Annotated in this window: 47 protein-coding genes, 1 tRNA gene and 1 pseudogene (2 of these 49 only partly in view); 26 read left to right on the top strand and 23 right to left on the bottom strand. The window is 64.0% G+C overall.

Annotated elements, in window-relative coordinates; genetic code table 11:
- On the bottom strand, positions 1–68 hold the 5' end (the start) of the coding sequence (locus GM676_RS15320) for a YbhB/YbcL family Raf kinase inhibitor-like protein (protein WP_229262708.1). It extends 559 nt beyond the left edge of the window; 68 of the gene's 627 nt are visible here — the first part of the coding sequence; the start codon lies at positions 66–68; the stop codon falls past the left edge of the window.
- Between the two features lie 242 nt (positions 69–310).
- The gene (rtcR, locus tag GM676_RS15325; protein WP_155464521.1) at positions 311–1,903 is read right to left on the bottom strand and encodes an RNA repair transcriptional activator RtcR; all 1,593 of its coding nucleotides are present in this window, start codon (positions 1,901–1,903) and stop codon (positions 311–313) included.
- Positions 1,904–2,046: 143 nt separating this feature from the next.
- On the opposite strand from rtcR, the gene GM676_RS15330 reads away from it, so the two are divergent.
- From GM676_RS15330 to GM676_RS15345, 4 genes are all read left to right on the top strand, one after another.
- The gene (locus tag GM676_RS15330; RefSeq protein ID WP_155464522.1) at positions 2,047–3,600 is read left to right on the top strand and encodes a vWA domain-containing protein; all 1,554 of its coding nucleotides are present in this window, start codon (positions 2,047–2,049) and stop codon (positions 3,598–3,600) included.
- Positions 3,601–3,863: 263 nt separating this feature from the next.
- Positions 3,864–5,093, top strand: a complete 1,230-nt coding sequence (locus tag GM676_RS15335) for an RtcB family protein (protein ID WP_155464523.1) — start codon at positions 3,864–3,866, stop codon at positions 5,091–5,093.
- 2 nt (positions 5,094–5,095) lie between these two features.
- Complete coding sequence (rtcA, locus tag GM676_RS15340) at positions 5,096–6,115, top strand: RNA 3'-terminal phosphate cyclase (protein WP_155464524.1); 1,020 nt, start codon at positions 5,096–5,098, stop codon at positions 6,113–6,115.
- A gap of 66 nt (positions 6,116–6,181) precedes the next feature.
- Positions 6,182–9,223: a sensor histidine kinase gene (locus tag GM676_RS15345; protein WP_155464525.1), complete on the top strand. Its 3,042-nt coding sequence runs from the start codon at positions 6,182–6,184 to the stop codon at positions 9,221–9,223.
- On the opposite strand, the gene GM676_RS15350 is transcribed toward GM676_RS15345, so the two are convergent.
- Positions 9,220–9,882 (bottom strand): response regulator, encoded by a 663-nt coding sequence (locus GM676_RS15350; RefSeq protein WP_155464526.1) that lies wholly within the window; start codon positions 9,880–9,882, stop codon positions 9,220–9,222. The two genes, GM676_RS15345 and GM676_RS15350, sit on opposite strands and share 4 nt — an antisense overlap.
- 172 nt (positions 9,883–10,054) lie before the next feature.
- Here GM676_RS15350 and GM676_RS15355 point away from each other — a divergent pair, with 172 nt between their 5' ends.
- The 7 genes from GM676_RS15355 to GM676_RS15385 are packed head-to-tail and all read left to right on the top strand — an operon-like array spanning position 10,055 to position 14,558.
- Positions 10,055–10,339 carry a BufA1 family periplasmic bufferin-type metallophore gene (locus GM676_RS15355; protein ID WP_155464527.1) on the top strand — a complete coding sequence of 95 codons (285 nt, stop codon included), beginning with the start codon at positions 10,055–10,057 and terminating at the stop codon, positions 10,337–10,339.
- A gap of 7 nt (positions 10,340–10,346) precedes the next feature.
- Positions 10,347–11,099: an HvfC/BufC N-terminal domain-containing protein gene (locus GM676_RS15360; protein WP_155464528.1), complete on the top strand. Its 753-nt coding sequence runs from the start codon at positions 10,347–10,349 to the stop codon at positions 11,097–11,099.
- A 15-nt stretch (positions 11,100–11,114) separates the two neighbouring features.
- The gene (locus GM676_RS15365; protein ID WP_155464529.1) at positions 11,115–11,597 is read left to right on the top strand and encodes a DoxX family protein; all 483 of its coding nucleotides are present in this window, start codon (positions 11,115–11,117) and stop codon (positions 11,595–11,597) included.
- Complete coding sequence (locus tag GM676_RS15370; protein WP_155464530.1) at positions 11,594–12,373, top strand: alpha/beta fold hydrolase; 780 nt, start codon at positions 11,594–11,596, stop codon at positions 12,371–12,373. Before GM676_RS15365 ends, GM676_RS15370 begins: the two co-directional genes overlap by 4 nt.
- Positions 12,374–12,407: 34 nt before the next feature.
- Complete coding sequence (gene bufA2 / locus GM676_RS15375) at positions 12,408–12,695, top strand: BufA2 family periplasmic bufferin-type metallophore (protein WP_155464531.1); 288 nt, start codon at positions 12,408–12,410, stop codon at positions 12,693–12,695.
- A gap of 13 nt (positions 12,696–12,708) precedes the next feature.
- Entirely contained in the window at positions 12,709–13,581 is an 873-nt protein-coding gene (gene bufB, locus GM676_RS15380; RefSeq protein ID WP_155464532.1) for an MNIO family bufferin maturase, read from the top strand.
- Positions 13,548–14,558 (top strand): alpha/beta fold hydrolase, encoded by a 1,011-nt coding sequence (locus GM676_RS15385; RefSeq protein ID WP_155464533.1) that lies wholly within the window; start codon positions 13,548–13,550, stop codon positions 14,556–14,558. The genes bufB and GM676_RS15385 overlap by 34 nt, the downstream gene beginning before the upstream one ends.
- 1 nt (position 14,559) lies before the next feature.
- Here the strand turns inward: GM676_RS15385 and GM676_RS15390 are convergent, their stop codons facing one another.
- Both GM676_RS15390 and GM676_RS15395 read right to left on the bottom strand, forming a co-directional pair.
- Entirely contained in the window at positions 14,560–16,389 is a 1,830-nt protein-coding gene (locus GM676_RS15390; protein WP_229262709.1) for a glycoside hydrolase family 28 protein, read from the bottom strand.
- Between the two features lie 8 nt (positions 16,390–16,397).
- Positions 16,398–18,506 (bottom strand): hypothetical protein, encoded by a 2,109-nt coding sequence (locus GM676_RS15395; RefSeq protein ID WP_211923238.1) that lies wholly within the window; start codon positions 18,504–18,506, stop codon positions 16,398–16,400.
- Between the two features lie 206 nt (positions 18,507–18,712).
- Between GM676_RS15395 and GM676_RS15400 the strand changes: the two genes are divergently transcribed.
- A complete protein-coding gene (locus tag GM676_RS15400) occupies positions 18,713–21,772 on the top strand; it encodes a TonB-dependent receptor domain-containing protein (protein WP_155464535.1) in 3,060 nt (1,019 codons plus the stop codon).
- Positions 21,769–23,334: a glycoside hydrolase family 28 protein gene (locus tag GM676_RS15405; protein ID WP_155464536.1), complete on the top strand. Its 1,566-nt coding sequence runs from the start codon at positions 21,769–21,771 to the stop codon at positions 23,332–23,334. Before GM676_RS15400 ends, GM676_RS15405 begins: the two co-directional genes overlap by 4 nt.
- Here the strand turns inward: GM676_RS15405 and GM676_RS15410 are convergent.
- Positions 23,328–24,875 carry a glycoside hydrolase family 43 protein gene (locus GM676_RS15410; RefSeq protein WP_155464537.1) on the bottom strand — a complete coding sequence of 516 codons (1,548 nt, stop codon included), beginning with the start codon at positions 24,873–24,875 and terminating at the stop codon, positions 23,328–23,330. The two genes, GM676_RS15405 and GM676_RS15410, sit on opposite strands and share 7 nt — an antisense overlap.
- Before the next feature lie 186 nt (positions 24,876–25,061).
- On the opposite strand from GM676_RS15410, the gene GM676_RS15415 reads away from it, so the two are divergent.
- Positions 25,062–26,615, top strand: a complete 1,554-nt coding sequence (locus tag GM676_RS15415; RefSeq protein ID WP_155464538.1) for a DUF3300 domain-containing protein — start codon at positions 25,062–25,064, stop codon at positions 26,613–26,615.
- A 211-nt stretch (positions 26,616–26,826) separates the two neighbouring features.
- On the opposite strand, the gene GM676_RS15420 is transcribed toward GM676_RS15415, so the two are convergent.
- Positions 26,827–26,902, bottom strand: a tRNA-Arg gene (locus tag GM676_RS15420).
- A gap of 200 nt (positions 26,903–27,102) precedes the next feature.
- Here GM676_RS15420 and GM676_RS15425 point away from each other — a divergent pair.
- Positions 27,103–27,654 carry a c-type cytochrome gene (locus tag GM676_RS15425; RefSeq protein ID WP_155464539.1) on the top strand — a complete coding sequence of 184 codons (552 nt, stop codon included), beginning with the start codon at positions 27,103–27,105 and terminating at the stop codon, positions 27,652–27,654.
- A gap of 45 nt (positions 27,655–27,699) precedes the next feature.
- On the opposite strand, the gene GM676_RS15430 is transcribed toward GM676_RS15425, so the two are convergent.
- The 6 genes from GM676_RS15430 to GM676_RS15455 all read right to left on the bottom strand — a co-directional run bounded on the left by GM676_RS15430 (position 27,700) and on the right by GM676_RS15455 (position 37,461).
- Positions 27,700–28,260, bottom strand: a complete 561-nt coding sequence (locus tag GM676_RS15430; protein WP_229262710.1) for a hypothetical protein — start codon at positions 28,258–28,260, stop codon at positions 27,700–27,702.
- A gap of 42 nt (positions 28,261–28,302) precedes the next feature.
- On the bottom strand, positions 28,303–30,339 hold the full coding sequence (locus GM676_RS15435) for a M13 family metallopeptidase (protein ID WP_155464623.1): 2,037 nt from the start codon (positions 30,337–30,339) through the stop codon (positions 28,303–28,305).
- 65 nt (positions 30,340–30,404) lie between these two features.
- Complete coding sequence (locus GM676_RS15440) at positions 30,405–32,405, bottom strand: M13 family metallopeptidase (RefSeq protein WP_211923240.1); 2,001 nt, start codon at positions 32,403–32,405, stop codon at positions 30,405–30,407.
- A 92-nt stretch (positions 32,406–32,497) separates the two neighbouring features.
- On the bottom strand, positions 32,498–34,489 hold the full coding sequence (locus tag GM676_RS15445; protein WP_155464625.1) for a M13 family metallopeptidase: 1,992 nt from the start codon (positions 34,487–34,489) through the stop codon (positions 32,498–32,500).
- A gap of 50 nt (positions 34,490–34,539) precedes the next feature.
- A complete protein-coding gene (locus GM676_RS15450; RefSeq protein ID WP_155464541.1) occupies positions 34,540–36,771 on the bottom strand; it encodes a TonB-dependent receptor plug domain-containing protein in 2,232 nt (743 codons plus the stop codon).
- 99 nt (positions 36,772–36,870) lie between these two features.
- The gene (locus GM676_RS15455) at positions 36,871–37,461 is read right to left on the bottom strand and encodes a hypothetical protein (protein WP_155464542.1); all 591 of its coding nucleotides are present in this window, start codon (positions 37,459–37,461) and stop codon (positions 36,871–36,873) included.
- Between the two features lie 341 nt (positions 37,462–37,802).
- On the opposite strand from GM676_RS15455, the gene GM676_RS15460 reads away from it, so the two are divergent.
- The 4 genes from GM676_RS15460 (at position 37,803) to GM676_RS15475 (ending at position 41,093) form a co-directional block, all read left to right on the top strand.
- Positions 37,803–39,248 carry a S41 family peptidase gene (locus GM676_RS15460; protein ID WP_155464543.1) on the top strand — a complete coding sequence of 482 codons (1,446 nt, stop codon included), beginning with the start codon at positions 37,803–37,805 and terminating at the stop codon, positions 39,246–39,248.
- 204 nt (positions 39,249–39,452) lie between these two features.
- Positions 39,453–40,574 carry a beta-ketoacyl-ACP synthase III gene (locus GM676_RS15465; RefSeq protein WP_155464544.1) on the top strand — a complete coding sequence of 374 codons (1,122 nt, stop codon included), beginning with the start codon at positions 39,453–39,455 and terminating at the stop codon, positions 40,572–40,574.
- Between the two features lie 10 nt (positions 40,575–40,584).
- Entirely contained in the window at positions 40,585–40,821 is a 237-nt protein-coding gene (locus GM676_RS15470) for a hypothetical protein (RefSeq protein ID WP_155464546.1), read from the top strand.
- A complete protein-coding gene (locus GM676_RS15475; protein ID WP_229262711.1) occupies positions 40,809–41,093 on the top strand; it encodes a type II toxin-antitoxin system RelE/ParE family toxin in 285 nt (94 codons plus the stop codon). Before GM676_RS15470 ends, GM676_RS15475 begins: the two co-directional genes overlap by 13 nt.
- On the opposite strand, the gene GM676_RS15480 is transcribed toward GM676_RS15475, so the two are convergent.
- Positions 41,090–41,896 carry a GNAT family N-acetyltransferase gene (locus GM676_RS15480; RefSeq protein ID WP_170304303.1) on the bottom strand — a complete coding sequence of 269 codons (807 nt, stop codon included), beginning with the start codon at positions 41,894–41,896 and terminating at the stop codon, positions 41,090–41,092. The two genes, GM676_RS15475 and GM676_RS15480, sit on opposite strands and share 4 nt — an antisense overlap.
- A gap of 79 nt (positions 41,897–41,975) precedes the next feature.
- Here GM676_RS15480 and pdxR point away from each other — a divergent pair, with 79 nt between their 5' ends.
- Together pdxR and GM676_RS15490 are read left to right on the top strand one after the other, a co-directional pair.
- Positions 41,976–43,376: a MocR-like pyridoxine biosynthesis transcription factor PdxR gene (gene pdxR, locus GM676_RS15485; RefSeq protein ID WP_155464548.1), complete on the top strand. Its 1,401-nt coding sequence runs from the start codon at positions 41,976–41,978 to the stop codon at positions 43,374–43,376.
- Between the two features lie 83 nt (positions 43,377–43,459).
- Positions 43,460–43,906, top strand: coding sequence for a carboxymuconolactone decarboxylase family protein (locus GM676_RS15490; RefSeq protein ID WP_155464550.1), 447 nt, complete (start codon positions 43,460–43,462; stop codon positions 43,904–43,906).
- Here GM676_RS15490 and GM676_RS15495 read toward each other — a convergent pair.
- Positions 43,903–44,239: pseudogene (locus GM676_RS15495) on the bottom strand (type II toxin-antitoxin system YafQ family toxin). The gene GM676_RS15490 and the pseudogene GM676_RS15495 overlap by 4 nt on opposite strands.
- Positions 44,190–44,429, bottom strand: coding sequence for a type II toxin-antitoxin system RelB/DinJ family antitoxin (locus GM676_RS15500; protein WP_155464552.1), 240 nt, complete (start codon positions 44,427–44,429; stop codon positions 44,190–44,192). The pseudogene GM676_RS15495 and the gene GM676_RS15500 overlap by 50 nt, the downstream one beginning before the upstream one ends.
- A 137-nt stretch (positions 44,430–44,566) precedes the next feature.
- Here GM676_RS15500 and GM676_RS15505 point away from each other — a divergent pair, with 137 nt between their 5' ends.
- On the top strand, positions 44,567–46,291 hold the full coding sequence (locus GM676_RS15505; RefSeq protein ID WP_155464553.1) for a cation:proton antiporter domain-containing protein: 1,725 nt from the start codon (positions 44,567–44,569) through the stop codon (positions 46,289–46,291).
- 14 nt (positions 46,292–46,305) lie between these two features.
- Complete coding sequence (locus GM676_RS15510; protein WP_170304304.1) at positions 46,306–47,058, top strand: substrate-binding periplasmic protein; 753 nt, start codon at positions 46,306–46,308, stop codon at positions 47,056–47,058.
- Positions 47,059–47,061: 3 nt separating this feature from the next.
- On the opposite strand, the gene GM676_RS15515 is transcribed toward GM676_RS15510, so the two are convergent.
- A complete protein-coding gene (locus tag GM676_RS15515; protein ID WP_155464557.1) occupies positions 47,062–49,107 on the bottom strand; it encodes an NADPH-dependent 2,4-dienoyl-CoA reductase in 2,046 nt (681 codons plus the stop codon).
- A 147-nt stretch (positions 49,108–49,254) separates the two neighbouring features.
- On the opposite strand from GM676_RS15515, the gene GM676_RS15520 reads away from it, so the two are divergent.
- Positions 49,255–49,812: an SRPBCC family protein gene (locus GM676_RS15520; RefSeq protein WP_229262712.1), complete on the top strand. Its 558-nt coding sequence runs from the start codon at positions 49,255–49,257 to the stop codon at positions 49,810–49,812.
- Here the strand turns inward: GM676_RS15520 and GM676_RS15525 are convergent.
- From GM676_RS15525 to GM676_RS15550, 6 genes are all read right to left on the bottom strand, one after another.
- Positions 49,809–50,261: a hypothetical protein gene (locus GM676_RS15525; RefSeq protein ID WP_155464559.1), complete on the bottom strand. Its 453-nt coding sequence runs from the start codon at positions 50,259–50,261 to the stop codon at positions 49,809–49,811. The genes GM676_RS15520 and GM676_RS15525 overlap by 4 nt on opposite strands.
- 20 nt (positions 50,262–50,281) lie before the next feature.
- Entirely contained in the window at positions 50,282–50,722 is a 441-nt protein-coding gene (locus tag GM676_RS15530) for a DUF2721 domain-containing protein (protein ID WP_155464633.1), read from the bottom strand.
- A 48-nt stretch (positions 50,723–50,770) separates the two neighbouring features.
- Positions 50,771–51,730, bottom strand: coding sequence for a prolyl aminopeptidase (gene pip / locus GM676_RS15535; RefSeq protein ID WP_155464561.1), 960 nt, complete (start codon positions 51,728–51,730; stop codon positions 50,771–50,773).
- A 91-nt stretch (positions 51,731–51,821) separates the two neighbouring features.
- Entirely contained in the window at positions 51,822–52,562 is a 741-nt protein-coding gene (gene phbB / locus GM676_RS15540; protein WP_155464563.1) for an acetoacetyl-CoA reductase, read from the bottom strand.
- Positions 52,563–52,640: 78 nt separating this feature from the next.
- Positions 52,641–53,819, bottom strand: coding sequence for an acetyl-CoA C-acetyltransferase (locus GM676_RS15545; protein WP_155464565.1), 1,179 nt, complete (start codon positions 53,817–53,819; stop codon positions 52,641–52,643).
- Positions 53,820–54,068: 249 nt separating this feature from the next.
- Positions 54,069–54,977 carry a LysR family transcriptional regulator gene (locus tag GM676_RS15550; RefSeq protein ID WP_155464567.1) on the bottom strand — a complete coding sequence of 303 codons (909 nt, stop codon included), beginning with the start codon at positions 54,975–54,977 and terminating at the stop codon, positions 54,069–54,071.
- Positions 54,978–55,084: 107 nt separating this feature from the next.
- On the opposite strand from GM676_RS15550, the gene metE reads away from it, so the two are divergent.
- Both metE and minC read left to right on the top strand, forming a co-directional pair.
- Positions 55,085–57,436, top strand: a complete 2,352-nt coding sequence (gene metE, locus GM676_RS15555; RefSeq protein WP_155464569.1) for a 5-methyltetrahydropteroyltriglutamate--homocysteine S-methyltransferase — start codon at positions 55,085–55,087, stop codon at positions 57,434–57,436.
- Between the two features lie 97 nt (positions 57,437–57,533).
- Positions 57,534–57,671 carry the 5' end (the start) of a septum site-determining protein MinC gene (gene minC / locus GM676_RS15560; protein ID WP_155464635.1) on the top strand. It continues 636 nt past the right edge of the window, so the window shows 138 of its 774 coding nt (coding positions 1–138); it begins with the start codon at positions 57,534–57,536; the stop codon falls past the right edge of the window.

A 57,671-nucleotide genomic window follows, 5' to 3' on the forward strand; every position in this document is an offset into this window, starting at 1 on the left:
GCTGCCAGCGCGGCACACAAGAAAGTTGCGACGCCAAGCGTCGCGGCAAGCATATTGTTTGTTTTCATCGGGTCTTCCGGAATCGAGGTTGGAATGCGTCCCGGCTCGCGCGTCAACCTTGGCGGACCTGGCGCGCGAACCGGGACCATTTCAGGATACTGGCGCCGCGGCAGGAGCGCCGTCGCGGGGCGCGCGACTTTTGTTGCGAAACGCTCAAGGCGCGCCTCGGAGACACCAGCCGTCATGCGGCGATAAGTCCAATGTTAAGCGAATTGGGGTCTCCCACGAGGTCGGCGAATCAATGCACGCGTCAGCGGGCGATCGTTTCCCAGTCCAGGCCAAAACGCGTGAGGTATTTTTTCAGGCGGTCGGCGTCGTTGGGTTTGGCTTTGGTTTCGCGTGAGATGGCGTAGAGTTTGCGGCCGGCGTCGGACAAGGATTTTGAGGTGCGGCAGATCTGAATCACGGAGCGCAGTTGCATAGCGTCGAACAGGTCCAGCGCAGCAAAGGCTTCCGGTGACATCACGCTTTCCAGATCAAACTCGGCCGGCTTTTGCTGCGGCCGCCATTGCCGCTGCAAGCGCGCCAGTTCGCCGCTCACGATATCGTCATTGATGCGGCCCGCTTCCGCCAGTGTCACCATGCGCGTGACCGACGCCGATAAATCACGGAAGTTGCCGCTCCACGCCGCATCCGGCGATGCTGCATAACGCATGTAGCGCTCGCGTGCTTCCTTGTTGAAGCGCGCCATCTGCCCCTGCTCCGCGCCCACTTGCTGCAACAGATAATCGATATTGGGCTCGATGTCCTCCGGCCTGTCGACCAGTCCCGGCAGCTCATACGTCCACAAATTAATCCGCGCGAACAAATCCTCGCGGAAGCGGCCCGCCGCCACCTCGTGCGCCAGATCGCGATTGGTGCCGGCGATCAGCTGGAAGTCGCTCTGCACTTCGTGATCGCCGCCCACCGGCAGGAAGCGCTTTTCTTCCACCGCCTTCAACAGCATGGCCTGCTCATCGAGACCCAGCTCGCCGATCTCATCGAGGAACAGCAAGCCTTTATGCGCCGCGCGCAGCAAACCTGGTCGGTCGGAAGAGGCGCCGGTGAACGAACCCTTGATATGTCCGAACAAGGTCGACCCCGCGCCATCGCCATGCAAGGTGGCGCAGTTGATTTCCACAAAGCGTCCATCGATCTGGTGACGCGCCCTCTTCAACTCATACACGCGGCGCGCCAGGAAAGACTTGCCGGCGCCGGTAGGCCCCATCAACAGCATTGGCGCCTTGGAACGGATGGCCACCCGCTCGATCTCATCGATCATGGTGTTGAAGCGCGCATTGCGCGTGGCGATGCCTGACTTGAGGAAAGCCACGCCCTCCTCCTGCTCACGCGAGAAGCGTTGCGCAATCCGATCATACTTCGACAGATCCAGATCGATCAGCACAAACGAGCCCGGTTCGCCCGGCCCCATCCGGCGCGGTGGCGAGGTTTGCAGCAAACGGCCCGGGAAATAAAACGCCTCCGTCATCAGGAACAGGCAGATCTGCACCACGTGCGTGCCGGTGGTGATGTGTATCCAATATTCCTCGTTCTCGGTGTCGAAACGGTAGGACTGCGCAAAGTCATACAGCGCGCTGTAGACCTGCTCGAAATCCCAGGGATCGTCCATCGGCACATCGCGCAACACCACCTCGGTTTCAGGCGACACCGTCGCCATATCCGCCGCCACCGCTTGCGCCAGTTCGCCGAAGCGCCCGCTGTACAGCAGCTCGAACCGGTCCACCACCACATCTGGATGCTGGGTGATGGCGACACTGGGCCGCCAGCGCTCCCAGCGGCCGGCAGCCTTGCCCGCATCCAGTTGGGTACCGACAAAGCCAATCACAACGATGCGTTTTTTCATATAAATATTTATCCTTTAAGATAATTTATCATGTAAACGCGCCGATGTCTATTTTTGCTATTTTGTTTTAAATCAATTAGTTAGCAAGCTGGCACACCGATTGCAATAGGAAGGATAAAACCGAAAAACAAGAGAGTCCAAAAATGGCAAACATCCAACTGTTCCAGTCGCTGAAAAACAAGTTTCTGCCGGTCGCCACCGCGATCAACGAAGCCGGCGCGCCGGCGTACCAGTTGACGCCCAAGCATCAGCTGGCGCAGTACGCCGCCACCGGCTGCCTGAACGCGACCTACTACGCCAGCGCCGAAGCGCAACTGGCCGAGGTACTGGAACTGTGCCAGGGCATCGATCCACAGTTCATCGCACAAACGGCCGTGTACTGCCGCGAGCGCGGCTACATGAAGGACATGCCGGTGCTGTTGACCGCGGTCCTGGCCACACAAGGACGGCCACAACTGGCCGCCGTGTTCAACCGCGTGATCGACAACGGCAAAATGCTGCGCACCTTCGTGCAGATCGTGCGCTCCGGCGCCACCGGCCGTAAATCGCTGGGTTCGCGTCCGAAGAAACTGGTGCAGGCATGGCTGAACAACGCCAGCGAAAAAGCGCTGCTGTCCGCGTCGGTTGGTTCCTCGCCCTCGCTGGCCGACGTGGTGAAGATGGTGCATCCAAAACCTGCGGAAGCATGGCGCGAAGCATTCTTTGCCTGGCTGCTTAACAAGCCGCATCAGGCCGAGACGCTGCCGCCGCTGCTGGCCGGCTTCAAGGCGTACCAGCAGGATCGGACGCAGCCAGTGCCGGAGGTGCCGTTCCAGATGTTGACCGCGCTGGAACTGCCAGCGCAAGCCTGGGCGCGGATCGCCATGCAGAGCGGCTGGCAGATGGTGCGCATGAACCTGAACACCTTCGCGCGCCACGGCGTCTACGAACTACCGGGCATGGTGGAGGCGATTGCCGCCAAGCTGCGGAATGCGGAACTCATCGCCAAGGCCAAGGTATTTCCCTATCAGCTACTGGCTGCTTACAAAGCCATTGATCCGGAAATGCCAGTGGCGATACGCGACGCCCTGCACGACGCGCTGGAGATCGCGCTGGCCAATGTGCCGCGGATCGAAGGCGAGGTAGTGGTGTGCCCGGATGTTTCCGGCTCGATGTCGTCCCCTGTGACGGGTTATCGCGCCGGCGCGACCTCCACCGTGCGCTGCATCGATGTCGCTGCTCTGGTTGCTGCCGCCTTGCTGCGCAAACAGCCGCACACGGTAGTGCTACCGTTTGAAAGAGATGTGGTGCGCTGTGGACTGGATCATCGCGATACCGTAATGACCAATGCGACGAAGTTGGCATCGATCGGCGGAGGCGGCACCAACTGTAGCGCACCGCTCGCGTATATGAACAAGCGCAAGCTGCGCGCGGATCTGGTGGTGTACGTCTCCGACAACGAGTCTTGGATCGACGCCCGACGCAACTCCGCCACGGCAACGATGCAGGAGTGGGAAATGTTCAAGCGCCGCAACCCGCACGCCAGACTGGTATGCATCGATTTGACGCCGCATGCCACCACTCAGGCGATAGAACGTGCCGACGTGCTGAACGTGGGCGGATTTTCAGATGATGTCTTCAAGATCATCGCTGCCTTCGCGGCCGGGCAATTGAGCGCCGCACGCTGGCTGGGAGAGATTGAAGCAACAGCACTATAGGAGGCCATCGTGGGATGGACACTCAGTGTTAGCAGTACAGGTTTTGAGTCCGGCAAGAATGCCGGTGTGACTACATCCCGAACTTGTAAGGTCACACCAACTATTTGTCTCGCAGGTACTCAATGGCGGTTTACCCCGAATGCAGACAGGACTACATCTGGTGACGCCGGTTCGATTCCGGCCTGGCAAGCCGAAAAGGTTTGCCGGAACGTCCTGTCGACCCTTGTCGGGTTTGATTAAATATAGATAAGATGGAGAACAATATGGAAAACAAAGACTACGACGTACTGAATATCGAGGGCGGCAAGCCCGTCAAAATGTGGACTCGCGGCGTGCCGGTCGAAGCGGAGGCGCACGAGCAGTTGGCCAAGACTGCGAAGATGCCGTTCATCTACAAGCACGTGGCCGTGATGCCGGATGTGCACGTCGGTAAGGGCTCGACCATCGGTAGCGTGATCCCGACGTTGGGCGCCATCATCCCCGCCGCTGTCGGCGTCGATATCGGCTGCGGCATGATGGCCGCCAAGACCACGCTGACCGCCAACGACTTGCCGGACAACCTCGGTCCGCTGCGCGCAGCCATTGAAAAAGCCGTGCCGCACGGCTCGTCGTCACACCGTCACGGCGGCCGCGACAATGGCGCCTGGAACACGCCGCCGCAGCCGGTCGACTTGGCTTGGGCCGCGTTGAAACCGGAGTTCGACGCCATCTGCGAAAAAACGCCGCGCCTGAGGAAGACCAATAACTACAAGCATCTGGGCACGCTGGGCTCGGGCAACCACTTCATCGAAATCTGTCTCGACGAGGCAGGCTCGGTGTGGTTCATGCTGCACTCCGGTTCGCGTGGCGTGGGCAATGCCATCGGCACCCACTTCATCGAGCTGGCGAAGAAGGATATGCAGACCCACTTCATCAATCTGCCGGATCAGGATCTGGCGTATCTGAGCGAGGGCACGCAGCATTACGATGACTACATCGAGGCGGTGGGCTGGGCGCAGAAATTCGCCCGCACCAATCGCGAAGTGATGATGCATAACCTGATCGCCGCCGTGCGCGCGGTGATCACCAACCCGTTCGAGACGCACGTCGAGGCCGTCAACTGCCACCACAACTATGTGCAGCAGGAACGCCACTTCGGCAAGGATGTGCTGGTGACCCGCAAGGGCGCGGTGTCGGCGCGCGAGGGCGAGCTGGGCATCATTCCCGGTTCGATGGGGGCGAAGAGCTTCATCGTGCGCGGACGCGGCAATCCGGAAAGCTTCAACAGTTGCAGCCACGGCGCCGGCCGCACCATGAGCCGTACCGCCGCCAAGAAGCGCTTTTCGCTGGCGGACCAGATCAAGGCCACCGAAGGCGTCGAGTGCCGCAAGGATGAAAACGTCATCGATGAAATCCCGATGGCCTACAAAGACATCGACGCCGTCATGCTGGCCCAGCGCGAACTGGTGGACGTGGTGCACGTGCTGAAGCAAATCGTCTGCGTGAAAGGATAGCGATGATCGAACTCGATGGAGCACAAGGCGAAGGCGGCGGCCAGGTCCTGCGCAGCGCGCTGACGCTGTCCATGATCACCGGCCAGCCGTTCCGCATGAAGAATATCCGCGCCAACCGGCCCAAACCGGGCCTGATGCGGCAGCATCTGATCGCGGTGCAGGCCTCGGCGGCGGTATGCGGCGCCAATGTCAGCGGCGCGCAGGTCGGCTCGCAAACGCTGGACTTTGCGCCGGGACCGATACGCGGCGGCGATTACGCCTTCGCCATCGGCACCGCCGGCAGCTGCACGCTGGTGCTGCAAACGCTGCTGCCGGCGCTGCTGGCGGCAGACCAGCCGTCAGCCGTGAAGATCAGCGGCGGCACCCACAACGCCAAGGCGCCGCCGGTGCAATCGCTGCAACGCGCCTACGGCCGTGTGCTGCAACAGATGGGGGCGGAAATCGATATCGAACTCAAGCGCTTCGGCTTTTACCCGGCCGGCGGCGGCGAAGTGCTGGCCACAGTGCGGCCATGCCCGCAACTACGGCCGTTCGAGCTGGTGCAGCGCGGCGCGCGCCGGCATGGTTATGCCGAGAGCTTTATCGCCGGCGTGCCGGCCAATGTCGCCACGCGCGAGCTGGCGGTCATCGGCGCCGGCATGGGCTGGACGGAAGAACAGTTGCTGCATCGCGGCTTGCCGGGTGAACAGGGGCCGGGCAATGCCCTGTTGCTGACGCTGGAGCATGAACACGTGACCGAAGTGTTTACCGGCTTCGGCGAGAAGTCGCTGCGCGCGGAGACGGTGGCCAAACAGGTGCTGCAAGAAACGCGCGCCTACCTGGCGTCCGGCGCGGCCGTGGGCGAGCATCTGGCCGACCAGCTGATGCTGCCGATGGCGCTGGCCGGTGGCGGCAGCTTCACCACCAACGTGCTGTCCTCGCACGCGGTGACCAATGCCGACGTGATCAGCCACTTCCTGCCGGTGCGTTTCCATTTCGGGCAATCGCCCGACAAAGTGTTCTGCCAGTTGAAGACGGCCTGATCACGGTGAATGCTATGATGGGATTCCCATCGATAGTGCTCACCTATACTGTTAGTTAAACAACCAATGCGCCGTTTGATTACCCGGCTTTGCCTTGCTGCGGGCGTGCTGGCCTGCGGGTCGCAGGCGTGGGCGCTCGATCCGAGCGTCAGCCTGAACGATTATCACCACGACACCTGGCGCCGCAAGGACGGTGCCCCGGTCAGCATCGTCACCATGGCCCAGACCACCGACGGCTGGCTGTGGGTCGGCACCGAGCAGGGCTTGTACCGCTTCGATGGCCTGCATTTCGAACGCTTCCGCGCGCCATCCGGCCGCGCCCTGCTGAGCTCGCGCATCTCGACCCTCACTGCCACCCTTGGCGGCGATCTGGTGGTCGGCCACCTCGACGGCGGCATCAATCTGATCCGTCACGGCGACATCGTGCCGCTGCCGGCCTGGAACGCCTCCAAGGTGGACACGGTGTACGACATCATGGTAGACGACGACGGCACCATCTGGATCTGCACTCGCTCCGGCCTGGTCCGCTACAGCAAGGGCGCCTGGCACAATATCGACGCCAGCTGGGGCCTGCCGCAGAAAACCATCGAGGAAGCCACGCTCGACCAGTACAACCAGCTGTGGGTGCTGGTCAGCAGCGAATGGTACAAGCTGGACCGCGAAGCGCGCCGCTTCCAGCCCACCGGCCGCCGCGACGAGGAGGGCGCCTTCTTTGCGCCGGACGGCGCCATGTGGCGCCGCAAGGGCGAGCTGATCGTGCGCGTGCCCAGCGGCCAGATCGGCCCCGCCCTGCCGCGGCGCGAGGCCACGCGCCACCTGTTCCGCCAGACCCGCGACATGTTCGACGCCGACGGCAATCTGTGGGTGCTGCGTTCGCCCAACGGCATCATCCGCATCCGCCGGCAAGACCTGCCGCGCGCCGACAGCTTCGATCCGCTGCACCTGCCATCGGAACGGCTGGACCAGCCCTGGCAGCTCAGCCACCCGCAGCTGACCGGCTTGCTCGAAGACCGCGAGGGCAATCTGTGGGCGATGTCGCTCAGCGGCCTGGAACGCTGGCGCAATCAGCGCATCCGCAATATCGTGCCGCCCGAAGGGGTGTCCCTGCTCAGCCTGGCCGCCGACGGCCAGGGCCGCATCTGGGCCGCCGCCGACCATCTGGACGGCCTGTGGGACGTCACCGCCGCGCCGCCGCCGGCGCGCAACCCCGGCGCCTTCGGCATCGTGGTGGCCGGGCGCGACGGCGCCATCCTGAGCGCCACGCCGCGCGGCATCGAATACCGCCGCGACGGCAAGCTGACCGTGCTGCCCATGCCGTCCACCTGCCCCAATGTGCGCGAGTTGCGCGTCAACCGGCTGGCCGAGGACCGCGACGCGATCTGGGCCGGGATGCGCAATTGCGGCCTGTTCCGCTACCGCGACGGCGCCTGGCAGCGCGCCACCGAGCTCGGCATCACACCGGTGGAACGCGTGATGCGGGCCGGTCCGGACGGCGCCATCTGGCTCGGCTACCGCAGCGGCAATGTGCTGCGCTACCTCGACGGCAAGGTCAGCCAGTACCCGATGGCCGACGGCCGCAGTCTCGGCCCGCTGCAAATGATCGACACCCAGCAGGAGGTGCTGATTTCCGGCGGCGAGGGCATGGCCGTGCTGCGCAACGGCCGCTTCGAACGCCTGCGCGCGGCCGATCCGGATGTGCTGAACTATGTGAGCGGGGTGGTGGTCATGCCCAACGGCGACCGCTGGCTGCACACCGGCCAGGGCATGGCACGCGTGGCGGCGGCCGACTGGCGCGACAGCATGGCCGATCCGGCCCGGCCGCTGCGCATGGAAATCCTCGACGCCGCCGACGGCTATCCCGGCGCGCCGATGATGTTCTCCACCGTGGCCAACGGCACGCTCGACCGGGCCGGCAAGATCTGGTTCGCCAGCACCGAGGGCATCGGCGTGCTCGACACCACGCGCATGTACCGCAACCGCGTGGCGCCGCCGGTGCAGATCGGGCCGCTCAGCGTCGATGGCCGTCTCTACGCGTCGCAGGACGGCCTGCGCCTGCCGGAAAAACCGATGCGGCTGGACATCGGCTTTGCCGCGCTCAGCCTTGGCATGCCGGAGCGCACCCAGGTCTGGTACAAGCTCGACGGCGTCGACCGCGACTGGCAACTGGCCGGCACGCGCCGCAAGGTCAGCTATTCCAATCTCGGTCCCGGCAGCTACCGCTTCAGCGTCAAGGCCGCCAACAACGACGGCGTGTGGAACGACACCGGCGCCAGCCTGGTGTTCACGGTCACGCCCGCCTTCACCCAGACCGCCTGGTTCTACCTGCTGTGCGCCGGCGCGGCCGCCGCCCTCGCTTACGGCCTGTACCTGATGCGCCTGCGCCAGCTGGTGCGCCGTCTCAACGCCTTGCTGGGCGCGCGCCTGCTGGAGCGCGAACGCATCGCCCGCGCCCTGCACGACAGTCTGCTGCAAAGCGTGCAGGCGCTGGTGCTGCGCTTTAGCGCGCTCAAGCAGTCCCTGCCGCCCGGCAGCAGCGCCCAGCGCCAGCTGGAAACCCTGCTGTTCGACGCCGACGGCGTGATCGTCGAAGGCCGCAATGCCGTGATGGGCCTGCGCCTGGCCAATGTGCATGGCGGCGATATCGAGCTGGCCTTCAGGCGCCTGGTGGAGCGGATGCAGGCCGAGCACCGGCAGGCGATCGCGTTCAGCGCGCGCGGCCTGCGCCGCCGGCTCGATCCGCTGGCATGGGAAGAGGTGTACCACATCGGCGCCGAAGCCCTGCTCAACGCCTGCCGCCACGCCGGCGCCAGCCGCATCGCGATGGAGCTCGACTTCGCCCAGCATGCCTTCGCGCTGGCGGTGCGCGACAACGGCAGGGGCCTGGGCGAGGACGTGCTGCGCAACGGCCATCGCGACGGTCATTGGGGACTGGTGGGCATGCGCGAGCGCGCCGCCGCCCTGCATGGCACGCTGCTGCTGCAAGCGGCGACGCCGCACGGACTGGAACTCCAGCTCAGCATTCCAGCCGCGCGCGCCTACGACCGCAACAGCCGGCCCTCGTGGCGGCGCCGTGTGGCGGCCTGCTTCGGCCGCCTGCGCCGCGCTTAAAGACGCAGGCCGGGCGGCAGGCGGCCGCCCGCGCCCATGCCGATGATGCCGCGCTGTATGCCCAGCAGCACGGCATGGGTGCGGTCCTTGGCCTGCATCTTGGCCAGCACGTTTTTCATGTGGGTCTTGATGGTGCCTTCCGACAGGCCCAGCTGCTCGCCGATCTTCAGATTGGTGTTGCCCACCGCCGCCAGCCGCAGCACCTCGACTTCGCGCGGGCTCAGCGCATCCATGTACATCTGTTCGGCCAAGGCGCACGCCACCGACGGCAGGATGCGGCGGCGGCCGCCGTGCACGCTGACGATGGTCTCCTCCAGTTCATGGCGCACCGCGCTTTTCAGCATGTAGCCGGCGGCGCCGGCGCGGATCGCTTGCGCCGCGTGCACATCGCCCTCGTAGGTGGTCAGCACGATCACGCGCGCCTCCGGCGCCTCGGCGCGGATGGCGGCGATGGCCTCGCTGCCATGCATGTCCGGCAGTTGCAGGTCCATCAGCGTGACGTCGGGCCGCAGGCGGCGGTGCAGCGCCACCGCCTCGGCGCCGCTGCCGGCCTGGCCCACCAGGCGGACGCGCGGCACGGCTTCCAGCGCGCTGGCCACACCTTCCAGAAAGATCGGATGGTCGTCGACCATCATCACGGTAATCGGTTCGGGCGTCATGGGCAGGCCTTTCGGTGGAGCGGAAAACCTCTACTTTGCCATAAAAAACGTTTACCCTCACCTACCCGATCGGACGATGCTTTCCTATCAATATTTGATGATTCGGCACGATTGCGCTTCTCCTACACTGTCCCTCGTTGTCATCCCTTTAACCCGCAACGAGGAGCACACCATGAAACACGCCACCCTGGCCGCCACCCTGGCCCTGTCGCTGACCGCCCTGGCCGGCGCCGCCCACGCCGCCGACGCCGCCAAGCCCGCCGAGCAAAAAAAGCCGACCGAGAAATGCTACGGCGTATCCAAGGCCGGCCAGAACGATTGCGCCGCCGGCGCCGGCACCACCTGCGCCGGCACCTCCAAGACCGACTACCAGGGCAATGCCTGGGTGCTGGTCGACAAGGGCACCTGCACCAAGATCAAGACGCCCAAAGGCTTCGGCTCGCTGACCCCGCGCTAAGCACGCCATGAAGCTCGCGCACCTGCAACGCGATTTCAGCAACTGGCTGGTGGCGCCGACCGCCCCGCTGGCCCGGCGGCTCGGACCGGAGGCGCGGCTGGCGGTGTACCAGAACAATTACCGCAGCCAGCTGGTGGGCTGCCTCGAACATTCCTACCCGCTGCTGCGCGGCTGGATGGGCGAGGACGCCTTCCTCGGCGCGGCGGTGCGCCACATCGACGCCCATCCGCCGCACGGCTGGACGCTGGACGCCTATGCCGACGGTTTCCACGCCACGCTGGCGCAAGCCTATCCGTCGCATCCGGACCTGCACGAGCTGGCGTGGATCGAGCACGCGCTGAACACCGCCTTCGTGGCGGCCGACGCCGCGCCCGTCACGCGGGCAGGCCTGGCGGCACTGGACTGGGAGTGCGCGCTGCTGCGGTTGTCACCGTCGCTGCAACTGCGCCAGGCCACCACCAACGCCGAAGCCATCTGGAGCGCGCTGTGGCAGCGGCTGCCGCCGCCGGCGGGCGAAATGCTGGCGGCGGCGGCCGGCTACGTCGTCTGGCGGCGCGGCCACACCGCGCTGCTGCGCCAGGCCGACGCGCTGGAATACGCAGCCCTGCTGCAACTGCGGCGCGACGGCAGCTTTGCCGCGTTGTGCGACTGGCTGGTGGCGCGACGCGGCGAGCAGGATGGCGTCGCGCTGGCCGGCACGCTGCTGGCGCAATGGCTGGACGCCGAACTCATCACCGGCATCGACGTGGTGTCGACCTGATCAACAAGGAACCCTATGACTACGCTACACCTCCGGGACGCCGCCGCGCCGCGTCCCGCCGCCTGGCTGCGCCGCCTGCTGCCGGACGAGCTGCTGCTGCTGACCGCACGCCTCGGCATCGGCGCCGTGTTCTTCCTGTCCGGCCGCACCAAGGTGGAGGGCTTCATGACCATCAAGCCCTCCACCTACGAGCTGTTCCGCAGCGAGTACGCGCTGCCGCTGCTGCCGCCGGAAATCGCCGCGCAGCTGGCCACCGCCGCCGAGCACATCCTGCCGCTGCTGCTGGCGCTGGGACTGGCCACGCGCCCGGCCGCCGCCGGCATGTTCTGCATGACGGCCGTGATTGAAATCTTTGTCTACCCGGACGCCTGGCCCACCCACCTGAGCTGGGCCGGCCTGCTGCTGCCGCTGATCGCGCGCGGCGGTGGCGCCTGGTCGCTGGACCATCTGCTGTGGCGCCGTTTTTCTTCCCCCAACCGAACTGGAGAATCGCAATGAAAGCAATCCGCCCCCTGGCCACCGCCATGGCGCTGGCCGCATCGGCCATATCGGCCATATCGGCCATGACGACCATACCGGCCGCGCACGCCGCTACCGAGCCGGTCAAGAACATCGTCATCGTCAGCGGCTCCTTCGTGGACGGCTCCGGCTGGCGCGTGATCCACGACATCCTGACCCAGAAAGGCTACAAGGTCACGGTGGCGGCCCAGCCGCACACCAGCCTGGACGACGACGTCGCCGCCACCCGCGAAATCCTCGACCAGCAGGTCGGCCCGGTGGTGCTGGTCGGCCACAGCTCGGGCGGCGCGGTGATCTCGGCCGCCGGCGAGCGTGCCAAGGTCAAGGCGCTGGTCTACGTCTCGGCCCTGCTGCCGGACGTGGGCGAAAGCCTGGCGCAGGTGATCGGCTCCAAACCCGCGCCCAGCAACAGCGTGCGGCCGACCCAGGACGGCCACCTGTTTGTCGACCCGGCCAGGTTCCACGACGATGTCGGCGCCGACCTGCCGGAGAACCGCACCAATTACATGGCCATCTCGCAAGTGCCGGCCACGGTAGCCACCTTCAACACCCAGATCTGGGCCGCCGCCTGGCATCACAAGCCGAGCTACGCCATCCTGTCCACCGAGGACCGCGCCCTGAGCCCGGACTTGCAGCGCTGGATGTACCAGCGCGCCGGCGCCAAGGTGACCGAAGTCAAGGCCAGCCACCTGGCCTATATCTCGCAGCCGGACCAGGTGGCCAAGGTCATCGACGACGCCGCCAACGCCCGCTGATTTTTTTCGCCACACCACCACCAAGGAGATCACCATGAACCACAACCCCGCTTCCCGTTCCGCCCGCGCCGCCGCCGCCATGCTGCTCGCCATGGGCACGCTGACCGCCGCCGTCCACGCCGACGCCGCCGATAAGCCGGCCGCGCCGGAGCCGAAAGGCCGCTGCTACGGCATCAACACCTGCAAGGGCACCAGCCTGTGCGCCACCGCCAAGAACGATTGCAAGGGCCTCAACAACTGCAAGGGCGAAGGCGTGCTGGTCAAGACCAAGAGCGAATGCCTGGCCGCCGGCGGCACCCTGACCGAGCCGAAGAAGAAGTAATCCCGAGGCCGCCATGAAGACTTTTTCCGGTTTCGGCCTGGGCCTGCGCAAGGAACACTATGCCGATTTTCTCGACGGCCAGGTCGCGGTCGATTTCGTTGAAGTTATTTCCGAAAACTTCATGGTGGCCGGCGGTCAGCCGCGCCACATCCTGCGCCAGATCCGCGCGCGCCACCCGGTGGCCCTGCATGGCGTATCGATGTCGATCGGTTCGGCCGACGGCTTGCGCACCGACTACCTGCGGCGGCTGCGCGCGCTGGCCGACGAGATCGAACCGCTGTTCGTCTCCGACCACCTGAGCTGGTCGCGTTACGGCGGCTTCAACGCGCACGACCTGCTGCCGATGCCGTACACGCGGGAGGCGCTGGACACCGTCTGCCACAATATCGACCGCGCCCAGGAAGCGCTGGGACGCGCCATGCTGTTTGAAAATCCCTCCAGCTACCTGCACTTCGAACCGGCCGAGATGAGCGAGTGGGAATTCCTGAGCGCCATGTGCCAGCGCACCGGCTGCCGGCTGCTGCTGGACGTGAACAACATGTACGTCAGCTCGATCAACCACGGCTATGCCGTGGAGGAGTACGTGCGCGGCCTGCCGTTCCAGCACGTGCGCCAGATCCACCTGGCCGGCCACACGCCGGGCGAGGTGCTGATCGACACCCACGACCGCGACGTCTGCGCCTCGGTCTGGGCGCTGTATGCGCACATCATGACCCTTGCCGGTCCGGTCGCCACCATGATCGAGCGCGACGCCGACATCCCGCCCCTGCCCGAGCTGCTGCGCGAACTCGACATCGCCCGCCGCCTGAGTTCGGCGTCGGCGCCGACAATCCGCATTCACGAGGAACCACCATGCACGAATTTAACCGCCGCCGTTTCCTGCTGAACGCCGCCGCCGGCGCCGCCAGCCTGTCGTTCGATAACCTGGCGCTGGCCGCACCCAAGGCGCTGGCCGTCATGCCGACCAAACAGGTCGAGGCCGGCGTGCTGGATGTCGGCTATTACGAAGCCGGGCCGGAGAATGGCCATCCCATCATTCTGCTGCACGGCTTCCCTTACGATATCCATAGTTACGCCGAGGTCGCGCCGATACTGGCCAGGCAGGGCTACCGCGTGATCGTGCCGCACCTGCGCGGCCACGGCAGCACCCGCTTCCTCGACGACGCCACGCCGCGCGCCGGCCAGCAAGCCGCCATCGGCCAGGACCTGATCGACCTGATGGACGCGCTGCACATCCCGGAGGCGGTGCTGGCCGGCTATGACTGGGGCGGCCGCGCCGCCTGCGTGGCGGCCGCGCTCAAGCCCAGCCGCTGCGTCGGCCTGGTCTCGGTCAACAGCTATCTGATCCAGGACATCAGCAAGGCCAATCTGCCGGCGCCGGCCCCGGTGGAGGCGGGCTTCTGGTATCAGTTCTACTTCCTGACCGAACGCGGCCGCGCCGGTCTGAGCGCCAACCGCAAGGATATCGGCCACCTCATGTGGAAGGGGAACTCGCCCACCTGGCATTTTGACGAGCCCACCTTCAAGCGCTCGGCGCAAGCCTGGGACAATCCGGATTACGTGGAGGTGGTGCTGCACTCCTACCGCCATCGCCTCGGCCATGCGCCCGGTTACCCGGACTACGAAGAGACCGAAGCGTTCCTCGCCACGCTGCCGAGGATCTCCTCGCCCGCCATCACCATCGACGGTGCGGCCGACGGCGTGATCAAGGCTACCGACGGCACCGCCTCGGCCGCCAGATTCAGCGGCCCGCGCCAGCACCGTCAACTGGCCGGGATCGGCCACAATCCGCCGCAGGAAGCGCCGCGGGCATTTGCCGACGCCGTGCTGGAACTGGCGCGCAAGGGCAGGTGGCGCACCTGATTTACCGTGGCGTGGCCGACAGTTCAAGGTTGTAGCGCTTGCCGGAAATCGTCACATTCGCCAGCTTCAGGCCCTTGATGTTGTGGATGAACCAGGGCTGGTGACTATTGAACGGCTCGCCGAAATCGCTGTCGCTGATGCTGACGTTGGTGATCGGCAGGATGGCCGGCTTGCCCTCGCCGTTGTAGCTGGAGGCCAGCGGCCCCAGCAACACAAAGGCCTGGTAGCACGAATGCAGCGTGCTGCCGACCTGCACATTGCCAGCGCGGATGCCGCTGATGTGCACGTCCGATACCTGTGGCGGGCGGATGCGCATCACATCATCCTGCGGCGCATAGTCGCAATCGAAAACAATCACCGCGCCACCGCCGGACGACGCGGTATCCGGCGCCACCTCGGCGTCCGGCAGGCGCTTGCTGAACATGGGCGCGGTCTTCACACCGTTCGGCAGCGCGAGGTCGCGGGCGTAAAAGTGGCGCAGGTAGCCGCCGCGATTCATATTGGTTTTCAAACGGATCGCCGTCCACAACGGATTGCCGGCCCAGTGGAGGTTGCGGAACTCGATGTTCCGCACGTAGATGTTCTCGATGCCGGCCGCCATCTCGCTGCCCAGCGTCACGCCGCCGTGGCCGCTGTTCATCACGCAATCCTGGATCACGATGTTGCGGCTGGGGCCAAATTGCGTGTCGAGATTCTTGCCGGATTTGATGGCGATGCAATCGTCGCCGGTGTTAAAGGTGCAGCCTTCGATCAGCACATGGTCGCAGCCATCGGGATCGAAGCCGTCGCTGTTGGGGCCGAGGCTGTTCATCTGCACATTGCGGAAGCGGACGTTGCGGCAGTTGACCGGATGATGCAGCCAGAACGGCGCGCCCTGCACCTGATAGCCTTCCAGCAGCACATTGCTGCAACCGATCAGCTGGATCATGCATGGCCGCAGGAAGTGGCCGATGCCGAACACGCGCCGGGCCACCGGCACGCCGGCTTCGGACAACGCCGGCAGAAAGTAATGGTCCGAGCGCCATGCCGCGCGCCCGCCCTCGATCTGCCGCCGCAGCGCCGGCGACAAGGACGGCGCCAACTGGTCCAAGGTGGCCGGATTGCGCGGATTGATCTCGCCCTGATGATCGCCGGCAGGCGCATCGGCCGGCTTGCGGCCGGTCCAGCCCCACCAGCAATCCTTGCTGTCCTTGAACGGCACGCCGCCCATGCCGTCCAGCACACTGCCCGCTTCACCGGTCAGGGCGATGTTGTCCTGACCGTAGGCGTACACCATGGGCGAATAGTTGAGGCAATCGTTGCTCTGCCAGCGCGAGATCACCAGCTTGCCGTTCGGCCCGCAATCGATATCGCCATCGCGGGCATAATCGAGCGGGTTGTTGTTGAAGTAGAGATGCGCGCCGGCCGCCAGATGCACGTGCACATTGGAACGCAGCACCATCGGTCCGCAACTGAGCCAGTTCCCGGCCGGGATCACCACCCTGCCGCCACCCGCCGCGTGACAGGCCTCGATGGCCGCCTTAATGGCGGGGTAGCAGTCCGGCGAACCGCTCAGCGGCGCGCTGACCATGCCCTGCTTCTGGTACGCCACAAAGCCGTCGACCTGCCCGGTCTGGCACGGCTGCGCGCCATACGCGGTGATCGCAAAGTCCTGCGGCCGGAACGTGAGCGGGCGAGAACAGCGCGCCACGATGGCCTCCGCCTCCGCCCACGGATCGAGCACGGCCGCCACAGCCGCGGTCACACCCAGCGGCAGGCCGGCGCCGGCCATCACGCCCGCCCCCACGCGCATGACCTCACGACGACGTGGATTAAGAACTGGTTCACGCATTGCGCTCCTCATGGCAAGGGTTGAAAACCTTCGGCCCGCACCACCCAGCGGCCGTCCTGCGGGAAACCGGGCGTGGCGCGCCGCGGCGCGCCGTCCCAGCCACCGGCCATCATGGCGACCGCCGCCAGCAAGCTGCTGTTGCCGGGCAGGTAGACCGGAAGGTCGGTGTTCGGATTATGCCCCGCCGCCGTGTAGGCGTTGTTGGGGCCGTCGTTCTTGAGCAGCACGTCCACCGCCTGCTGCGGCGCGTCCAGGCGGGCGGCGGTCATGGCGATCATTGGATAATCCCAGCCCCAGATCTTGGTCTTGAAGTCCCAGTCGGATAGCACCGCATCCAGTGTGCGGCGCATGACAGCGCGGTCCACGCCGGCGCCCGGCAACTGCCCCAGCGACATCAGGAACGATGGATGGTCATGCCGGCTGGCCGGATTGTCCCAGGTATCGGGCATGGATTCCAGCGCCACGTACTTGCCGTCCTTTTGCGGCAGGGCCGACAGTTGATGAAGTTTCTTTTCCCAGTCCGCATCCGGCGGCAAACCAAGACGCGCGCGCCATTGCTGCGCCAGTGCCAGGCCGGTGGCCCAGTAGCTCAGCTCGTAGCCGGGATTCATGCTGGTGGCTGGATCGTAAATTTCCTGCGCGATCCACAACGGTGGTCCCAGCACATAACGCTGGCCGTCCCAGTGCAGCATGGATGCCATGGCGTCGGCGGTGGCAAACACCAGCTCGCGGTAGCGCTCCAGCGTTTGCGGCGTCGGCTCGCTGCGATACAGCAGCTCGGCAAGATGAATCACATGCGGCTGGTTCCAAGCGATCAGCGGATTACCGCCCGGGCTTTCGCGTCCCTGCGGGCTGGTCATCTTCGGCCAGCGCGCGCCTTTCAGGCCGCGCCCGGCGGCGATCTGGCGCGCCACCGGCAAGGTCATCCGATACCAGCGCAGCGCATTCTCCAGATATTGCGGACGGCCCCACAGCGCGAAGTGCGCGGTGTGCCACCAGATCATTTCGGTGTGGTTCTTGCCGTACCAGGTGGTGGTGGTGAGGCCGCTTTCCTGCGGTGGGAAGTCGCCGCCGAACTGGATCGCGGTCAGGTATTGCGACAGCACCACGCGCCGTTCCAGCTCGGCCGCGCGCGGATCGGTGCTGCCGGTGAAATCGATCGCCGCGCCGCTGCGCCAGAACGCTTGCCAGTGCGCGGCGCTGTGCGCGATGACTTGCGCGGCATCGGGCGCCGCGCCCAGGCTGGCCGCCGCATAGGACAGTGTAAAGTCCAGCGCCGCGCCATGCCTGGGCGCCAGCCGGAAGGTATGCGGCGCCGACTGCGACACGCTCATCGCCTGCGCGGACTGCACGGCCGCCGCGTAGCGTGCGGTATCGCGCCGGTGTTCCAGCGCCAGCACATGCGCGCCCCGCGCCGTGATGCGAGTAATGTGCGATGCCGGCTGGCTCCAGTCCAGCGGCGGATTGTATTTCACGCTCATGTCGTAGCCGCGCGGCAGCGCCAGCTGCACCTTCAGCTTGCCGCTGGCCAGCAGCGGCGACTGGATGCGCACCGCCAGCGTGTCCCGCTGCGGGCTCACCGCCGTGATCACGCTGACCGGCTGGCCGTCGATGGTGTAGCGGCTGGTCAGCACACCCTTCCACATGTCCAGCTTCTGGTCGATGTCGCGGATGTCGGCCAGCGCCAGCGCCGAACCGTCGCCGCGCCGCAGGCTGAGCTGTCCCAGCGGCCAGACATGCGGATTGGTGCGCAGCCAGGTCGCCGCCGGGCCGTCCATGATGGTGGGATAGCCCACCGTCTGGCCATGCGCCGTGTAATCGCGGTTGGCGTCGGCCAGCTTGTAGCCGTTCGGGTTCGGATCTTCATGCCAGGACCAGCGCGCCTGCGTCTCCAGCGCGATGCCCTGGCGGCCGTAATGCTCGGGGAAGGTTTGCAGCCCGGTCACGTCGGCCGTGAAGCAAAACTGGCCGTTGCCGACGCTCAGCGGCGCCCACGGATCGATCCCGTTCAGCTGGGGATTGTGCCGTTCGACCAGCGACTTACGGTCGATGGGAGCGGTACCGGCCAGCGCCGCGCTGCTTATCAGTATCAATGCCAGCGCCGTGACGCGCCTCATATTTGTCTCCCTATCGCTCATCAAAAGCTCATGAACGGCGATCATACCCACCAAATGCAACAGTTCCGGGGCCAAAACAATCAACTTGATGACTATAACCGAATTAGTCAAATGGATGACCGAATTCGGATTGACGCTGTTCCCCGCAGTTTCCTACTATCGGTTGAACCGCCTGGCGGTCACAAAATCCAAGAGGAGACAATACAATGAGAACGAAAAAAACCGCGATAACCAATGCCGTTCTTCTGCTGGTGGCCGGCGTGGCCAGCGCGCAGGAGCAGGCGGCGGCGCCGCCCAAACCGGAAGACAACCAGGTGGTGATCACCGGCTCGCGCCTGGCCAACCGCGGCTTCCTGGCGCCGACGCCAGTGACCGTGGTCGACTCCACCGAGCTGAAGGTATCCGGCACGCAGAATCTGGAAAACCTGCTCAACGATACGCCGCAATTCACCGCCAACCAGCTGAACAGCCCGACCGCCAACACCGTGCAGGCCGGCCAGCCCTCCGGCACCTCGACCCTGAACCTGCGCAACCTCGGCCCGACGCGCAACCTGGTGCTGGTCAACGGCCGCCGCTACGCCATCACCGGCCCGGACTTCACCACCGACATCAACACCATCCCCACCGCGCTGGTGAAACGGATTGAAACCGTGACCGGCGGCTCGTCCGCCGTGTACGGCTCGGACGCCATCTCCGGCGTGGTCAACTTCATCCTGCGCGACAATTACGAGGGCGCGGAAATCAATGTGCAGGGCAACTGGGACCAGCCGACCCGCACGCCCACCAAGAGCATCGACCTCACCGTCGGCGGCAACTTCGACAACAAGAAGGGCAACGCCGTCCTGTCGGTCAACTTCCAGGACCGCCAGGGCATGACCCGTGGCGACCTCGGCGGCTACTCCCTGCCCTCGCTGGGCGATGGCTGCGTGACGGCCGCCTCGTGGTCGGCCACCGGTCCCGGCACGCCGCTGGCGGTGCCGTCCGGCCAGACCTGCCTGTCGGCCGGCGGCCGTCCCGGCCTGGTGTACAGCGGCTCCTCCACCGTGCCGACCGGCCGCATCGGCAACCTGCCGCTGTACGGCTCGTCCGGCTCCAACGCCGCGCTGGACGCGGCCATGGCGGCGGCCGGCTTGCAGAACATGACCTCGCTGGGCGCCATCTTCGATGCCACCGGCAAGGCGGTGCGCCCCTACACCACGGCCGACGCCTATGACCTCGGCCCGCTGTCCTACGTGGTCACGCCGCAGAAGCGCTGGGTGGCGAACGCCTTCGCCCACTATGACTTCAACGAATACGCCACCGGCTACACCGAGATCCACTTCAGCAACAACACCGCCAATGTGCAGATCGCCCCGGCCGGCGCCGGCGCCAACTTCCTGGTCAACACCAACAATCCTTACCTCAGCCCGCAGATGCAGGAAGTGCTGCGCCAGCTGGACCTGAAGGAAAGCGGCACCACCCGCGTGACCAACGGTTCGCAGACGCTGAGCACCACGCCGGGCGACGGCCTGGCCATCCTCAACCTGAACCGCCGCTTCACCGACATCGGCACCCGCTTTGCCGCCACCGACCATTCGACCTTCCGCATCGCGCTGGGCCTGAAGGGCAAGCTGAACGACGTGTCGGAGAACTACCTCACCGACCTCAAGTACGACATGTACTACACCAACAGCCGCACCACGGAATCGCAATTCCAGACCGGCTCGATCTCGCTGAGCCGCTACCAGAACGCCCTCCTGTCGCAGGGCGGCGCGGCGCCCGTGCTGAATCCGTTCGGCCAGAACATTTCGGCGGCGGCGGCCAGCGCGGTGTCGATCGCCTCCAACTCGGCCATCACCGCCGAGCAGCAAGGCCTGGCGGCCAACCTGACCGGCCGTCTGCTGGAACTGCCATCCGGCCCGGTTGACTTCTCCACCGGCGTGGAGCGCCGCCATGCCTACAGCCGCTACTCGCCGGACGCCTATCTGTCGTCGGGCGACGTGTCGGGCTGGAACGCGGCGCGCGCCACCCAGGGCGAATCGACCGTGAAGGAAATCTTTGGCGAAGCGCGCGTGCCGCTGCTGTCCGACAAGCCATTCGCCAAAAACCTGAGCCTGAGCGGCGCCTTCCGCCGTTCCGACTATGACGTGGAATCGGTGGGCACGGTGTGGACCAACTCGGTCGGCACCGAGTGGACGCCGGTGGACAGCCTGACCTTCCGCGCGCAGAAACAGAAATCAATCCGCGCCCCGAACGTGGGCGAACTGTTCGGCGGCCAGGGCACCAACGGCCCGACCGCCACCGACCCATGCTCCAGCCGCCAGCCCACCGCGCAGCAGACCGCCGCCGTGCGCGCGGTGTGCGTGGCGACCGGGGTGCCGGCCAACCTGGTGTTCGATCCATCGGTACAGCCGACCAACTTCCTGACCCAGATCGTCGGCGGCAATCCGAACCTGAAAGCGGAAACCTCGCACACCACCACGGTGGGCGCCGTGTTCGCGCCGAAAGCGGTGCCCGGCCTGCAAATGAGCCTGGACTACTACAAGATCACGCTGGACGACGCGATCTCGACGCTGGGCGGCGGCGGCATCCAGTCGGTGCTGAACCTGTGCTACAACACCATCCAGAACGCCAACAGCGTGTACTGCAAGGCCATCAACCGCGACCCGATCACCGGCCAGATCACCGCACCGACCTACGTGATGACCACGGCGGCCAACATCGGCGGCATCAAGACCGAGGGCTACGACATCGCCGGCCACTACGGCTTCCGCACCAGCTGGGGCCTGATGGGCGCCGACACGCGCTGGAACATCGACACCAACTGGACCTATGTGAAGGAGCTGACTTTCACGCCGATCCAGGACCTGCCGAACATCACCAACCAGTGCGTGGGCAGCTTCGGCCAGACCTGCGGCCAGCCGGTGCCGAAGTGGAAAGGCACGGCGCGCCTGACCATGAACTCGGGCAAGCTGATGTTGTCGGCGCGCGCACGCTACATCGGCGCGGTAACGGTGGATACCTATGTGCTGCCATCGACCTCGGGCGGCACGCCGCCGGCGCTGGATTCGCTGACCAATCCGAAGATCAAGGGCTACACCTACCTGGATCTGACGGCGGGCTACGACTTCACCAAGTCGGTCAGCGTGACGGCGGGCATCCGCAACGTGCTGGATAAAGATCCGCCAGTGCTGGGCTCGTCGCAACTGCCGGCGAACAACACCATCGCCGCCACCTACGACCCGCTGGGCCGCAATCTGTTCTTCAGCCTGAACGTCAAGCTGTGAACGGCCACCATCTGCAACGCCGGCGCCTGACGCTGGCATTGGGCGCCGGCCTGCTGGCCGGCTGGAACGTGCCGGCGACGGGTCGCGCGATCGCGGCATCCGCTGACCCTGCCTCGGCCAACGCGGCCGGCGGCGCAGGCGCGGCGGCCGCCGGCGACGCCGGTGCTTGCACCGCCGGGGTGGCGTGGGCCGACGTCCTGCGGCGCGAGCTGGATGCGATGGCGCAGCAGCTGACGCAAACCCTCAAGCCGTGGCCGGTTCCGGCGCGTGTGTTCACGCCGGAGCAGCACGGACTGGCGGACGACACAAGCGGCCTCGCCACCGCCGCCATCCAGCGCGCGGTGGACGCCTGCGCGGCCGCTGGTGGCGGCACCGTGCGGCTGTCGAAAGGCGACTACCTGAGCGGCACCATCGTGCTGCGCTCCGGCGTCATGCTGGAGGTGGCGGCCGGCGCGCGCCTGCTGGCCAGCACCAACCTGCAAGACTACCCCGAGCATCGCGCCCGGCGCCCCACGGTCCAGGACAGCAACATGGGCATGAACCAGTCGCTGATCTTTGCCGAAGGCTGCGAGCGCATCGGCATCGGCGGCAAAGGCCTGATCGACGGACGCGGCACCAAGGACAACTTCCCCGGCGAGGAAACCGTCGGCGCCACACCGGGCCGCCCCTTCATCATCCGCATCATCGACTGCAAGCAAGTGGTAATCCGCGACATCCATCTCAAGGACTCGCCATGCTGGATGCAGAACTACCTCAACTGCGACGACCTGCTGATCGATGGCATCCACGTTGAAAACCAGGCCAACCACAACAACGACGGTCTGGACATCGACAGCTGCCGCCGCGTTATCGTGCGCAACAGCTTCATCAACGCGCAGGACGATGCAATGTGTTTCAAGGGCGCAGGGCAGCGGCTGGCGGAAAACATCCTGATCGAGAACTGCGAGTTCTACAGCACCTGCAACGCGCTCAAATTCGGCACCGATTCGCAGGGCGACTTCCGCAACGTGCTGGTGCGAAACGTGACGCTGGGCGGGCCATCCAGCACCATGCGCGCCATCAACCGCCGCAAGGCCGATGGCGGCATCTCATGGGAAATCGTCGATGGCGGCACACTGGAGCGCGTGCTGGTGCATGATGCGCGCATCGTGCGCGCCGAGAGCCCGCTATTCCTGCGACTGGGCGATCGTGGCCGCGTGCGGCCGGAGCAGCAACGTCCGGGGCCGGGCATGCTGCGCCACATCGTCTACGACCGCATCAGCGGCGGTGACAACGGCATGCGCGGCTCCTTCTTCACCGGCATCCCGGAAGCGGATATCGAACATGTGCTGCTGCGCGACGTCAGTCTGACCATGGCCGCGGCAACCGCTCCGGCCGCTGTGGCAGTCGATGTGCCGGAGGCGCATGCCGAGTATCCCGATCCGCACATGTTCTCGACGGTGATGCCGGCCTACGGCCTGTGGGCGCGCCACATCAAGCACCTGACCTTGCAACGTGTGCGCTTCCGCGTCAACGGCAAGGACGCACGACCAGAAATTCTGGCCGACGCCTGCCATCAGTGAGCAACGCGGAACCAGTCCACGTCGATATAGCCGGCCTGATCGCCTTTCACGTAAGTGAAGACGGCAGGCCGGCTCCCCTTCCACCATGAAAATTTCGCCAGCTGCGTGACCGGGCCGACATTCGTGTACGGCCCTTTTTCATTGAGCGCATAGGAGAACTGCACCGTCTGATCCTCCTTCACCTGAGCGCGCAACACCACCGCGCCCGTCCCGATCTTGCCGATGCGTGTCTCCTCGCCCGCATTGGAATACGTGACATAGTTCACCCCCGCCTCCCGCACCACGCCGACCCAAGGCACCTTCACGCCAAACAAACTCAGGCCGGCGCGCTGCGTATCGGCCATCCCGCCCAACTCCATGCGCGTCGTGATCTCCGACTGCGGGCCTTGCAAAATCTGCGTCAAGGTATTGCGTGCGCCAACCAGATACGCCGACTTGCTGGCCTCAATGCGCATGAAACCGGGACGCTTGCTGAGACTCCAGCGCGCATTGTCCGGATTGTGATTCCACGACCATTGCAAGCCCAGCTGAGGCGAAGAAAACTCATCGCTATCCTGCAAGCGATAGCCCGGCGATTTCTCCGCCGTATCCGGCGCCTCATGCTTCAACACCGGCACCGTATCGTCGCCCATGATCGGCCAGTCATCCTTCCACACCACCGGCTGCAAATGCGCGATACGCCCGAACGCGCCGGTGCTGTTGAAGTGAATGAACCAGCCTTGGCCGGAAGGCGTCTCCACATAACCGCCCTGATGCGGCCCCTTGAGGCCATTGCCCGGCTTGAGCGCGAGATGCGTCTCGTACGGGCCATCAATGCTGCGCGAGCGCAGCACCGCTTGCGGTCCCGTCTCCACACCGCCGATCGGCGCGAAGATGTAGTAGTAGCCGTTGCGCTTGTAAACCTTGGGCCCTTCGAAGATAGGCAAATTCACCTTGTCTTCAATGATGGTCTTGCCGCCGTCATACACCGTCTTACCATCCGGGCTCATCGCGTGCAGGATGCCAGGCCCTGCGCCAACCCTGGAGTGAATCAGATAGGCCTTGCCGTCATCGTCCCAGAACGGACAAGGATCTTCATAGCCCGCACCGGCCAGCACCATCACCGGCTCCGTCCAAGCGCCCGCAGGGTCCGTGGTGGAGCTCATGAAGATGCCCTCACCCGGGGTCGCCCAATAAACGTAAAAGCGATGGTCATGAAAGCGGATCGAAGGCGCCCACACACCACCGGCGTAGCGCAAGCCATCACCCACCGGCTTGGAGACCGCATCCGTCAACGGAAACGGCGGCTGCATATCGTAGGAAGGATGAAAGCCCAGCCTGGGCAGCACGTGACCGGCAATCTTCCAGTGCACCAGATCCTTCGACGTCAGAACCGGAATGCCCGGTGAAAAATGGAAACTGGATGCCACCATGTAGTAATCGTTGCCGACACGAATCGCATCCGGATCGGAATAATCCGCGTAAATGACAGGATTGGTGTACTCCGCCGCCGCGCAGCTACCAGCGCAAACCAACAACAACGCCACCACCAATTTCCGCATCGTCATCTCCACCGTTCAAGAGCTGAACAGTAGACCATGAGCGCTAGCGCCAAGGCAATCAACATTGTGATTGAAGTCTTGCGTGAGCAATGACGGGTGGGGCCGCGCACGTTACAACAAGTAACAGCTTGATCCGCTGTGGATTGTTAATCTGCGCCCATACGTTAGCGCGGAAGGATATCAACCATGGGTGATCAAACGAAACATCTTGGAACCACCGTGTGCTCGGCATTGATGCTGAGCCTGCTTACTCTGGCCGGATGCAACAAGCTTGCCGATGCGCCACCGCAAAGCGCGGCGACGACGCCTGCCCAGCCTGTTGCCCCCTATACGCCGCCGACGGCGGAACAGCTGTCGCAAATGGTGGCGCCGATCGCCCTGTTTCCAGACAAGCTGGTGGGGCAGGTGCTGGCGGGCGCCACTTATCCAGAGCAGATTGCCGCAGCCAACCAGTGGCTGGCGCAGAATCCCGCCCTGAAAAGCGACGCATTGCAAAACGCGGAAAACGGTCAGCCATGGGATGTCAGCGTCAAGTCGCTGACCACTTTCCCCACCGTGTTGAACCAGATGGCCAGCAATATGCAATGGACCCGGGCGCTGGGCGAAGCCTATGTGAACGATCCGACCGACGTGATGAACGCCATCCAGACCCTGCGCCTGCGCGCCCAGCAGGCCGGCAACCTGCAAAGCTCGCCGCAGTTGCGGGTTTCCACCACGGTGCGCGAGTCGCCGCCGGCCTACGTCACGTCATCCCCTTCGGAACCGGTGGCGTACTCGGGGCCGGCGGTGATACCGCCGCCACCGCAAACCATCGTCATCGAGCCGGCCGAGCCGGATGTGGTCTACGTCCCTCACTACAACCCTGCGGTGGTGTATGGCGCGCCGGTGCCGGTGTATCCGGGCTGGGTGTATCGCCAGCCAGCCTATGACAGCGAGGCCGTGATCACGACCGGCGTGCTGTCGTTTGGGGTGGGTGTGCTGGTCGGTGCGGCGGTGAGCCATCACCATGATTGGGGATGGAACGCGTGGGGCGTCAACTGGGGCGCGCCTCATCCCGGCTATAACGGCGGCTGGCAGCGTCCTGCCGTGGTGTACAACAACTCGACGTATATATCCAAATCCGTCACCGTGGTAAATCACGTCAACAATATTAACGTGACCAATAACAACTACCGAACCAACAACGTCATCAACCGCACGCAGAACATTGTCACCAACAATCCGCCGCCACCGCGCCCGGCGCAGCAAGCGGCCGGGGTAATGACCGTGCCGCACTTCACCGCGCGCGATACCGTGCCTGGTTCACGCCCGCCACCAGCGGCGATGGACCTGCACGCCCCGCGGACCCCGTCGCCGATCACGCAGCACGAGCTGCGCCAGCCGCCGCGTGTGGCGCAGGAAGCGCCCCGGGTGAGCATGCCGCCGCCCGTGGCGAACAAACCCATGCACGAGGAAACGCGGATCGAGCATCCGCCTGTCCAGGCAATGGCGCAAGCTCAGGAGCACAGCAGCGCCGCCGTGCACATGCCACCCGTCCCACACGCCCCAATGCCCAACCACGACATCAACATTCCCGAACGGGCACATCCCCAAGCGCCACGCCAGGAAATGCTAGCCATGCACAACGAGCGCCCCCACCCTCAACCCGCAAAGCCGGCGCCTGTGAAGCCGCACGTGGAGAAACATGAGGAAAACAACCACCATCACGACAAGCGCGATACTCAGGAGCATCACAGTTAAAACACCTGAGACGCCGCGTGGCCAGAACACCCGCTAACTGACTTGTCTCCTCGATGCGCCGGCTATCGCAAGTTGGCCAAGGCCCGCGCGGTGTGACTTTTTTGGCGTATTTTGACTTAAGTCAAAATTGTTGCAGAAAAAACGCAAGCGCTTCTTTACGCTGCGATGCAGCATGCGAATTTTTGCAAGTGATTGATTCTATTGAGGATTGTGGTGCGGCTGGCGGGGATCGAACCCACGACCCTTGGCTTCGGAGGCCAATACTCTATCCACTGAGCTACAGCCGCGACAGGGGTATACACGAAGGTGTGCCGTAGGATACCGTTTTTATCGCATCCCGTCCATGGGGCAGTGTCGTTTTATGCAAGTTTGCGTTTCCTTCGACGCATTCTTATGCCTATAATCACCCGTTTGGTGAAGGTTTTACAAGGTAGCTGCTGTCCATGCTTTGCGCCACCCGGCTTGAAATTTGTCTGTTAAGGAAATCATGAGCGACGCACATAACGAACACGAATCCGCCATCAGAACGCCTAAACAACTGGTTGCAGCTGTTATCGGCTTCTTCGCAGTCACGATCTTCGGCATCATCCTTCTGGTCCAGTATGTCACCACGAACAAGCTGACCGGGGCCGGCTCCAACAGCCAGGCGCCGGAAGAAGTCGCCGCACGCATCGCCCCCGTCGCCGACGCCGGCTACACGCTCAAAGACGTCAATGCGCCGAAGGTGCTGCAAACCGGCGAAGCCATCTACAACTCGACTTGCGCCGCCTGCCATGGCGCCGGCGTGGCGGGCGCGCCGAAGTTCGGCGATGCCGGCGCCTGGGGCGCGCGTATCGCCCAGGGTTACGACACCGTGGTCAAGCACGCGCTGGAAGGTCTGCGCGCCATGCCGGCCAAGGGCGGCAATCCGGATCTGGATGATGTGGAAGTGGCACGCGCCGTGGTCTACATGGCCAACGCTTCCGGCGGCAAGTTCAAGGAACCTGCCGCGCCAGCGCCAGCAGCAGCGGCTCCTGCCGCGGCGGAACCGCAGAAATAAGCGGCGCACGTCCCAAGTAAAAACCGGCCTTCGCGGCCGGTTTTTTTATTTGCACAGACCGAAGGCTTTGCGGTCGGTGAAGTAGCGGTAGGTGAAGGTGCGCATCGGGTATTTGTTCAGTGCGATCTCGAAGGCCGGCGGCGTCAGGTCGAAACGCTCCGGCAGTTTCTCCGTCACGCGCAGGCGCACGCGCCAGATGGTTTCCGGGCCGGTGGCGCCGGCGATCAACATGTCCGGCACTTTCGGAATCGCCTCGACGATTTCGGCCGGCGAGTTGGTGGTGCGCTGGTAGAAGGTGACCAGTTGCGCTTTGGCCAGCACAGGACCCTTGGGCGCCGTCACCTGGTAGTCGCGATTGAGGAACAAGGCGCGCTCGCCGCGCGGCACGATGTACACAAAAGTGAATTCCGTGCCGCCATCCGGCAGCATCACCGGCGGCGTGGTCGACACGCTGATTCCGCGCGGCAGCTCAAAGCGCGCCCCCTCCTGCCAGCTGGCGCAGTCCGGCGAGGTCGCCATGTACACATCGACAGGCGTATAAGACTCGCCGCAAGCGCTCAGCAGCAGCGGCAGGACAAATGGAACGGTATAACGCAAGCGCATCATAAAAAACGGGCTTCCAGATTCAGAAGCCCGTAGTTTACTGCATTACCACATGATCACGCGGTCTTTCGGGGCAAGGTACATCTTGTCGCCCGGTTTGATGCCGAAGGCGTCGTAGAAGCCCGGCTGGTTGCGCATGGTGCCGTTGGCGCGGAACTGGCCCGGCGAGTGCGGGTCGGTCTTGATCTGCTGGATCTGCGCCGCTTCACGCATCTTCATGCGCCACACTTGCGCGAAGCCCATGTAGAAGCGCTGGTCGCCGGTCAGGCCGTCGATCACCGGGGCCTTCTTGCCGTGCAGCGACAGCTTGTAGGCTTTGTATGCGATCGCCACGCCGCTGTTGTCGGCAATGTTCTCGCCCAGGGTCAGCTCGCCGTTGACGTGGTAGCCAGGCAGCGGGCTGAACTGGTTGTACTGCTCCACCAGCATCTTGGTCTTGGCCGCGAAGTTTTTGTGGTCTTCCTTGGTCCACCAGTCGCGCAGGTTGCCGTCGCCGTCGTACTGGGCGCCCTGGTCGTCGAAGCCGTGGCTGATTTCGTGGCCGATCACGCCACCGATGGCGCCGTAGTTGACCGCGTCATCGGCGTCTGCGTTGAAGAACGGCGCTTGCAGGATGGCCGCCGGGAACACGATTTCGTTCATCTCCGGGTTGTAGTAGGCGTTGACAGTTTGCGGCGTCATGCCCCACTCTTCACGATCGATCGGCTTGCCCAGCTTGTTCAGTTCCTTGTTGTAGTCGAACTGGCGCGAGCGGATCACGTTGCCGACCAGATCGTCCTTGCGGATCTCCAGCCTGGAATAGTCGCGCCACTTGTTCGGATAGCCGATCTTGTAGGTGAACTTGGCCAGCTTGGCTTGCGCCTGCTTCTTGGTGGCCGGGGTCATCCAGTCCAGCTTGTCGATCGAGGTCTTGTACGAGGCCAGCAGGTTTTTCACCAGCTGTTCCATGCGCGCCTTGCGCTCCGCCGGGAAGTGCTCGCCGACGTACAGCTTGCCGACCGCCTCGCCCAGCGCGCCTTCGGTCACGGAGACGGCGCGTTTCCAGCGTGGACGCTGTTCGGTCACGCCGGTCAGCGCGGTGCCGTAGAAGGCGAAGTTTTCATCGACGAAGGCTTTGCTCAGGTAAGGCGCGTGCGCGCGCACCACTTGCCACTGGAAGTAGGCTTTCAGGGTTTCCAGCGGAGTGGCTTCCAGCAGCGCGGCCATGCCCTTCAGGTAGCTCGGCTGGCTGACGATGACGTAGCTGACTTTGCCGGCCACGCCGGCGTCGCTCAGGTAGGCGTTCCAGTCATAGCCCGGCGCCACTTCGCCCAGCTTGGCGATGTCGACCTTGTTGTAGGCCTTGATCGGGTCGCGCAGTTCCACCTTGGTCCATTGCAGCTTGGCCAGTTCCTTTTCGAACTCGACCACGGCATGCGCGGTGGTGGCGCCGTGCGCGTCGCCGGCCAGGGTCAGCATTTTGCCGACGTGCAGTTCGTACTTGGCCAGGGTGTCGGCCAGCTTGGCGTCGTCCGCTTTCAGGTAATAGTCGCGGTCCGGCAAGCCCAGGCCGTCCTGGTAGATGTCGGCAACATACTTGGTCGAATCCTTGTTGTCCTGGTGAACGCCATAGTTGTACGGCGCGGTCACGCCGATCTGATTGAAGTGCGAGATCAGCTGCGGCAGTTGCTTCTTGTCGCTCAGGGCGGCCACCTTGGCCAATTCCGCGTTCAGCGGGGTGATGCCCAGCTGTTCCAGCCTGGCTTCGTCCATGAAGCTGGCGTAGAAGTCGCCGATGCGCTGTGCCTCGGGGCCGCCGGCCTTGTTGGAGGCGGCGCCTTCGATGATGGCGCGCAACTGCGGCTGAATATCGTCGCGCAGCTTGGCGAAGCTGCCCCAGCTCGATTTGTCGGCCGGGATTTCGGTCGTGGCCAGCCACTTGCCATTCATGTGGGTGAACAGGTCGTCCTGCACGCGCACGGCCGGATCGATGTATTCGACGGCGATGCCGGAGGTCGGCTTGCTTGCTACTTTGGCGCTAGAGGGAGCGGCGCTTTTGGCGCTGTCCGCGGCGCCGGCCAAACCTGCGATCAGGCTCAGCATCAATGCACTTAGGAGGTGACGTTTCACGAGTTTTCCTTCAAGGTTTTTAAATACGACTGACTACGTTACCACATGATGACGCGGTCTTTGGGCGCCAGGTACATCTTGTCGCCCGGCTTGACGCCAAAGGCTTGGTAGAAGCCCGGCTGGTTGCGCACCGTGCCATTGGCGCGGAACTGATCCGGCGAGTGCGGATCGGTTTTCAGATAAACGATTTGCTGCGCGTCGCGGATCTTGGCGCGCCACACCTGGCCAAAGCCCATGTAGAAACGCTGCTCGCCGGTCAGGCCGTCGATCACCGGCGCCGGTTTGCCGCCCAGCGACAGCAGGTAAGCCTTGTAGGCGATGGCAGCGCCGCTGTTGTCGGCGATATTTTCGCCCAGGGTCAGCTCGCCGTTGACGTGGTAGCCCTTGACCGGGCTGTAGGCGTTGTACTGCTTGACCAGCATCCGGGTCTTGGCCGCGAAGTTTTTATGATCGGCCTTGGTCCACCAGTCGCGCAGATTGCCGTCGCCGTCGTACTGCGCCCCCTGGTCGTCGAAGCCGTGGCTGATTTCGTGGCCGATCACAGCCCCGATGGCGCCATAGTTGACCGCGTCGTCGGCCGCCGCGTCAAAGAACGGCGGTTGCAGAATCACGGCCGGAAACACGATCTCGTTCAGCTCCGGGTTGTAATAGGCGTTGACGGTTTGCGGCGTCATGCCCCACTCGTCGCGGTCGATCGGCTTGCCCAGCTTGTTGACTTCCTTCGCATACGCGAACGCATGCGAACGCTGCACATTGCCGGCCAGATCATCCTTGGCCACCACCAGCGCCGAATAATCGCGCCACTTGTTCGGATAGCCGATCTTGGTGGTGAACTTGGCCAGCTTGGCCTGCGCCTGCTTCCGGGTTTCCGGCCCCATCCAGTCCAGCGTATCGATGCTCTGGCCGAAAGCGGCCAGCAGGTTCTTCACCAGCTGCTCCATGCGCGCCTTGCGCTCGGCCGGAAAGTGCTGTTCGACGTACAGCTTGCCCAGCGCCTCGCCCAGCGCCGCATCGGTGGCGTTGACGCCGCGCTTCCAGCGTGGTTCCTGCTCGTTCACGCCGCTCAGCACCTTGCCGTAGAAGGCGAAGTTCTCCTGCGCGAAATCCCTGGCCAGGTAGGGCGCGTTGGCGTGCAGTACCTGCCATTGGAAGTAGACCTTCCACGTCGCCAACGGCGTTTGGTTCAGCAGCTTGTTGAAACCGCTGATATAGCTTGGCTGGCTGACGATCACGTAATCGACCTTGCCGCCGATGCCGGTGTCGTTCAGCCACGTGGTCCAGTCATAGCCGGGCGCCAGCTTGGGCAGCTTGTCGATGGCCACCTTGTTGTAGGCCTTGACCGGATCGCGCAGCTCAACCTTGGTCCAATGCAGCCTGGCGATGTCGGTTTCCAGCGCCACGATGGCCCTGGCGTCGGCCGCCGCGTTGGCATTGCCCGCCAGCGACAGCATGTTGGCGACGTGCTGCTCGTACCTGGCCAGCGTGTCCGTCAGCTTCTTGTCCGATTTCTTCAGATAGTAATCGCGGTCTGGCAGGCTCAGGCCATCCTGCACCAGATCGGCCACATACCTGGTCGAGTCCTTGTTGTCCTGGTGGATCACAAAGCCAAACGGCGCGGTGTAGCCATAGCGGTTGAAGTGGGCGATCAGCGCCGGAATCATTCGCTTGTCGCTGAGCGCGGCGACGCGGTCGAAGTCAGCCTTCAGCGGCGCCAGGCGCAGCTCTTCCAGCCTGGCTTCGTCCATGTAGCTGGCGAAGAAATCGCCAATGCGCTGGGCATCCGTGCCCGACTGCTTGTTGGGGTCGGCGGCGGCCGCTTCGATGATGGCGCGCAGCTGTGGCTTGGTGTCGTCATCCAGCTTTTCAAACGAGCCCCAGCTCGATTTGTCGGACGGGATTTCCGTCTGCGCCAGCCATTTGCCGTTCAGGTTGAGGAAGAAATTATCCTGCGGACGCACGCTGCTGTCGATGCCGCCCAGGTCCACGCCCGAGGTTTTGGGTTCCGCATGTACGCCGGCCGAGGCCAGCAGCGCCAGCATCAGGGCGCTTACGAGGTGAGCTTTCAAGTCTATATCTCCGAAATGTATAGGCAAGTCACGAAACAATAGCAAAAAAGCCACCCCGGGTCACGTCACCAAATGGTCACGCGCTGTTCCGGCGCAACATACAACTTGTCGCCCGGCTTGACGCCAAACGCTTCGTAGAAGCCCGACTGGTTGACCACCGGCCCGTTGACGCGGAACTGGCCCGGCGCGTGCGGATCGGTCTTCACCTGCACCACCTGCTGCTGTTCACGCATCTTCACGCGCCACAGCTGGCCCCAGCCCATGAAGAAGCGCTGCTCGCCGGTGAAACCGTCGAGCACCGGCGCGGTCTTGCCGGCCAGCGACAGCTTGTAGGCCTTGTAGGCGATGGCGGTACCGCTGTTGTCGCCGATGTTCTCGCCCAGCGTCAGGGCGCCGTTGACGTGGTAGCCCGGCAGCGGGCTGTAGGCGTCGTACTGCTTGACCAGCGCGTCGGCCTTGGCGCGGAAGTTGGCGCGGTCTTCCTTGGTCCACCAGTCGCGCAGATTGCCGTCGCCGTCGGACTGGCTGCCGCCGTCGTCGAAACCGTGGCCGATCTCGTGGCCGATCACCGAGCCGATGGCGCCGTAGTTGACCGCATCGTCGGCGCGCACGTCAAAGAACGGCGGCTGCAAAATGGCGGCCGGGAACACGATCTCGTTCATGGTCGAGTTGTAGTAGGCGTTGACGGTTTGCGGCGTCATGCTCCACTCCTCGCGGTCGATCGGCTTGCCCAGCTTGGCGATCATGCGCTGGTGCTGGTAGTTCTCGGCACGCAGCACATTGCCCAGCAAATCGTTCCTGACGATCGACAGGGTCGAATAATCGCGCCACTTGCTCGGGTAGCCGATCTTGGGCGTGAATTTGGCCAGCTTGGCTTGCGCTTCCAGCTTGGTGGCCGGGCTCATCCAGTCCAGGCCGTCGATGCTGTTCCTGTAGGCGGCCAGCAGGTTCTTCACCAGCGCGTCCATGCGCTCCTTGCGCTCAGGCGGGAAGTACTCGGCCACGTACAGCTTGCCCAGCGCCTCGCCCAGGCTGGACTCCACCAGCGCCACCGCCGACTTCCAGCGCGGCGGCTTGACGGCCACGCCGGTCAGCACGCCGCTGTAGAAATCGAAGTGCGCATCGGCGAATTCCTTCGACAGGTAAGGCGAGGCTTCGCGCAGCAGCTGCCATTCGAAGTAGGATTTCCACGTGGCCAGGTCGGTCTTTTCCAGCACGGCGTTAAAACCGGTGAGGTAGCTCGGCTGATGCACGATCACATAGTCCACTTTGTTGGCGACGCCGGTGGCCGCCAGCGCGTGGCCCCAGTCAAAGCCGGGCGCCAGTTCGGCCAGCTGCTTGATCGGCATCTTGTTGTAGCGCTTGACCGGATCGCGGTTCTCCACCTTGGTCCATTGCACCTCGGCCAGCGCGGTTTCCAGCGCGACGATTTTCCTGGCGTTGGCATAGGCATCGCGGTCGCCGGCCAGGGTCAGGATTTTGCCGATGTGCAGTTCGTACTTGGCCAGGGCGCTGGCCAGCTTGGCATCGTCTTTCTTCAGGTAGTAATCGCGGTCCGGCAGGCCCAGGCCGCTCTGGTTGATGTAGACCGCGTATTTGGTCGACTCGCGCGCATCCGGACGCACGTACACGCCGTACGGCGTGGTCACGCCGATCTGGGTCAGGTGGGCGATCAGGATCGGCAAGCCCTTCTTGTCCTTGAGCGCGCGAATGCGGTTCAGTTCGCCGGTCAGCGGACGAATGCCCAGCTGGTTCAGCTTGTCCTCATCCATGAAACTGGCGTACAGGTCGGCGATTTTTTGCGCTTCGGTGCCGGTCTTGGCCTTTTCCGCCGCCGCTTTCTCGATCAGGCCACGCAGCTGCGGCAAGGTGTCGTCGCGCAGCTTGGCGAAGGTGCCCCAGCTGGATTTGTCGCCGGGGATGTCGGTGGTCTTCAGCCAGCTGCCGTTGAGATAGGTGAAAAAGTCGTCCTGCGGACGCACGCTGGTGTCCATATTGGGGATCTCGATGCCGGAGATCGGCGCCGCAGGTTCGGCGGCGGTGGCGAAAGCGGTCATCAGGCTCAGGGCCAGTGCGGTCAGCAGGCGTGGTTTCACTATCTATCCTTTTAGAATTTCATTTCGTATTTGACGCTCCAGACGGTGTAGGTCTGGTTGGTCGTGTTGGCCAATTGTGTCAGGCCGCTGGTGGTCACCGTATTGGCGCCGATGGCATCCTCCGCCGCCAGGTTGTTGGCGGAAATGCGCAACTGGTTACGCGCATTAAACTTCCACAAGCCGTAGGCGTCAAACGAACGCTTGCGGCTGGTGTACACCAGCTGCGACAGGCTGGTCTGGATCAGCGTCTCCGGCGTCCAGTTCAAGCTGCCGCCAAGGGTGAGCGGCGCGTCCTTCATGCGGTAGTCCATGCCGAGGTTGGCGGTCTGCTTGGGCTGGGCGTCGATGCGGTTGTTGGGACCGGGAATATCGTCCACGCTGGACCAGAAGCGGCTGTAGTTGCTGCGGAAATCGATGGCCGGCGCACCGGCCATCAGCTCCTGCAACTGGAACTTGGCCTCCAGCTCGATGCCCTTGGTGCGCGCATGGCCGATATTGCGCGGCGTCGACACCCAGCGCGGACCGGTGCGGGTGTTTTGCAGCGCGATGTCGCGGCGGATCAGGTCGTCGATATCGCGGATGAAACCGCTGGCGCTGAGAATGCCGGCGCGGCCGAGGTAATGCTCGTAAGCGACGTCGAGGCCGGTGGCCAGTTCCGGCTTCAGATTCGGATTGCCGACGCGGTCCGGCTTGGTGGCGCTGTTCAGGCGCGACAGCGACGGCAAGGCGATCAGATCCTGGATGTTGGCCGCCTTGTAGCTCTTGGTCAGGCTGGCGCGGATCTGGTCCTTCTCGTGGCCGGGAATGCGGTACACCGCATGCAGCAGCGGGCTCAGCACGCTGCTGGTGTTGCTGATCTCGCCGCCGCCGCCGCTGCGGGTGCTGGTGGTGCGGATGCCCTCCCAGCGCACGCCGGCATAGCCCGACCATTGCGAGGAGATATCCCACTCATCCTGCGCGAACACCGCCAGGCGGCGCGTATCGGCGGTGAGGTTGTCGCCGGAATCGGCAAATTGCGGATTACCGTTCTGGTCGATGGAAGTCTTGGTTTCCACGCGATGACCCAGCTCGATATCCCAGCCGGCCGCCAGCGCGTGCTGCTTGCCGATCGGCGTGCTGTACTTGCCGCCGCTGTTGGCGCTGCGGTCGCGCACGCTGGCGGTGTCGGTGAAGCGGTCCAGCAGATTGCCGGCGTTGTCATACTGGTAGCGCAGCGAGTCGCTGTCGCTGTGGCCGCTGCCGAAGCCGAATTTCACATCCAGCTTGGCCGCGCCCTCCAGCTTGTGCACCCAGTTGCCGAAGCCGCGCAGGAAGGTGGCCTCGCTGTGCGAGTTGGCCAGCGCCAGGTTGTACTCGGGCGGCTGTTGCAGCGCGGCCGGCACCACGCCGGGCGTTTGCGTCAGGTCGCTGCGGGTATCGCCGTCGCTGCGGTTGACCATCAGGAAGGGTTGGAAATTCAGCGTGTCGCCGCTGTCGAACTTGTAGGACAGGCGCGGCGTCAGATGCAGGCTGCGGGTTTCGCGCCCGGTTTCGTCGAGGACGTTTTCATCCTTGGTGATCACGCCGTCGCCGCGGATGTCGCGGTTATGCGTCTCGGTCTGGTCGTGCTGGTGGTTCTCGGCGATGGTGCCGGTCAGCAGCCACGTCAGGCTGCCGGTCTTGCCCGGCACGGTCAGCGAAATATTCGGCGCGTGGCGGCCCTGCTCGACGGTATCGGTCAGCTTGAGCTGGTTGTCGCGCTGCTGGTAGCCATCGCGCAGGATGATGTTGATGGTGCCGGCGATCGCCCGCGTGCTGTGCTCGGCGATGGGGCCGCGCATGATCTCGATCCGTTCCACCTGGTCCGGCGACAGCGACTCCATCGAAAAGCCGGCCGGCGGCCGTTCGCCGTTCAGCAGGATTTGCGTATAGCCGCTGCCCATGCCGCGCATGCGCACATCGCCGCCGCGGCCGGGACGGCCGCCCAGGGTCACGCCCGGCAGGCGCTTGAGCACGTCGCCCAGATTGCTGTCGCCGTTGCGGTCCAGCTCCTCGCGGCCGTAGATCTGCTTGCCCGCCACCGAATTGCGGCGCTCGGTCATATCGTCGGCGCGGCCGCCGCTGACGGTGACTTGCTGGATTTGCTTGCCGTCCGCCGCCTTGACCGCGGCATCGGCGGGGGCGCTCTCGGCGCTCTGCGCGCCGGCATCGGCCGCGCCCAGCATGGCCAGCGCCAGCCAGGCCGGGGATAATATTTTGCTCATGGTGGTCATTGATGGAATTCTCGCGGAGGAATTCTACCGTCATGATCGCCCGCAAAGCCGCCGGCCGCCTGCTTTTTACTTTACGATACACAAACCAGATTAACCTCCGGGAAGATTGACGTTGACGCCGCCGGCGCCCACGCCGACCCCCATGCCGCCACCGCCCATGCCGCCGCGGCCGCCGCCCTTGCCGCCGCGATGTTCGCCGCCGCCCTCCTCCTTGCGTTCCGGACGGCCGCCGCCGCCATTGTCCTGTACCCTTTGCAATTGTTCGCCGACCAGCCGCACCACGGTCTGGCGCTGGCCTTCGGTCAGGGCGTCGTTGACGGTCAGCCACCATTCGCGCAGCTGCTTTTCCTCGGCGGCGCTGATGTTGGTTTCCTCATCCATGGCCTTGCCCAGGTCGCGCAGCTCGACATTGGCGCCCTGCGTGCCGGCCAGCGTGGCCGCTTGCAGGCGCTCGCGGCGGGCCTTGCGTTCGCTCAGCAGCTTGCGGGTCCTGGACTCCGTCTGCGACCACAGAGTTTGCTGGTTGGCGTTCAGGTTCAGCGATTTTTTCAGCTCGGCCGCCATCGGCAGATAATCCTCGGCGCGCATCTCGGTGACCGGCAGGGCAAAGGCTGGCGACAGCAGCGCCGACAGGGCCAGCGCCGCACTGAGGCGGCGCAGCGGGAGTGACAACAAACGCATGTTTGCTCCGTAGATAAAAAAAAGCCAGCGCTTGGGGCGCTGGCGAAAACCACTTCAGGGTAGAGAGAAATACGAGCTCAGTGTAGGCCCCGAATTCGGCCGTTACAGGGGTTCTTACAAATACTTACTGTCGTGAACGTTAGGGATACACTGCGTACAAATCAGCAAAATTGGTGTTTCGCCAAGCGGCGCCTGGTGTGCTTTAAAAGTCAACGGAAAGCGTTGTAAATCCCCGTAAAGGTATAAATCATTTCGTGACGGCTACTACGTTTGCCAGAAATCAGGTTTATACTCGTTTCATGCCGCTGCACATCCGCAGCGGCACGTTAGACAGGTGAAACATGGGCAAGAAATTAAAGAATTCCGGTCTGGTTGGACTGGGCGTGGTCGCTGGCATTGCCATCTCTCTGCAATTTTCCGCCATGGCGCAAAAGCCGGTGGACCCGCCGCTGCCGCTGGAAGAGCTGCGTCAGCTGGCCGATGTGTTCGGCCTGATCAAATCCGACTACGTCGAGCCTGTCGAAGACAAAAAACTGCTGACCGAGGCCATCTCGGGCATGGTGGCCTCGCTCGATCCGCACTCGGCCTATCTGGACAAGAAAGCCTACGCCGAGCTGCGCGAAGGTTCGCAGGGCAAGTTCGTCGGCCTGGGCATCGAGATCGGCCAGAGCGAGGATGGCTACATCAAGATCGTGGCGCCGATCGAGGATTCGCCGGCCTGGCGCGCCGGCATCAAGCCGGGCGACCTGATCAGCCGTCTCGACAACACGCCGGTGAAAGGCATGTCGCTGGACGACTCCATCAAGAAAATGCGCGGCGAGCCGAACAGCAAAGTCAGCCTGACCGTGCTGCGCAAGGGCGAGGCCGAACCGCTGGTGTTCAACATCACGCGCGAAGAAATCCACCAGAAAAGCGTGAAGGGCAAGCTGATCGAGCCGGGCTATGCGTGGGTGCGCATCTCGCAATTCCAGGAACCGACCGTGGATGACATGGCGGCCAAGATCGTCGAACTGTACAAGCAGGACCCCAACATCAAGGGTCTGGTGCTGGACCTGCGCAACGACCCGGGCGGCGTGCTGCAAGGCGCGATCGGCGTGGCGGCCGCCTTCCTGCCGAAGGATTCGCCGATCGTCTCGACCAACGGCCAGTTGCCGGACCAGAAACAGATCTTCTACGGCCGTCCCGAGTACTACGCGCTGCGCAACGACAGCGACGCGCTGGCCAGGCTGCCGGCCGCCATCAAGCGGGTGCCGATGGTGGTGCTGGTGAACACCGGATCGGCCTCGGCGTCGGAAATCGTCGCCGGCGCATTGCAGGATTACAAACGCGCCGAAATCATCGGCTCGCAAACCTTCGGCAAGGGGTCGGTACAAACCATCCGCCAGCTGACGGCGGACACGGCGGTCAAGCTGACCACGGCGCGCTACTACACGCCGAACGGCCGCTCGATCCAGGCCAAGGGCATCACGCCGGACGTGCCGGTGGATGAATACGCCGACGGCGACGGCCTGAACGCCCTGCGCACGCGCGAAGCCGACCTCGACAAGCATCTGGTCAACGACCGCGAGCAGGAAGGCGCGAAATCGCGTCGCGACGAGCTGGAAGAGCAGCTGCGCATCGTGGCGCTGGAGAAAAAGCGCAAGCCGCTGGACTACGGCAGCGGCGACGACTTCCAGTTGCAACAGGCGCTGAACCACCTGAAGGGCCTGCCGGTCCAGCTGGCCAAACCGGCCACCACGGTGGTGTCGGTGGAAGCGGAGCTCAAAAAGGATCTGGCGAAAAAATAACAGCCAGTTTGTAGCAAGCTCAACGGCGCCGTTAACCCGGGGTCAGTTCTTGCAATCCAACACGAGCTCTGCCGTTCGACGGCAGAGCTCGTGTTGGATTGCAAGAACTGACCCCGTCTTTTATTTTCCGGTAACGTGCAGGCATTTTGTGTAGAATTTGCCTCATTATTGGCGACAGCCATTGCTCAAATTGAAAGTTTAATCATGAAACAAGCCGTCATCAGCGGTACCGGCCTCTACACGCCAGCGCAGTCGATCTCCAACCAGGAACTGGTCGAGTGCTTCAATGCCTACGTTGAACAGTTCAACGCCGACAACGCCGCCGCCATCGCGGACGGCACCGTGACGGCGCTGGAGCCGTCCAGCGTGGCCTTCATCGAGAAAGCCTCCGGCATCAAGTCGCGCTACGTGATGGAAAAAGCCGGCATCCTCGATCCGAAACGCATGGTGTCGCGCATCCCGGAGCGCGCCGACGATGAACTGTCGCTGCAAGCGGAAATCTGCGTGGCCGCCGCCCAGCAAGCCATGGACCGCGCCGGCAAGACCGCCGCCGATATCGACATGGTGCTGGTGGCCTGCTCCAATATGCAGCGCGGCTACCCGGCCATGGCGGTGGAGGTACAGAGCGCGCTCGGCATCGACGGCTACGGTTTCGACATGAACGTGGCCTGCTCCTCGGCCACCTTCGGCATCCAGCAGGCGGTGGCGGCGGTGCAGAGCGGCCAGGCGCGCGCGGTGCTGGTGCTGAATCCGGAAATCACCTCGGGCCACCTCAACTGGCGCGACCGCGACAGCCACTTCATCTTTGGCGACGCCTGCACCGCCATCATCGTCGAAGCGGAAGAGACCGCCAAAGGCGCGCACCGCTGGGCGATTCTGGACACCAGGCTGAAAACCAGCTTCTCTAACAACATCCGCAACAACTTCGGCTTCCTCAATCGTTTCGACGAAGCCGGCATCGGCCAGCCGGACAAACTGTTCCGCCAGCAGGGCCGCAAGGTGTTCAAGGACGTGTGCCCGATGGCTGCCGAGATGATCAAGGACACCGTGGCCAACGCGGGCCTGGAAGTGTCGCAGGTGAAGCGCTTCTGGCTGCACCAGGCCAACCTGAACATGAATCTGCTGATCAGTCGCCTGGTGCTGGGCCGCGACGCCGAGCCGGGCGAAGCGCCGGTGATCCTGGACGAGTATGCGAACACCTCGTCGGCCGGCTCCATCATCGCCTTCCACAAATACTCCGACGACCTGCCACCGGGTGAGCTGGGCGTGATCTGCTCCTTCGGCGCCGGCTACTCGATCGGCTGCGTGGTGGTGAAGCGAATCTGAGGCAGCCGCCATGATCACCGTCACCTTATCGGACGAACTGGAAGCGGCGGTGCTTGCCGCCGCAGACCGCAGAGGTTTGTCCGTTGACGACTACCTGGCGGTGATCTGCAAGGAAGCGCTGTCGCTGGAAGTAGACCGGAAACGCGTGCAGTCCTACCTGAACGGCACACCAGGCGTGTCAAAAGAACGCGCAGACGCCTGGCTATCCGACCTGGCGGCCGGGAAGTGGAGCGAATGTCCACGCTGACCTGGCACCCGGACGCCTTGGCCGACGTGGCCAGACTCCATCAGTTCCTATCCCAAAGCAGCCCCGCCGCCGCCCGCCGTGGCGCCGCTGCCATCATCAAGGCCGCAAACAAAATCATCAGGACACCACACCTCGGCACACCCTGTGCCGAGTTCCGCGAATGGCCCGCCAAATTCGGCAAACGCGCCTATGTGCTGCGCTACTTCATCCTCGATAACGGCGACGTCCTGATTACCCGCGTTTGGCATAGCCGGGAGCAAAAACCTATCTAGACGAAGCGCAGGTCTTTCAGGCCTATCGTCGGCAGGATGGCGCGCAGGTAGGGTTCGAGGAAGTCGGGCTGGAGGTCGCGCCGGCCGCCGCGGCTGATGGCGATGTAGACCGGGCGGTCGGGCAAGGTGCCGATCTTGCCCTCGCTGGTGGAGTTGAAGGTGACGCCGATGCGCACCACGTGGTCCAGCCACGCTTTCAACGCCGACGGCACGGTGAAGTTGTGCATCGGCGTGGCGATCACCACGGCGTCCGCCGCTTTCAGTTCCTCGATCAGCAAATCCGACCACGCCAGCGATGAGCGGCCCTGCCCATGCGGCGTGCCGCCCTCTTTGCGCGCCAGCGTGTTGGAATACAGGCTGTCCACATGCGGCAGCGGTTCGGCCAGCAGGTCGCGCCGCACCACGCGGGCATCCGGATGCTGTTCGCGCAGCTGCGCGATGGCCTGTTGCGACAGCAGGTAGCTGGCCCCGGTATCGAGCACCAGCCGCGCGCATTGCGATTCTTGCGCAAACACGGTCAGCTTGGACAGCAGCAGCGCGCCCCAGCGGCGGCTGCGGTGCTTCTCCGCCGCGATCAGGTCATCCACGTACAGGAAGCGCCCGTACACGGTGTTCTCCTGATAGCGGTAGCCCGCCAGCGCCACCACCTCGCCCGCCTCCCACACCGCGAGGATGCGGTAGTTCTGCTCGTACTGTCGCATGATCTGCGCCACAAACGCCTCCTCCGACTGGAGGTGCGGACGCAGTTCTTTCATCACAGGATAGCAGGCCCGCAGTTCCTGCTCGGTCTCGACGATTTTCATGGCGTATCCTTTCAAAACGCCATCGTAGGCCGTCAATGGCATAATCCACAGAGCCATAAAATAACTTTTGGAGTAGGCCATGGATTTTCTCCAGCTTGACAGCAGCGCCGCCGAACCGCTGTATCGCCAGATCTACCTGCGCTTCCGCGACGCCATCACCCAGGGCCTGCTGCAACCGGGCGACCGCATTCCCGCCGCCCGCGCACTGGCGCTGGAGCTGGGCCTGGCGCGCGGCACGGTGGAATCGGCGTACGGCCTGCTGACAGCGGAAGGCTATGTGGAAGCGCGCGGCCAGGCCGGCACCGTGGTCACGGCGGCGCTGGCGCGTCACGCACCGGCGGCGCCCACGCCGCGCCCCGCCCCGCGCAACAATCTCGCCGACGCCGCCTCCACCACCAATCCCTTCCAGATGGGCATACCGGCGCTGGACGCTTTCCCGCGCAAAGTGTGGGCGCGGCTGACCGCACGCGCCGCGCGTGCCATGCAGCCGCAGGACATGATCTATCCGCCATGGGCCGGCCTGCCCGAGCTGCGCATCGCCATCGCCGCCTACTTGCAGCTATCGCGCGGCATCGACTGCGCGCCGTCGCAGGTGTTCGTCACCAGCGGCTACCGCAACAGCATGGAACTGGTGACGCGCGCCCTGCTCCGGCCGGGCGATGGTGTGTGGGTCGAGGATCCGGGCTACCCGCCCACCAGCGACTTGCTGCGCGAAGCCGGCATGCAGGTGGCGCCGGTATCGGTGGATGGCGAAGGCTTGATGGTCTCGCACGGCATCGCCGCCGCGCCCAACGCGCGCGCGGCCATCGTCACACCAGGACATCAAAGTCCGCTGTGCGTCTCGCTGTCGCTGCCGCGCCGCCTGGCCTTGCTGGACTGGGCCACGCAGGCCGGCGCGTGGATCGTGGAGGACGACTACGACGGCGAATACCGCTACGTCAGCCGCCCCCTGCCCGCGCTGCAAAGCCTGGACCGCGATGGCCGCGTGCTGTACTCCGGCACCTTCAGCAAGGTGCTGTTCCCGGCGATACGGCTGGCCTATCTGGTGGTGCCGCCGTCGCAGGTGCCGCGCTTTGAGGAGATCAGCCGCACCTTCGCCGCCAGCGGCCCGGTGCTGATGCAGCAGGTGGTGGCCGATTTCATGAACGAGGGCCACTTCGCCCGCCACATCCAGCGCATGCGCCGCCTGTATGCGGAACGCCGCGAGATCGCCGCCGACGGACTGGAGGGGGTGCTGGGCAAGCACGTGCAGATCGACCCGCAGCCGGGCGGCATGCATCTCATCCTGCGCATGAAGGGCTACCACACCGACCGCGCGGTGGCGGCGCGCATGCGCGAGCATGGCATGTCGGCGCTGGCGCTGTCCGAACGCGGCGTGCTGCCGCATGGCGCGTCGGCCCTGCTGCTGGCCTTCACCAATATCGACACGCCGGCGCGGGCGCGGGAGCTGGGCAAGCGCATACTCAAACTCATGGCCTAGTCCATAACACCATTCTTGGCTCTTCTTGAATAGGCCATGAGCGCGCACAATGACTCCATCGTTAATCAACCGAGGAAGTCATCATGAGCAAGCGTCTGGAAATCTTCAAATTTGCGCCGGCAGCCTACAAGGGCCTGAGCGCGGTCAAGGAGTATGTGTCGTCGGCCCTGCCGGCCGAGCTGCTGGAACTGGTCAACCTGCGCGTCTCGCAGATCAACGGCTGCGCCTTCTGCATCGACATGCACACCCGCGACCTGCTCAAGCACGGCGTCAAGATTGACAAGGTGGCGCTGGTGCCGGTGTGGGACGAAGCGGCTGCCTTGTTCAGCGAAAAAGAACGCGCCGCGCTGGCCTGGGCGGAGGTGGTCACCCGCGTCGAACAAACCAAAGTGCCGGACGCCGACTACCAGCAAGCCTTGTCGGTGCTGGGCGAACAGGAACTGGCCGACCTCACCGTCGCCATCGCCCTGATGAACGCCTTCAACCGCTTCGGCGTCAGCATGCGCATGCAACCTGCCGCTTTGGCCTAACCAAATAGCTCGGAATGAGAGCCCGCTCGCAAGAAAAAAATCGAGCTCTCATCCGCTCGGTAGATCAGCAGGAAATCGCCGCCCACATGACACTCGACAATCGGCCCACGGCCCCTTCAACGCGTGATCACGCCATTGCGCTCCCAACGGAGCATCGAACGCAATTAGTAAAAGCATGACTTGCTTCAGGCGCGTCATATCATGCTGGCCGGATCTGGATAGGCTGAGCCAGTCTTTTAGAAATGGCTTCTTGTAACCCATCTCGCGCGGCGGCGTCAGTTTTTTACTCATCAGGATGAGGTTGCCGTTGAGCCATCGTCTTGCGCGACTCATTGATGGCGACGCGCGTTTCCGCGTTGGGGATTTTGATCTCGAACGGCAATGCCTTGTCCTCGACTATACGATGCAATAGAAGATCCACCGCAGTGGACATCGACAAGCCATAAGACTTCAATACCTTTTGAGCTTGCGCCTTTTTCCGTGCATTCACACGCACTTGAAGCTTGGTATCTTTCTCGTTCATAACGACCTCCTGAAACGAAAAATCATTGTAGTCCAAACATCTGTCCATCGCTCTCCAGAGAGCATGATGCAGGTCATGGATCAGGTTGTGCTAAGGTGAGGGTTTCCGTAGATTTTTTGCCAAGGAGCCGCGCACGCATGCCCCATAACATCAGCCTGATCACCACGATCGCCGCCGCGCTGGGAGCCGGTCTCCTGTTCGGCTATCTTGCAACGCGCCTCCGGTTGCCGGCGCTGGTGGGCTATCTCGCTGCGGGCATTATCATCGGCCCGGCCACGCCGGGCTTTGTGGCGGACACCGCGCTCGCCAGCCAACTGGCCGAAATCGGCGTGATGCTGATGATGTTTGGCGTCGGCCTGCATTTCTCGCTCGACGATCTCTGGGCCGTGCGCAAGGTGGCGCTGCCCGGCGCCGTGCTGCAAATCGCCGTAGCCACCGCGCTGGGCATGGGGCTGGCCCACTACTGGGGCTGGAGCATCGGCGGCGGTCTGGTATTCGGCCTGGCGCTGTCGGTGGCCAGCACGGTGGTGCTGCTGCGGGCGCTGGAGGAGCGCGGCATCCTCGATAGCTTCAACGGCCGCATCGCGGTCGGCTGGCTGGTGGTGGAGGATCTGGTCACGGTGCTGGTGCTGGTGCTGCTGCCGGCGCTGGCCGGCTCGCTGGGCGGCGAAGCGATTGACGCCCACGGCGGCCATGGCGGCGGTGGCGATTTGTGGACCACGCTGGCCGTCACGCTCGGCCAGGTCACCGCCTTCATCGTGCTGATGCTGGTGGTCGGCCGCAAACTGTTCCCCTGGATTCTGTGGCAAGTGGCGCGCACCAATTCGCGCGAGCTGTTCACGCTGTGCGTGATCGCCGCCGCCGTCGGTATCGCTTACGCGTCGACGCACTACTTCGGCGTGTCGTTCGCGCTGGGCGCCTTCTTTGCCGGCATGGTGCTGCGCGAATCGGCGCTGGCGCACCGCGCCGCCGAGGAGTCGCTGCCGCTGCGCGACGCGTTTGCGGTGCTGTTCTTCGTTTCGGTCGGCATGCTGTTCGAGCCGTCCATCCTGATCGAGCAGCCGCTCAAGCTGCTGGCGGTGGTGGCGATTATCGTGGTCGGCAAATCGATGGCGGCCTTCCTGCTGGTGCTGGTGCTGCGCTACCCGGCCAAGACCGCGCTGATGGTGTCGGCCAGCCTGGCGCAGATCGGCGAGTTTTCCTTCATCCTTGCGGCGCTCGGCCTGTCGCTCAAGCTGATGCCGGTGGAAGGACAAAGCCTGATCCTGGCGGGCGCCATTATCTCGATCGCATTGAACCCGGTGGTGTTCCGCCTGACCAAACCGCTGGAACGCTGGCTCGGTAACAACACGGCGCTGGCCGCCAAATTCGACCGCCCAGCCGATCCGCTGGCCGAGCTGCCGACCACCGTGCCGCACGAACATCTGCGCGGACAGGTGGTGCTGGTCGGTTACGGCCGGGTGGGCTGCCGCATCGCCGCCGCGCTGAAAGAAAAAGGCATCTCCTTCGTGGTGGCCGAACAGAATCGCGAAGTGGTGGACCAGTTGCGCAAGGATGGCGTGCACGCGGTGGCCGGCAATGCCGGCGAACCGGCGGTGCTGATACAGGCCCACATCGCACATGCATCGATGCTGGTGATCGCCACGCCGGACACCTTCCACGTCCGCACCATGATCGAGACGGCGCGCGCGCTCAATCCCAACATCAAAACCGTGGTCCGCACCCACAGCGATGAAGAGGCGGACCTGCTGCGCAATGAGCGTGCAGGCGAAATCTTCATGGGCGAACAAGAACTGGCCAAAGGCATGACGACCTACGTGCTGGATAGCCTGAGCAAATCCGATAAGGGTCACGCACAATGACGGGGAAACGCGTTTTGGCCGCTTGGACGATTGCGCTGCTGCTGGCGGCACCTGTACACGCGACCGATAAAACCGCGGAAATCCCGGTGCTGATCGCTGAAACGGTGGACCCGCACGGTAATCCGCTGCCTACGCCGCCGGTCGCCGCCGCCGTCATCGGCCTGCTCGCGCAAGAGACCGGGCTGAATCTGACGATACGCGCCTATCCGTGGCGGCGCGCGCTCATCATGGCGGAACACGGGGAGGGTCTGCTGTACGGCGCCTCCAGCACGCCGGAACGGCAAAACATATTCATGTTCACCAAGCCGATATACTCCTCCCATCATTGGCTGGTGTCCACGGAGAAGGCACCGCTGGTTTTCCGCGGTTGGGAAGACCTGCGCGGCAAGGTAATCTCGATTGGCGGCGGCAGCAAATTTGACCCGGAGTTCGAGGCGCGTCGCGACACGCTGTTCAAGATCGAACAGAACGCCGCCTCCACGGAAAGCCGCATGAAAATGCTCAGCGCCCATCACGTGGACGCGGTGCTGCTCGACAGCTTCCGCAATCCGGAGCAGTTGATCGTCACCCTGAATTGCCGCTACCGCCATGACCGCTGGACGGTCTCGGACAAGCCGGTGGGCTTTGAGCCGATGCGGCTCGCCGTGCCGAAAAGCGGGCCGCTGAGCCAGCTGCTGCCGGTACTGGACGGCGCCATCACACGCCTCAGCAAGGCCGGCGGCATACAGAAAGCCGTCGACAGCGTGGCCCGTCTGCCCGACTGCTGACGCTTACAGGTACGCCGCCAGCTCGGCCCCCTCCTTGATGGCGCGCTTGGCGTCCAGTTCCGCGGCCAGCGCGGCGCCACCGATCTTGTGGAAGCGTGGCCAGGACGTGTTGGCTTTCGCCTCCTCCTCGCTCGGCATCAAGTCGGCTAGGCTGTCCTGCCCCGCGCAGATCACGACGTTATCGACCGACAGCAGGCGCTGTTCGCCGCCCACGGTGATGTGCAGCCCTTGGTCGTCGATACGGTCGTACTGCACGCCGCCTATCATCACCACGCCGTTGCGCGCCAGTACCGCACGGTGTACCCAGCCCGAAGTCTTGCCCAGACCCGCGCCAAGGCGCGAGGCCTTGCGCTGCAACAGGTATAGCTGGCGCACCGGCTCCGGATTCAACGCCGGCACCAGACCGCCGGGCGTCTCGCCCGTCATGCTGACGCCCCATTCCCTGGCCCAGACATCCAGCGCCAGCGGCAGCGGATGCCTGGTATCGTGCAGCAGGAACTCGCCCATGTCGAAACCGATGCCGCCGGCGCCGATGATGGCCACGCGCTTGCCGACCGGTTTTTTATCGCGCAGCACATCCACGTACGACAGCACCTTCGGATGATCGATGCCCTCGATCGGCGGCATGCGCACTTTGATGCCGGTGGCGACGATCACGTCGTCATAGCCCTCGGCCAGCAGCTGCTCGCGCATCACGCGCGTGTTCAATTGCAGCTTCACGCCGGTCAGTTCTATCTTGCGGCCGAAGTAGCGGATGGTCTCGGCAAATTCCTCCTTGCCCGGCACCTGCATGGCGATCTTGAACTGGCCGCCGATGCTGTCCGACGCATCGAACAAGGTCACATCGTGCCCGCATTCCGCCGCCACCGTGGCTGCCGACAAACCGGCCGGTCCCGCGCCCACCACCGCCACGCGGCGCTTGCGGGCGGCCGGCGCATACACCAGCTCCGTCTCATGACAGGCGCGCGGATTCACCAGGCAGCTGGCGCGCTTGTTCGAAAAAGTATGATCGAGACAGGCCTGGTTGCAGCCGATGCAGGTATTGATTTCGTCCGCGCGGCCTTCGGCCGCTTTCACCACGAAGTGCGAGTCGGCGAGGAAGGGACGCGCCATCGAAATCATGTCCGCCTCGCCGCGTTGCAGGATGCCTTCCGCCTCGGCCGGCATGTTGATGCGGTTGGACGCCACCACCGGTATCGTCACCTCCAGCCGCAGGCGGCCCGCCAGCGAGGCAAAGGCGCCGCGCGGCACCGAGGTGACGATGGTCGGCACGCGCGCCTCGTGCCAGCCGTAGCCGGTATTCAGGATCGATACGCCGGCTTGCTGCAAGGCCTTGGCCACGGCCACCACATCGTCCCAGGTATTGCCGCCTTCAACCAGGTCCAGCAGCGAATGGCGATACATGATGATGAAATCATTGCCCACTTCCGCGCGGATGCGTTTAACAATTTCCACCGGCAGGCGCATGCGGTTCTCGATGCTGCCGCCCCACTTATCGGTGCGCAGGTTGGTGCGCGCGCACAGGAATTGATTCAGCAGATAGCCTTCGCTGCCCATCACCTCGACGCCGTCGTAACCCGCCTCGCGCGCCAGTTTCGCGCAGCGGGCGTAGTCGCGGATGGTCTGTTCGATGCCGGCCTCGCTCAGCGCGCGCGGCTTGAACGGCGAGATCGGCGATTTTTTCTCCGACGCCGACACCACGAAGGGTTGGTAGCCATATCGTCCAGAATGCAAAATTTGCATCAGGATCTTGCCGCCCTCTTCGTGCACCGCCCTGGTCACGCGCCGGTGGTTGACCACATCGCCCTTGAAGTTGAGCGTACCCCCAAAGGGTAACAACCAGCCCGACCTGTTAGGAGAAATGCCGCCGGTGACGATCAAACCCACGCCTCCACGCGCGCGTTCACGATAGAATGCGGCGAGTTTGCCGTAGTTGTAGAAGCGGTCTTCAAGGCCGGTATGCATGGAGCCCATGATGACGCGATTGCGCAGCGTGGTATGTCCCAGGTCGAGTGGGGCCAGCAGGTGTGGGTAGTTTATCGTTTTCATAATGCCCGCATTAAATCCCAATTCTCTAGATATGGGCTTCTAAAGTCCGTGCGTGCCGCTCTTGTATTCTGCCACCCTTTACCGTACGCTGGTCAAATGATGCGATTCCTTCTGTTTTTGTTGTTAGGTGTGACGGCGCAAATGGGGATGGCGCAAGCACCTAAGCTTGAATTGCCCAAGCTGGAGGTGTCGGTCAACCGCGTGGATCACGACGGTCAACATATGTATGAGGTGGACGCCACCGGCGCGGTGGCGGCGCCACTGCCGAAGGTATGGCGCATCCTCACCGGCTACGAACGCATGGCGGAATTCGTGCCCGACATGGAGTCCTGCAAAGTCCTGTCCCGCAATGGCAATGAAGTCATCATTGAACAATTCGGCGTGGCGCGCTTCCTGTTCATGACCAAGACCATCCATCTGATCGTGCGCGCGATCGAGCAGCCGATGTCCTCCATCGACATCTCGCTGATCTCGGGCGACATGAAGCATTATGAATCGCACTGGGAACTGGTGCCGATCCCGGAAACCGGCGGCACCAAGGTGATTTACAAAGGGCGCATGATGCCGAACTTCTATGTGCCCGGCATCCTCGGCGCCAAGATGATACGCGGCGACATCGAGCGCATGATGAGCGCCGTGCTGGCGCGCCTCGACCGCAAGGACGCGCCGAAAGTCGAGGCTATCCCGCAGCCGCTCCAGCCTTAAGCCAGGTAGGCATCCTTCGAACGCAGCTCGGCGAAGTTTTCCAGGTTGCCGATCTTGATCAGCACCGGGTTCAGGCTCAATTGCGCCTGCATGGCGCGCCACGCGAACTGCCATTCCTGTTCCTGCGCCTCGGCCACGGTCTTGGTGAAGGCCGCGCCCAAAGCGGCACGGGTGCCATATTCCACCGCGCCATCGATGCCGGCCCAGCTCGGCAAGGTGCGCTGCACCGCGCGATGGACACGTTCGCCGAATTCCTCGGTGTTGTGGATGATCAGGCAGGCGTCGGCCGAGAACAGCTCGAACAGCTTGGGGTCCCAGGCCTGGGAAAAGCTCAGCGTCAGGCAATTGGAAGCCGGACGCAGGATGAACTGGCCCTGGCTCAGCGCCAGCTCCAGGTCTTCGCGCACGCCGTAGCGGTACAGGGTGGGCGGGCGTTGGTAGTCGTGCATGATGTTCTCACATAAAAAGTTTAACGCTTGCGGCGGACATGGCGCTGGGACCGCATCCACGCCGAGGCAATGAAGATTTCGCGCAGCAGCGAAATAAAGCTGCCGACCAGGCATAGCACCGACACCACAAAGGTGCCGGCGATGTATTTGTCCAGCCCGATATTGGTGATGTCGCCGAGGAACAGCATGGCCACGATCACGCACACGAACAGCCCGCAGGCGGTCGACAGCGCGATCGACATATTGATCAGGTGCGAGCGGCGGTACAGCACATCGAGCTCATTCAGGTAGGGGTCGCTGTAAGCGACGTCCAGCCGGTCTTCCAGCACGCGCGAGCGGTCGATGATGCGCGCCAGCCGGTTGGTCAGCACGATCAGGTTGGTGCACACGCCCGACAGCAGGAATACTGGCGCAATCGCCAGCTGGATGATGTGACCGATATCGCCGGTCTGGATGTTCATGATGGCCATATGCCTTGTCTTTATTCTTATCGCTTAGTGCACAGTGTATCAGGCCGCGAAGCCGCGGTTGCGCTTGAACTGCTCGGTGGCGGCCACCAGCGCGCGCGAAATGCCTTTTTCCATGGCACCGTGGCCGGCGTCCGGGATCATGTTCAGCACCGATCCCGGCCAGGCCTGATGCAGGCGCCAGGCCGACACCGGCGGGCAGATCACGTCGTAGCGGCCCTGCACGATCACCGCCGGCAGGTGGGCGATGCGGTCGACGTTGCGCACCAGCTGGTCATCGCTGAAAAAGCCGAGGTTGGCCATGTAGTGCGATTCCAGGCGGCCGACGCCCAGGTCCAGCGCATCCGACGGCGGATCCTCGGGCTGCGGCAGCAGGAACACGCGCCGCCCCTCGAAGCGGCTCCACGCGCGCACCGCCGGCATGTGCACCGCCGGGTCGTCGCTCATGATGCGTTTCACATAGGCTTGCAGCAGGTCGTCGCGTTCCGCTTCGGGGATCGGCGCGATGAATTCGGCATGCACCTCGGGATGGAACCAGCGCGCGCCATCGAGGAACCAGTCGATCTCGGTTTGCGTGCACAGGAAAATCCCGCGCAGCACGAAGCCGAGACAGCGCTCGGGATGGGCCTGGCCATAGGCCAGCGCCAGCGTCGAGCCCCAGGAGCCGCCGAATACCAGCCATTGCCCGATGTCGAACAGCACGCGCAAGCGTTCGATGTCCTCGATCAGCAGCTGGGTGGTGTTGTTGCGGCACTCGCCCAGCGGCACCGACTTGCCGGCGCCGCGCTGGTCGAACAGGATCACGCGGTACTGTGCCGGATCGAAGAAGCGGCGATGCTGCGGCGACAGGCCGGCACCCGGCCCGCCATGCAGGAAGATCACTGGAATGCCGTTCGGATTGCCGACTTCTTCCCAGTAGATGGTGTGCAGATCGTCCACCGCCAGCATGCCGGAACGGCTGGGCGAGATGGGCGCGAACAGGGTGGAACCGGGGTCAGACATGGCTATCCTTTGGGCATCGATAGCAGATTGTACGAAAAAAAAGCCGGGATCGCGAACGAACCCGGCTCTTGTGTCGTAGCGACGCGGCCGCTCAGGACATGTGCTGGCCGCCGTTGATGGCGATGTTGGAGCCGGTCACGAACGCCGCCTCATCCGAGGACAGGTAAGCCACCAGGCCGGCCACTTCTTCCGGTTTGCCGAGGCGGCCCATCGGAATTTGCGGCACGATCTTGGTATCCAGCACCTCTTGCGGGATCTCCATCACCATCTTGGTGCCGATGTAGCCCGGCGAGATGGTGTTGACGGTCACGCCTTTCTTGGCCACTTCCAGCGCCAGCGCCTTGGTGAAGCCGTGCATGCCGGCCTTGGCCGCCGAATAGTTGGTCTGGCCGAAAGCCCCCTTCTGGCCGTTGACCGACGAGATGTTGATGATCCGGCCCCAGCCACGCTCAACCATGCCATCGCACACCGGCTTGGTCAGGTTGAACACCGAATCCAGATTGGTCTTGATGACCGCGTCCCAATTGACCTTGTCCATTTTCTTGAAGGTCATGTCGCGCGTGATGCCGGCGTTGTTCACCAGCACATCCACCGGACCGATGTCTTTTTCGATCGCGGCGATGCACGCCTGGGCCGAGTCATAGTCGGCCACGTCGCACGGGTAGGCGCGGAAGTTGTAGCCCTGGTCGCGGGTCGTGGCCAGCCATTGCTCAACTTTAGGATTGCCAGGGGAATACGTGGTGACGACGCAATAGCCTAGCGCTGACAGCTTGAAACAAATCGCTTCGCCCAGACCACCCATGCCACCGGTTACTAATGCAACTCTTGCCATTTTTTGTCCCCTTCAAATGAACACCAAAAATCGGAAAAACACGGCCCGGCCTGGTGCCGGGCCGCTGCCGCTAACTTTTTATGGACGCTCGATCGCCAGCGCCACGCCCATGCCGCCGCCGATGCACAGCGAGGCCAGGCCTTTCTTGGCGTCGCGGCGGATCATTTCGTGGATCAGGGTCACCAGCACGCGGGCGCCGGACGCGCCGATCGGGTGGCCGATGGCGATGGCGCCACCGTTGACGTTGATCTTGCTGGTATCCCAGCCCATTTCCTTGTTGACCGCCACCGCTTGCGCGGCGAAGGCTTCGTTAATTTCCAGCAGGTCCAGATCGTCCGGGGTCCAGCCGGCTTTTTTCAGGCATAGCTTGGTGGCCGACACCGGGCCCATGCCCATGTAGGCCGGATCCAGGCCGGACGAGGCGTAAGCCTTGATCCTGGCCAGCACCGGCAGGCCCAGTTCCTTGGCCTTGGTGGCCGAGGTCATGATCACGGCGGCGGCGCCGTCGTTCAGGCCGGAGGCGTTGCCGGCGGTGACGGTGCCGTCCTTGGCGAAGGCTGGACGCAGGCCGGCCAGACCTTCCAGGGTCGAACCCGGCTTGATGTATTCGTCGCTGTCGAAGACGATGCTGCCTTTCTTCTGCACGATTTCCAGCGGCAGGATCTCATCCTTGAACTTGCCGGCTTTTTGCGCGGCTTCCGCCTTCAGTTGCGATTGCAGGGCGAATTCGTCCTGCTCGGCGCGCGAGATCTCGTATTTCTTCGCGACGTTCTCGGCGGTGGTGCCCATGTGATACTGGTTGTAGACGTCCCACAGGCCGTCGACGATCATGCTGTCCACCGCCTTGAAGTCGCCCATGCGGAAGCCGTCGCGCGAACCGGGGATGACGTGCGGCGAGGCACTCATGTTTTCCTGGCCACCGGCGATGACGATTTGCGCATCGCCGGCCTTGATGGCTTGCGCCGCCAGGTGGGTGGCTTTCAGGCCGGAGCCGCAGACATGGTTGATGGTGAAGCCGGGAATGGTGTTCGGCAAGCCGGACTTGATAACGGCCTGGCGCGCCGGGTTCTGGCCCACGCCCGCGGTCAGCACCTGGCCCAGGATCGCTTCGCTGATCAGGTTGGGGTCGATGCCGAGTTTGCCGACCAGGCCCTTGATCACATGTGCGCCCAGTTCGGACGCCGGGGTCTTGGCCAGGCTGCCGCCGAATTTACCCACACCGGTACGGCCAGCGGCCACGATAACTACATCATCCATTTGATTCTCCATTGCACCGGACCAGGCCGGCTAAGTTAAGCGACAACGCGAATTTTTATCATACGCCGTCCACACCCGAGGTGTAGCAGGTTTCGATGGTGCGTCGCCGCGAGGAATCGCCAGGATTATTAGCAGCATCCGTGCTCGACGCGCAACCGCCGGGCACTCATCGTATGCGCAGTTTTCAGCGCTTACCTTGATGCGCATCAAACCCTTTCATCACTATTTTGAAGAAATAGTGATTATTTGTCACGATAATAATTTGATACCGTCCAGCGACGCCGCGCACTGCTCGCGTATCACGTTGACGAAATCCAGCACGTAAGCCCTGTGTTTCTGCGCCTCCGGGACCGATACGTACAAATCGCTCCACAGGCCCTGCTCGCCCACCGGGCGCGCAATCACGTAATCGTAGTCCACATAATTCTTGATCGCCCAGTTCGGCAGCGCAGCAATGCCGCGCCGGCTGGCCACCAATTGCAGCACCGCCACCGTCAATTCCGCGGTGCGGCGCTGGAAATGCACGCCGGCCGGTTTCAGCACTTCCCGGATCAGGTCGATGCGTTCCTCCGGTACCGGGTAGGTGATCAGCGTTTCGCCCTCAAAATCCGCCGCTTGCAGGCGGCGCTGGGCCGCCAGGCGATGCTTCTGCGCCACCACGGTCAGGATTTCAAAGCGGAACAATGGGAAGGTTGCAAATTCCGGGCCATACGGAGAGCCGATCACCAGATCGGCCTCGCCGCTGCGCAGCAGATCGGCCGGCTCGCTGTGGAAGCCCGACACCAGGTCGATTTCCACCTCGGGCCAGCGTTTGCGGAACTCGTCCATCACCGGCATCAGCCAGTCGAAACAGGTGTGGCATTCCAGCGCGACCCGCAATTGCCCGCTATCTCCCTGCATCAGGCGCGCAACTTCGCGCTCGGCGGTTTCGATTTCCGGCAGCAGCAGGTCGGCCAGCTTGAGCAGGCGCGCGCCGGTGGCGGTGAAGCCGATCGGCACCGATTTGCGCTCAAACAGCGGCCCGCCGTAGCGATCTTCCAGCAATTTGATTTGATGTGACAGGGCGGACTGCGTCAGATTGAGCAGTTGGGCAGCACGCACGAGACTGCCCGCCGAGCGCAGCGCGCTCAAAGTGCGTAAGTGGCGTATCTCTAGCATGGTCTATTAATTTTTTTCATGTGAACCCGTAAAATCTTTCGTTTTGATTATAGACCGGTTTGCCGCACACTTTATATCACCAATATTAAATGCGGATGACAGGCATCATGACGAACACTAATACAGCAATCCACACCCATATTCCCGGCTTCCCGCGCATCGGCGCGGCACGCGAGCTGAAATTTGCGCTTGAAAAAAATTGGCGCGGCGAGCTGGACGAGGCCGGACTGGAAGCGGTTGGCCGCGCATTGCGCGCGCGCCACTGGGCCTTGCAGCACGACGCCGGACTGGACTACGTGACGGTCGGCGACTTTGCCTTTTACGACCAGGTCGCCAACCACATCCAGCTGCTGGGCTGCGAGCCGGCCCGTTACGGCTTCAGCGCCGGCCAGTCGCAACTGGAGCGCTACTTCACCATGGCGCGCGGCCGCAGCGCCGCCAGCGCGCACGGCGCCGATTGCGGCTGCGGCCAGCCGCACGGCGATGGTGCGCCGTCCGCCGCCGCCGCACTGGAAATGACCAAATGGTTCGACACCAACTACCACTACCTCGTGCCCGAATTCACGCCGGAAACCAGCTTCGCCCTGTCGTGCGAACGTCTGTTCGACGAAGTGGCCGAAGCCCAGGCCCTGGGCCACGCCGTCAAGGCCGCCCTGATCGGCCCGCTGACCTTCCTGTGGCTGGGCAAGTCCAAGGACGCCGCTTTCGACCGCCTGGCCCTGCTCGACAAACTGTTGCCGGTCTACAGCCAAGTGCTGGATCGCCTGAAGGCCCAAGGCGTGCAATGGGTCCAGATCGACGAGCCCATCCTCGGCCTCGACCTGCCCTCCGCCTGGCGCAGCGCCTTTGAAAACACCTACTGGCAGCTGAACCAGGTCGGCGTGCCGCTGCTGCTGGCCACCTACTTCTCGCCGCTGGAAGAAAACCTGAGCCTGGCCTGCCGCCTGCCGGTGGCTGGCCTGCACGTCGACGGCGTGCGCGCCCCGCACGAACTGACCAGCATCGCCGACTGGCTGCCGGTGCATAAAGTGCTGTCGGTCGGCATCGTCGACGGCCGCAATATCTGGCGCACCGACCTCGACGCCGCACTGGCCGTGCTGGCGCCGATCGCCGACAAGCGCGCCGGCAAGCTGTGGTTGTCCACCTCCTGCTCGCTGCTGCACGCGCCGTTCACGCTGGCCGCCGAAACCACACTGGGCAGCGAGATCCGCTCGTGGCTGGCCTTCGCCACCGAAAAACTGGACGAGCTCTACGTGCTGAAGCGCGCCCTGCAAGGCGAGTACGACGCCGGCACCACCGAGGCGCTGGCCGTGTCGCGCGCCGCCATCGCCAACCGCCGCGCCAGCCCGCGCGTGCACCAGGCCGCCGTGCGCGAACGCCTGCAAGCCCTGCCGGACGACGCCGACCAGCGCCGCTCGCCTTTCGCCAAGCGCCAGGCCGAACAGCGCGCACGCTTCCAGCTGCCGGCCTACCCGACCACCACCATCGGCTCCTTCCCGCAGACCCCGGCCATCCGCAGCGCCCGCGCCAGCTTCAAGCGCGGCGACCTCAGCCTGACCGAATACGAAGCCACCATGCGCGCAGAAATCGCCTACGCCGTGCAGCGGCAGGAAGCGCTCGGCTTGGACGTGCTGGTCCACGGCGAAGCCGAACGCAACGACATGGTCGAATACTTCGGCGAACAGCTGGACGGCTTCGTCTTCACCCAACTGGGCTGGGTGCAATCCTACGGCTCGCGCTGCGTCAAGCCGCCCATCATCTACGGCGACGTCAGCCGCCCGAAAGCCATGACCGTGGACTGGACCGTGCACGCGCAAAGCCTGACCAGCAAGCCGATGAAGGGCATGCTGACCGGCCCCATCACCATCCTGCAATGGTCCTTCGTGCGCGACGACCAGCCGCGTGCGCGCACCGCGCTGCAAATCGCGCTGGCCATCCGCGACGAGGTGGCCGACCTGGAGCAGGCCGGCATCGGCATCATCCAGATCGACGAACCGGCCGTGCGCGAAGGCTTGCCGCTGCGCCGCAGCCGCTGGGATGCGTATCTGGACTGGGCCACCCGTGCCTTCCGCGTTTCGGCCAGCGCGGTGGCGGACCGCACGCAGATCCACACCCACATGTGCTACGCCGAGTTCAACGACATCCTGCCGCAGATCGCCGCCATGGACGCCGACGTCATCACCATCGAGACCAGCCGCTCGGACATGGAGTTGCTGAACGGCTTCGGCCAGTTCCGCTACCCGAACGAGATCGGTCCCGGGGTGTACGACATCCACTCGCCGCGCGTGCCGGAACAGCAGGAAATGGTGCGCCTGCTGCAAAAGGCCGGCGCGGTGATCCCGCCGGCCAACCTGTGGGTCAATCCGGACTGCGGCCTGAAGACGCGCGGCTGGGCGGAAACCGAAACCGCCTTGCGCAACATGGTGGCGGCCGCCCGCCAACTGCGCGCGGCCGCTTAAAACCCGCATATTTCAAGGCCCGCACGCGTGGCGGGCCTCCCTTTTCGGCATATTCCACAGTAGAATGCTGGTGCCCGCACCACTGATACTGTCGCCCATGTCCAAGAGCCTGTTTCAAAAGCCCATAGAAATCAAGATTTCCACCGTCGTCGCCGTCTCCGCCATTTTGTCGACGGCCGACCGCATCGCTCTCGACGCCGCCCTCGCTGAAATGACCGGCGGCACCGCCGACTTC

Source organism: Duganella radicis (assembly GCF_009720825.1).
GTDB lineage: Bacteria > Pseudomonadota > Gammaproteobacteria > Burkholderiales > Burkholderiaceae_D > Rugamonas > Rugamonas radicis.

What these genes read in the sequence shown, in the direction of transcription:
- rtcR (WP_155464521.1), bottom strand. Translation starts at nt 1,903, where the DNA reads ATGAAAAAACGCATCGTTGTGATTGGCTTTGTCGGTACCCAACTGGAT.
- GM676_RS15330 (WP_155464522.1), top strand. Translation starts at nt 2,047, where the DNA reads ATGGCAAACATCCAACTGTTCCAGTCGCTGAAAAACAAGTTTCTGCCG.
- GM676_RS15335 (WP_155464523.1), top strand. Translation starts at nt 3,864, where the DNA reads ATGGAAAACAAAGACTACGACGTACTGAATATCGAGGGCGGCAAGCCC.
- rtcA (WP_155464524.1), top strand. Translation starts at nt 5,096, where the DNA reads ATGATCGAACTCGATGGAGCACAAGGCGAAGGCGGCGGCCAGGTCCTG.
- GM676_RS15345 (WP_155464525.1), top strand. Translation starts at nt 6,182, where the DNA reads ATGCGCCGTTTGATTACCCGGCTTTGCCTTGCTGCGGGCGTGCTGGCC.
- GM676_RS15350 (WP_155464526.1), bottom strand. Translation starts at nt 9,882, where the DNA reads ATGACGCCCGAACCGATTACCGTGATGATGGTCGACGACCATCCGATC.
- GM676_RS15355 (WP_155464527.1), top strand. Translation starts at nt 10,055, where the DNA reads ATGAAACACGCCACCCTGGCCGCCACCCTGGCCCTGTCGCTGACCGCC.
- GM676_RS15360 (WP_155464528.1), top strand. Translation starts at nt 10,347, where the DNA reads ATGAAGCTCGCGCACCTGCAACGCGATTTCAGCAACTGGCTGGTGGCG.
- GM676_RS15365 (WP_155464529.1), top strand. Translation starts at nt 11,115, where the DNA reads ATGACTACGCTACACCTCCGGGACGCCGCCGCGCCGCGTCCCGCCGCC.
- GM676_RS15370 (WP_155464530.1), top strand. Translation starts at nt 11,594, where the DNA reads ATGAAAGCAATCCGCCCCCTGGCCACCGCCATGGCGCTGGCCGCATCG.
- bufA2 (WP_155464531.1), top strand. Translation starts at nt 12,408, where the DNA reads ATGAACCACAACCCCGCTTCCCGTTCCGCCCGCGCCGCCGCCGCCATG.
- bufB (WP_155464532.1), top strand. Translation starts at nt 12,709, where the DNA reads ATGAAGACTTTTTCCGGTTTCGGCCTGGGCCTGCGCAAGGAACACTAT.
- GM676_RS15385 (WP_155464533.1), top strand. Translation starts at nt 13,548, where the DNA reads ATGCACGAATTTAACCGCCGCCGTTTCCTGCTGAACGCCGCCGCCGGC.
- GM676_RS15390 (WP_229262709.1), bottom strand. Translation starts at nt 16,389, where the DNA reads ATGCGTGAACCAGTTCTTAATCCACGTCGTCGTGAGGTCATGCGCGTG.
- GM676_RS15395 (WP_211923238.1), bottom strand. Translation starts at nt 18,506, where the DNA reads ATGAGGCGCGTCACGGCGCTGGCATTGATACTGATAAGCAGCGCGGCG.
- GM676_RS15400 (WP_155464535.1), top strand. Translation starts at nt 18,713, where the DNA reads ATGAGAACGAAAAAAACCGCGATAACCAATGCCGTTCTTCTGCTGGTG.
- GM676_RS15410 (WP_155464537.1), bottom strand. Translation starts at nt 24,875, where the DNA reads ATGCGGAAATTGGTGGTGGCGTTGTTGTTGGTTTGCGCTGGTAGCTGC.
- GM676_RS15415 (WP_155464538.1), top strand. Translation starts at nt 25,062, where the DNA reads ATGGGTGATCAAACGAAACATCTTGGAACCACCGTGTGCTCGGCATTG.
- GM676_RS15425 (WP_155464539.1), top strand. Translation starts at nt 27,103, where the DNA reads ATGAGCGACGCACATAACGAACACGAATCCGCCATCAGAACGCCTAAA.
- GM676_RS15430 (WP_229262710.1), bottom strand. Translation starts at nt 28,260, where the DNA reads ATGATGCGCTTGCGTTATACCGTTCCATTTGTCCTGCCGCTGCTGCTG.
- GM676_RS15435 (WP_155464623.1), bottom strand. Translation starts at nt 30,339, where the DNA reads ATGCTGAGCCTGATCGCAGGTTTGGCCGGCGCCGCGGACAGCGCCAAA.
- GM676_RS15440 (WP_211923240.1), bottom strand. Translation starts at nt 32,405, where the DNA reads ATGCTGGCGCTGCTGGCCTCGGCCGGCGTACATGCGGAACCCAAAACC.
- GM676_RS15445 (WP_155464625.1), bottom strand. Translation starts at nt 34,489, where the DNA reads ATGACCGCTTTCGCCACCGCCGCCGAACCTGCGGCGCCGATCTCCGGC.
- GM676_RS15450 (WP_155464541.1), bottom strand. Translation starts at nt 36,771, where the DNA reads ATGAGCAAAATATTATCCCCGGCCTGGCTGGCGCTGGCCATGCTGGGC.
- GM676_RS15455 (WP_155464542.1), bottom strand. Translation starts at nt 37,461, where the DNA reads ATGCGTTTGTTGTCACTCCCGCTGCGCCGCCTCAGTGCGGCGCTGGCC.
- GM676_RS15460 (WP_155464543.1), top strand. Translation starts at nt 37,803, where the DNA reads ATGGGCAAGAAATTAAAGAATTCCGGTCTGGTTGGACTGGGCGTGGTC.
- GM676_RS15465 (WP_155464544.1), top strand. Translation starts at nt 39,453, where the DNA reads ATGAAACAAGCCGTCATCAGCGGTACCGGCCTCTACACGCCAGCGCAG.
- GM676_RS15470 (WP_155464546.1), top strand. Translation starts at nt 40,585, where the DNA reads ATGATCACCGTCACCTTATCGGACGAACTGGAAGCGGCGGTGCTTGCC.
- GM676_RS15475 (WP_229262711.1), top strand. Translation starts at nt 40,809, where the DNA reads ATGTCCACGCTGACCTGGCACCCGGACGCCTTGGCCGACGTGGCCAGA.
- GM676_RS15480 (WP_170304303.1), bottom strand. Translation starts at nt 41,896, where the DNA reads ATGAAAATCGTCGAGACCGAGCAGGAACTGCGGGCCTGCTATCCTGTG.
- pdxR (WP_155464548.1), top strand. Translation starts at nt 41,976, where the DNA reads ATGGATTTTCTCCAGCTTGACAGCAGCGCCGCCGAACCGCTGTATCGC.
- GM676_RS15490 (WP_155464550.1), top strand. Translation starts at nt 43,460, where the DNA reads ATGAGCAAGCGTCTGGAAATCTTCAAATTTGCGCCGGCAGCCTACAAG.
- GM676_RS15500 (WP_155464552.1), bottom strand. Translation starts at nt 44,429, where the DNA reads ATGAACGAGAAAGATACCAAGCTTCAAGTGCGTGTGAATGCACGGAAA.
- GM676_RS15505 (WP_155464553.1), top strand. Translation starts at nt 44,567, where the DNA reads ATGCCCCATAACATCAGCCTGATCACCACGATCGCCGCCGCGCTGGGA.
- GM676_RS15515 (WP_155464557.1), bottom strand. Translation starts at nt 49,107, where the DNA reads ATGAAAACGATAAACTACCCACACCTGCTGGCCCCACTCGACCTGGGA.
- GM676_RS15520 (WP_229262712.1), top strand. Translation starts at nt 49,255, where the DNA reads ATGGCGCAAGCACCTAAGCTTGAATTGCCCAAGCTGGAGGTGTCGGTC.
- GM676_RS15525 (WP_155464559.1), bottom strand. Translation starts at nt 50,261, where the DNA reads ATGCACGACTACCAACGCCCGCCCACCCTGTACCGCTACGGCGTGCGC.
- GM676_RS15530 (WP_155464633.1), bottom strand. Translation starts at nt 50,722, where the DNA reads ATGAACATCCAGACCGGCGATATCGGTCACATCATCCAGCTGGCGATT.
- pip (WP_155464561.1), bottom strand. Translation starts at nt 51,730, where the DNA reads ATGTCTGACCCCGGTTCCACCCTGTTCGCGCCCATCTCGCCCAGCCGT.
- phbB (WP_155464563.1), bottom strand. Translation starts at nt 52,562, where the DNA reads ATGGCAAGAGTTGCATTAGTAACCGGTGGCATGGGTGGTCTGGGCGAA.
- GM676_RS15545 (WP_155464565.1), bottom strand. Translation starts at nt 53,819, where the DNA reads ATGGATGATGTAGTTATCGTGGCCGCTGGCCGTACCGGTGTGGGTAAA.
- GM676_RS15550 (WP_155464567.1), bottom strand. Translation starts at nt 54,977, where the DNA reads ATGCTAGAGATACGCCACTTACGCACTTTGAGCGCGCTGCGCTCGGCG.
- metE (WP_155464569.1), top strand. Translation starts at nt 55,085, where the DNA reads ATGACGAACACTAATACAGCAATCCACACCCATATTCCCGGCTTCCCG.